Annotated in this window: 53 protein-coding genes and 3 pseudogenes (1 of these 56 cut by a window edge); 42 read left to right on the top strand and 14 right to left on the bottom strand. The window is 71.2% G+C overall.

Translation table 11 applies throughout. The features are described 5' to 3' along the window. The 4 genes in view from J4709_RS38715 to J4709_RS38700 are tightly spaced (each overlapping or abutting the next) and all read left to right on the top strand, a layout consistent with a single transcriptional unit that may run on beyond the window. A protein-coding gene (locus tag J4709_RS38715) for an ABC transporter permease (protein WP_208248914.1) crosses the window boundary here: on the top strand, positions 1 to 764 show its 3' portion. It extends 184 nt beyond the left edge of the window; only the last 764 of its 948 coding nucleotides appear in the window; its start codon lies off the left edge, out of view; the stop codon is at positions 762 to 764. Then, the gene (locus J4709_RS38710; protein WP_208248911.1) at positions 761 to 1,750 is read left to right on the top strand and encodes an ABC transporter permease; all 990 of its coding nucleotides are present in this window, start codon (positions 761 to 763) and stop codon (positions 1,748 to 1,750) included. Before J4709_RS38715 ends, J4709_RS38710 begins: the two co-directional genes overlap by 4 nt. Next, positions 1,747 to 2,715: an ABC transporter ATP-binding protein gene (locus J4709_RS38705; RefSeq protein WP_208248906.1), complete on the top strand. Its 969-nt coding sequence runs from the start codon at positions 1,747 to 1,749 to the stop codon at positions 2,713 to 2,715. Before J4709_RS38710 ends, J4709_RS38705 begins: the two co-directional genes overlap by 4 nt. Then, positions 2,712 to 3,656 (top strand): ABC transporter ATP-binding protein, encoded by a 945-nt coding sequence (locus J4709_RS38700; RefSeq protein WP_307801929.1) that lies wholly within the window; start codon positions 2,712 to 2,714, stop codon positions 3,654 to 3,656. Before J4709_RS38705 ends, J4709_RS38700 begins: the two co-directional genes overlap by 4 nt. Positions 3,657 to 3,751: 95 nt before the next feature. On the opposite strand, the gene J4709_RS38695 is transcribed toward J4709_RS38700, so the two are convergent. Beyond that, on the bottom strand, positions 3,752 to 6,301 hold the full coding sequence (locus J4709_RS38695) for a collagenase (protein ID WP_208248904.1): 2,550 nt from the start codon (positions 6,299 to 6,301) through the stop codon (positions 3,752 to 3,754). Between the two features lie 294 nt (positions 6,302 to 6,595). Between J4709_RS38695 and J4709_RS38690 the strand changes: the two genes are divergently transcribed. Further along, positions 6,596 to 8,197 (top strand): alpha/beta hydrolase, encoded by a 1,602-nt coding sequence (locus J4709_RS38690; protein WP_208248901.1) that lies wholly within the window; start codon positions 6,596 to 6,598, stop codon positions 8,195 to 8,197. A gap of 292 nt (positions 8,198 to 8,489) precedes the next feature. Here the strand turns inward: J4709_RS38690 and J4709_RS38685 are convergent, their stop codons facing one another. Beyond that, positions 8,490 to 8,960, bottom strand: a complete 471-nt coding sequence (locus tag J4709_RS38685) for an NlpC/P60 family protein (RefSeq protein WP_208248900.1) — start codon at positions 8,958 to 8,960, stop codon at positions 8,490 to 8,492. 112 nt (positions 8,961 to 9,072) lie between these two features. Here J4709_RS38685 and J4709_RS38680 point away from each other — a divergent pair, with 112 nt between their 5' ends. Both J4709_RS38680 and J4709_RS38675 read left to right on the top strand, forming a co-directional pair. Further along, complete coding sequence (locus J4709_RS38680; protein ID WP_208248897.1) at positions 9,073 to 10,296, top strand: hypothetical protein; 1,224 nt, start codon at positions 9,073 to 9,075, stop codon at positions 10,294 to 10,296. 28 nt (positions 10,297 to 10,324) lie between these two features. After that, entirely contained in the window at positions 10,325 to 11,047 is a 723-nt protein-coding gene (locus J4709_RS38675) for a hypothetical protein (RefSeq protein WP_232384708.1), read from the top strand. 115 nt (positions 11,048 to 11,162) lie between these two features. Here J4709_RS38675 and J4709_RS38670 read toward each other — a convergent pair whose 3' ends face one another. Further along, complete coding sequence (locus J4709_RS38670; protein WP_307801928.1) at positions 11,163 to 12,104, bottom strand: LysR family transcriptional regulator; 942 nt, start codon at positions 12,102 to 12,104, stop codon at positions 11,163 to 11,165. 144 nt (positions 12,105 to 12,248) lie between these two features. Between J4709_RS38670 and J4709_RS38665 the strand changes: the two genes are divergently transcribed. The 6 genes from J4709_RS38665 to J4709_RS38640 all read left to right on the top strand — a co-directional run bounded on the left by J4709_RS38665 (position 12,249) and on the right by J4709_RS38640 (position 20,969). Further along, positions 12,249 to 12,710, top strand: a complete 462-nt coding sequence (locus tag J4709_RS38665; RefSeq protein WP_208248892.1) for a carboxymuconolactone decarboxylase family protein — start codon at positions 12,249 to 12,251, stop codon at positions 12,708 to 12,710. A gap of 27 nt (positions 12,711 to 12,737) precedes the next feature. Then, positions 12,738 to 13,373, top strand: a complete 636-nt coding sequence (locus tag J4709_RS38660; RefSeq protein ID WP_307801927.1) for a hemerythrin domain-containing protein — start codon at positions 12,738 to 12,740, stop codon at positions 13,371 to 13,373. Positions 13,374 to 13,664: 291 nt separating this feature from the next. After that, positions 13,665 to 15,191 carry a Clp protease N-terminal domain-containing protein gene (locus J4709_RS38655; protein ID WP_208248889.1) on the top strand — a complete coding sequence of 509 codons (1,527 nt, stop codon included), beginning with the start codon at positions 13,665 to 13,667 and terminating at the stop codon, positions 15,189 to 15,191. Beyond that, a complete protein-coding gene (locus J4709_RS38650; protein ID WP_208248885.1) occupies positions 15,188 to 18,082 on the top strand; it encodes a CHAT domain-containing protein in 2,895 nt (964 codons plus the stop codon). The genes J4709_RS38655 and J4709_RS38650 overlap by 4 nt, the downstream gene beginning before the upstream one ends. Then, positions 18,076 to 19,650 carry a hypothetical protein gene (locus tag J4709_RS38645; protein WP_208248882.1) on the top strand — a complete coding sequence of 525 codons (1,575 nt, stop codon included), beginning with the start codon at positions 18,076 to 18,078 and terminating at the stop codon, positions 19,648 to 19,650. Before J4709_RS38650 ends, J4709_RS38645 begins: the two co-directional genes overlap by 7 nt. Continuing rightward, the gene (locus J4709_RS38640; RefSeq protein ID WP_208248879.1) at positions 19,647 to 20,969 is read left to right on the top strand and encodes a hypothetical protein; all 1,323 of its coding nucleotides are present in this window, start codon (positions 19,647 to 19,649) and stop codon (positions 20,967 to 20,969) included. The genes J4709_RS38645 and J4709_RS38640 overlap by 4 nt, the downstream gene beginning before the upstream one ends. A 305-nt stretch (positions 20,970 to 21,274) precedes the next feature. Here the strand turns inward: J4709_RS38640 and J4709_RS38635 are convergent, their stop codons facing one another. After that, positions 21,275 to 22,321: a hypothetical protein gene (locus J4709_RS38635; protein WP_208248877.1), complete on the bottom strand. Its 1,047-nt coding sequence runs from the start codon at positions 22,319 to 22,321 to the stop codon at positions 21,275 to 21,277. 249 nt (positions 22,322 to 22,570) lie between these two features. Here J4709_RS38635 and J4709_RS38630 point away from each other — a divergent pair, with 249 nt between their 5' ends. From J4709_RS38630 to J4709_RS38610, 5 genes are all read left to right on the top strand, one after another. Then, positions 22,571 to 24,274, top strand: a complete 1,704-nt coding sequence (locus J4709_RS38630) for an ABC transporter ATP-binding protein (protein WP_307801925.1) — start codon at positions 22,571 to 22,573, stop codon at positions 24,272 to 24,274. After that, positions 24,271 to 26,097 carry an ABC transporter ATP-binding protein gene (locus J4709_RS38625; protein ID WP_208248873.1) on the top strand — a complete coding sequence of 609 codons (1,827 nt, stop codon included), beginning with the start codon at positions 24,271 to 24,273 and terminating at the stop codon, positions 26,095 to 26,097. Before J4709_RS38630 ends, J4709_RS38625 begins: the two co-directional genes overlap by 4 nt. Before the next feature lie 213 nt (positions 26,098 to 26,310). After that, a complete protein-coding gene (locus J4709_RS38620; protein ID WP_307801924.1) occupies positions 26,311 to 27,213 on the top strand; it encodes a FecCD family ABC transporter permease in 903 nt (300 codons plus the stop codon). Between the two features lie 3 nt (positions 27,214 to 27,216). Continuing rightward, entirely contained in the window at positions 27,217 to 28,236 is a 1,020-nt protein-coding gene (locus tag J4709_RS38615) for a FecCD family ABC transporter permease (RefSeq protein ID WP_232384707.1), read from the top strand. A gap of 135 nt (positions 28,237 to 28,371) precedes the next feature. Continuing rightward, positions 28,372 to 28,794, top strand: a complete 423-nt coding sequence (locus J4709_RS38610; protein ID WP_208248866.1) for an ABC transporter ATP-binding protein — start codon at positions 28,372 to 28,374, stop codon at positions 28,792 to 28,794. Between the two features lie 24 nt (positions 28,795 to 28,818). Here the strand turns inward: J4709_RS38610 and J4709_RS38605 are convergent, their stop codons facing one another. Further along, complete coding sequence (locus tag J4709_RS38605; protein WP_208248856.1) at positions 28,819 to 29,196, bottom strand: MerR family transcriptional regulator; 378 nt, start codon at positions 29,194 to 29,196, stop codon at positions 28,819 to 28,821. Between the two features lie 65 nt (positions 29,197 to 29,261). On the opposite strand from J4709_RS38605, the gene J4709_RS38600 reads away from it, so the two are divergent. Together J4709_RS38600 and J4709_RS38595 are read left to right on the top strand one after the other, a co-directional pair. Then, entirely contained in the window at positions 29,262 to 30,482 is a 1,221-nt protein-coding gene (locus tag J4709_RS38600; RefSeq protein ID WP_208248853.1) for an MFS transporter, read from the top strand. Between the two features lie 133 nt (positions 30,483 to 30,615). Next, entirely contained in the window at positions 30,616 to 30,858 is a 243-nt protein-coding gene (locus J4709_RS38595) for a hypothetical protein (protein WP_208249228.1), read from the top strand. Here J4709_RS38595 and J4709_RS56255 read toward each other — a convergent pair. Further along, positions 30,764 to 31,291: an FAD-binding protein gene (locus J4709_RS56255; RefSeq protein ID WP_372442214.1), complete on the bottom strand. Its 528-nt coding sequence runs from the start codon at positions 31,289 to 31,291 to the stop codon at positions 30,764 to 30,766. The genes J4709_RS38595 and J4709_RS56255 overlap by 95 nt on opposite strands. On the opposite strand from J4709_RS56255, the pseudogene J4709_RS38585 reads away from it, so the two are divergent. The 3 genes and pseudogenes from J4709_RS38585 to J4709_RS38575 all read left to right on the top strand — a co-directional run. Then, positions 31,236 to 31,568 (top strand): annotated as a pseudogene (locus J4709_RS38585) (flavin reductase family protein); the annotation flags it as partial. The gene J4709_RS56255 and the pseudogene J4709_RS38585 sit on opposite strands and share 56 nt — an antisense overlap. Positions 31,569 to 31,608: 40 nt before the next feature. Then, a complete protein-coding gene (locus J4709_RS38580) occupies positions 31,609 to 32,799 on the top strand; it encodes a CapA family protein (protein WP_208248846.1) in 1,191 nt (396 codons plus the stop codon). 211 nt (positions 32,800 to 33,010) lie between these two features. Beyond that, entirely contained in the window at positions 33,011 to 33,601 is a 591-nt protein-coding gene (locus J4709_RS38575) for a hypothetical protein (protein WP_208248844.1), read from the top strand. A 59-nt stretch (positions 33,602 to 33,660) separates the two neighbouring features. On the opposite strand, the gene J4709_RS38570 is transcribed toward J4709_RS38575, so the two are convergent. Continuing rightward, the gene (locus tag J4709_RS38570; protein WP_208248842.1) at positions 33,661 to 34,023 is read right to left on the bottom strand and encodes a hypothetical protein; all 363 of its coding nucleotides are present in this window, start codon (positions 34,021 to 34,023) and stop codon (positions 33,661 to 33,663) included. 154 nt (positions 34,024 to 34,177) lie between these two features. Here J4709_RS38570 and J4709_RS38565 point away from each other — a divergent pair, with 154 nt between their 5' ends. Further along, complete coding sequence (locus J4709_RS38565) at positions 34,178 to 34,657, top strand: hypothetical protein (RefSeq protein WP_208248840.1); 480 nt, start codon at positions 34,178 to 34,180, stop codon at positions 34,655 to 34,657. Between the two features lie 1,243 nt (positions 34,658 to 35,900). Continuing rightward, on the top strand, positions 35,901 to 36,497 hold the full coding sequence (locus J4709_RS55905) for a restriction endonuclease (RefSeq protein WP_208248837.1): 597 nt from the start codon (positions 35,901 to 35,903) through the stop codon (positions 36,495 to 36,497). Positions 36,498 to 36,719: 222 nt separating this feature from the next. On the opposite strand, the pseudogene J4709_RS56250 reads toward J4709_RS55905, so the two are convergent. Further along, positions 36,720 to 37,220 (bottom strand): annotated as a pseudogene (locus J4709_RS56250) (TetR/AcrR family transcriptional regulator); the annotation flags it as partial. 76 nt (positions 37,221 to 37,296) lie between these two features. Here J4709_RS56250 and J4709_RS38550 point away from each other — a divergent pair. The 3 genes from J4709_RS38550 (at position 37,297) to J4709_RS38540 (ending at position 39,608) form a co-directional block, all read left to right on the top strand. Beyond that, positions 37,297 to 38,259: a zinc-binding dehydrogenase gene (locus J4709_RS38550; RefSeq protein ID WP_208248835.1), complete on the top strand. Its 963-nt coding sequence runs from the start codon at positions 37,297 to 37,299 to the stop codon at positions 38,257 to 38,259. A gap of 146 nt (positions 38,260 to 38,405) precedes the next feature. Further along, positions 38,406 to 38,891, top strand: coding sequence for a MarR family winged helix-turn-helix transcriptional regulator (locus tag J4709_RS38545; protein WP_208248831.1), 486 nt, complete (start codon positions 38,406 to 38,408; stop codon positions 38,889 to 38,891). A gap of 9 nt (positions 38,892 to 38,900) precedes the next feature. Beyond that, positions 38,901 to 39,608: a VC0807 family protein gene (locus J4709_RS38540; RefSeq protein WP_208248828.1), complete on the top strand. Its 708-nt coding sequence runs from the start codon at positions 38,901 to 38,903 to the stop codon at positions 39,606 to 39,608. 602 nt (positions 39,609 to 40,210) lie between these two features. Here the strand turns inward: J4709_RS38540 and J4709_RS38535 are convergent. Next, the gene (locus tag J4709_RS38535; protein WP_208248826.1) at positions 40,211 to 40,939 is read right to left on the bottom strand and encodes an SDR family oxidoreductase; all 729 of its coding nucleotides are present in this window, start codon (positions 40,937 to 40,939) and stop codon (positions 40,211 to 40,213) included. Positions 40,940 to 40,997: 58 nt separating this feature from the next. On the opposite strand from J4709_RS38535, the gene J4709_RS38530 reads away from it, so the two are divergent. Beyond that, positions 40,998 to 41,591: a TetR/AcrR family transcriptional regulator gene (locus J4709_RS38530; RefSeq protein WP_208248824.1), complete on the top strand. Its 594-nt coding sequence runs from the start codon at positions 40,998 to 41,000 to the stop codon at positions 41,589 to 41,591. Between the two features lie 221 nt (positions 41,592 to 41,812). Here the strand turns inward: J4709_RS38530 and J4709_RS38525 are convergent, their stop codons facing one another. Next, positions 41,813 to 42,184, bottom strand: a complete 372-nt coding sequence (locus J4709_RS38525) for a histidine kinase (RefSeq protein WP_208248822.1) — start codon at positions 42,182 to 42,184, stop codon at positions 41,813 to 41,815. On the opposite strand from J4709_RS38525, the gene J4709_RS56245 reads away from it, so the two are divergent. Further along, positions 42,175 to 43,065 (top strand): tetratricopeptide repeat protein, encoded by an 891-nt coding sequence (locus J4709_RS56245; protein ID WP_208248819.1) that lies wholly within the window; start codon positions 42,175 to 42,177, stop codon positions 43,063 to 43,065. The two genes, J4709_RS38525 and J4709_RS56245, sit on opposite strands and share 10 nt — an antisense overlap. Here the strand turns inward: J4709_RS56245 and msrA are convergent. Then, a complete protein-coding gene (gene msrA / locus J4709_RS38515) occupies positions 43,005 to 43,514 on the bottom strand; it encodes a peptide-methionine (S)-S-oxide reductase MsrA (RefSeq protein ID WP_208248817.1) in 510 nt (169 codons plus the stop codon). The two genes, J4709_RS56245 and msrA, sit on opposite strands and share 61 nt — an antisense overlap. A gap of 236 nt (positions 43,515 to 43,750) precedes the next feature. Here msrA and J4709_RS38510 point away from each other — a divergent pair, with 236 nt between their 5' ends. The 7 genes from J4709_RS38510 (at position 43,751) to J4709_RS38480 (ending at position 50,723) form a co-directional block, all read left to right on the top strand. Continuing rightward, a complete protein-coding gene (locus J4709_RS38510; protein ID WP_208248814.1) occupies positions 43,751 to 44,680 on the top strand; it encodes an ABC transporter ATP-binding protein in 930 nt (309 codons plus the stop codon). Beyond that, positions 44,677 to 45,492, top strand: coding sequence for an ABC transporter permease subunit (locus J4709_RS38505; RefSeq protein ID WP_208248812.1), 816 nt, complete (start codon positions 44,677 to 44,679; stop codon positions 45,490 to 45,492). The genes J4709_RS38510 and J4709_RS38505 overlap by 4 nt, the downstream gene beginning before the upstream one ends. Before the next feature lie 6 nt (positions 45,493 to 45,498). Next, complete coding sequence (locus tag J4709_RS38500) at positions 45,499 to 46,728, top strand: sensor histidine kinase (RefSeq protein ID WP_208248810.1); 1,230 nt, start codon at positions 45,499 to 45,501, stop codon at positions 46,726 to 46,728. After that, complete coding sequence (locus tag J4709_RS38495; protein ID WP_208248807.1) at positions 46,725 to 47,384, top strand: response regulator; 660 nt, start codon at positions 46,725 to 46,727, stop codon at positions 47,382 to 47,384. The genes J4709_RS38500 and J4709_RS38495 overlap by 4 nt, the downstream gene beginning before the upstream one ends. A gap of 233 nt (positions 47,385 to 47,617) precedes the next feature. Continuing rightward, the gene (locus J4709_RS38490; RefSeq protein ID WP_208248804.1) at positions 47,618 to 48,325 is read left to right on the top strand and encodes a COG4705 family protein; all 708 of its coding nucleotides are present in this window, start codon (positions 47,618 to 47,620) and stop codon (positions 48,323 to 48,325) included. 180 nt (positions 48,326 to 48,505) lie between these two features. Next, on the top strand, positions 48,506 to 49,159 hold the full coding sequence (locus tag J4709_RS38485; RefSeq protein ID WP_208248801.1) for an acyl-CoA-like ligand-binding transcription factor: 654 nt from the start codon (positions 48,506 to 48,508) through the stop codon (positions 49,157 to 49,159). 109 nt (positions 49,160 to 49,268) lie between these two features. Then, on the top strand, positions 49,269 to 50,723 hold the full coding sequence (locus tag J4709_RS38480; RefSeq protein ID WP_208248798.1) for an MDR family MFS transporter: 1,455 nt from the start codon (positions 49,269 to 49,271) through the stop codon (positions 50,721 to 50,723). Positions 50,724 to 50,744: 21 nt separating this feature from the next. Here the strand turns inward: J4709_RS38480 and J4709_RS38475 are convergent, their stop codons facing one another. Next, positions 50,745 to 51,110 (bottom strand): hypothetical protein, encoded by a 366-nt coding sequence (locus J4709_RS38475; protein WP_208248796.1) that lies wholly within the window; start codon positions 51,108 to 51,110, stop codon positions 50,745 to 50,747. Positions 51,111 to 51,226: 116 nt separating this feature from the next. On the opposite strand from J4709_RS38475, the gene J4709_RS38470 reads away from it, so the two are divergent. From J4709_RS38470 to J4709_RS38450, 5 genes and pseudogenes are all read left to right on the top strand, one after another. Then, entirely contained in the window at positions 51,227 to 51,754 is a 528-nt protein-coding gene (locus J4709_RS38470) for a MarR family winged helix-turn-helix transcriptional regulator (RefSeq protein WP_208248794.1), read from the top strand. Between the two features lie 2 nt (positions 51,755 to 51,756). Next, positions 51,757 to 53,052 (top strand): MFS transporter, encoded by a 1,296-nt coding sequence (locus tag J4709_RS38465; protein WP_208248792.1) that lies wholly within the window; start codon positions 51,757 to 51,759, stop codon positions 53,050 to 53,052. A 183-nt stretch (positions 53,053 to 53,235) separates the two neighbouring features. Further along, positions 53,236 to 54,111 carry a helix-turn-helix transcriptional regulator gene (locus tag J4709_RS38460; protein WP_208248789.1) on the top strand — a complete coding sequence of 292 codons (876 nt, stop codon included), beginning with the start codon at positions 53,236 to 53,238 and terminating at the stop codon, positions 54,109 to 54,111. Between the two features lie 118 nt (positions 54,112 to 54,229). Then, positions 54,230 to 55,081, top strand: coding sequence for an oxidoreductase (locus tag J4709_RS38455; protein WP_208248787.1), 852 nt, complete (start codon positions 54,230 to 54,232; stop codon positions 55,079 to 55,081). Positions 55,082 to 55,388: 307 nt separating this feature from the next. Beyond that, a pseudogene (locus tag J4709_RS38450) lies at positions 55,389 to 55,649 on the top strand (alpha/beta hydrolase family protein); the annotation flags it as partial. On the opposite strand, the gene J4709_RS55895 reads toward J4709_RS38450, so the two are convergent. Next, positions 55,632 to 56,351 carry a DUF4253 domain-containing protein gene (locus J4709_RS55895; protein WP_208248783.1) on the bottom strand — a complete coding sequence of 240 codons (720 nt, stop codon included), beginning with the start codon at positions 56,349 to 56,351 and terminating at the stop codon, positions 55,632 to 55,634. The pseudogene J4709_RS38450 and the gene J4709_RS55895 sit on opposite strands and share 18 nt — an antisense overlap. 98 nt (positions 56,352 to 56,449) lie before the next feature. Continuing rightward, the coding region (locus J4709_RS38440) for a TetR-like C-terminal domain-containing protein (protein WP_208248781.1) at positions 56,450 to 56,707 on the bottom strand (258 nt) is incomplete at its 5' end.

Below are 56,707 nucleotides of genomic sequence, written 5' to 3'. Positions count from 1 at the left end.
GCCCGAACGAGTTCCACCCCGAGAAGATCGACGACGCGCTGGCGGGCGCGCCGCGCGGCTCGTTCGGCGGCATCGATGCGCACTTCTGGCTCGGCGCCGAGCCCGGCACCGGACGCGACGTGTTCAGCCGGATGGTCTACGGCGCCCGCATCTCGCTGCTGATCTCCCTGCTGGCCACCGCCGTCGCCACCACGGCCGGCACCGCACTCGGGTTGACCGCGGGGTTCGCCGGCGGCCGCACCGACCTGCTGATCAGCCGGGTGATGGACCTCGTCCTGTCCTTCCCGCAGCTCATCTTCATGATCGCGCTCGTGTCGGTGCTGCCGGAGGCGAACCGGACGCTGGAGCTGGTCCTCGTCATGGGCTTCTTCGGCTGGCCCTACATCGGGCGGATCGTCCGCGGCCAGACGCTCTCGCTGCGCAACCGGGAGTTCGTGGACGCCGCCCGTGCCACCGGGATGACCCGCCGCCGCATCGTGTTCCACGAGGTGCTGCCGAACCTGATGGCGCCCGTCCTCGTCTACGCCACCCTCACCATCCCGGTCAACATCGGCACCGAGGCGGCGCTGTCGTTCCTCGGCATCGGCGTCCGGCCGCCCACCGCGTCCTGGGGGCAGATGATGTCCAAGGCGATCGGCTGGTACCAGGTCGACCCCGCCTACTTCGTCGTCCCGGGCGTCTGCCTGCTGCTCACCGTGCTGGCGTTCACCCTGCTCGGCGACGCGTTCCGGGACGCCCTCGACCCGCGGGGCGGCAACCGGTGATCCGCTACCTCGCGCTCCGGCTGCTCGGCGTCGCCGGCGTCCTGCTGGTCATCTGCGCCGCCACCTTCACGATCTTCTACGTGTTCCCCGCCGACCCGGCGCTGCAGGCGTGCGGCAAGTCGTGCACGCCCGAGCGGCTCGCGATGCTGCACCACCAGATGGGGCTGGACCGGCCCCTGTGGCGGCAGTTCACCGACTACCTGACCGGTGTCCTCGCCGGCCGGACGTACGGCGACGGGCCCCATGCCGTGCAGTGCCACTTCCCCTGCCTCGGCTTCTCTTACCAGAACGACACCCCGGTCTGGGACCTGATGATGGACCGGCTGCCCACCACGCTGTCGATCGCCGCGGGCGCCGCGCTGCTGTGGCTGGCGGGCGGCGTCGCCGCCGGCGTGCTGTCCGCCCTGCGCAAGGACACGCTCCTCGACCGGGCGATGATGGTCGGCACGCTCACCTCCGCCTCGCTGCCCGTCTACTTCACCGCGATGACGCTCATGGTGCTGGTCGTGCAGATCGGCGGGCTGCTGCCCTACTCGTCGTACGTGCCGATCGGGTCCGACCCGGTCGGCTGGGCGAAGAACCTGGTGCTGCCCTGGGCGGCGCTCGCGCTGCTGTACGCCGCGATGTACGCGCGGCTGACCCGCGCCTCGATGGTCGAGACGATGGCCGAGCCGTTCATCCGGACGGCTCGCGCCAAGGGCCTGCCCGAGCGGACGGTCGTGGTGAAGCACGGGCTGCGCGCCGGACTGACCCCCGTGTTCACGGTGTTCGGGATGGACCTCGGCGCGCTGCTCGGCGGCGCCGTCATCACCGAGAGCGTGTTCGGGCTGCCCGGCCTCGGGCAGCTCACCATCGACGCGATCGACAAGTCCGACCAGCCGGTCGTGATGGGCGTGGCGCTGCTCGCCGCCTTCTTCATCACCTTCGCCAACCTCGTCGTGGACCTCGTCTACGCCCTCCTCGACCCCCAGGTGAGGTACGCATGAGCCTGCTGACCGTCCGCGACCTGACCGTCGAGTTCCCCGGCCCGCGCGGCACCGTCCGCGCCGTGGACGGGCTGTCGTTCGCGCTGGAGAGGGGACGCACGCTCGGCATCGTCGGCGAGTCCGGGTCCGGCAAGTCCGCCACCAGCCTGGCGATCATGGGACTGCACGCCGCCGCCCGGGTGGGCGGCTCGATCGAGCTGGACGGCACCGAGATCGTCGGCGCGGGCCGGGAGGCGGTGCGGGCGCTGCGCGGCCGCCGGATGGCGATGATCTTCCAGGACCCGATGTCCTCGCTGCATCCGAACCACCGGGTCGGCGAGCAGATCGCCGAGACGCGCCGGCTGCACTTCGGCGCGTCCCGCCGGCGGGCCCGCGAGGACGCCGTCCGGGCGCTCGCCGACGTCGGCGTGCCGGCGCCGCGCGAGCGCGCCCGCGACTTCCCGCACCAGTTCTCCGGCGGCATGCGGCAGCGGGTGATGATCGCGATGGCGCTGGCCTGCGAACCCGACCTGCTGATCGCCGACGAGCCGACCACCGCGCTGGACGTCACCGTGCAGGCGCAGATCCTGGAGCTGATCGCCGGCGTGCAGCGCGACCGCGGCCTCGCCGTCGTCCTGATCACCCACGACCTCGGCGTGGTCGCGCGGGTGGCCGACGACGTGCTCGTGATGTACGCGGGACGGAGCGTGGAGAAGGCCGCGGTCGCCGAACTGTTCACCGGACCGCGGCACCCCTACACGCGCGGGCTGCTCGGCTCGCTCCCCCGCCTCGACGGCCCGCCCGGCGCGCCCGCCCCGATCCCGGGCAACCCGCCGGACCTGCTGTCCCCGCCGGGCGGGTGCCCGTTCCATCCGCGCTGCCCCGAGCGGATCGACGGGTGCGCGACGGTCCGTCCCGAGCTCACCGGCGGCGCGCACCCGGCCGCCTGCCACCTGCTCTCCGCCCCCGAGGAGGCCGCCCCGTGACCGCACTGCTCGAACTGGACGGGCTGACCCGCACCTTCCGCACCCGGCGCGGCACCGTCCGCGCCGTCGACGGCGTCGACCTCACCGTCCGCGCCGGCGAGACGCTCGGCCTGGTCGGCGAGTCGGGCTGCGGCAAGTCCACGACCGGGCGGATGCTCGTCCGGCTGCTGGACGCGACGAGCGGCCGGATCGCCTTCGGCGGCCGCGACATCACCCGGCTCCCGCCGCGGCGGATGCGGCCGCTGCGCGGCCAGTTGCAGATCATCTTCCAGGACCCGTTCTCCTCGCTGAACCCGCGGCGGACGATCGGCTCGATCATCGCCGAGCCGCTGCGCGTCCAGGGCGTCCGGGACCCGGGCCCGCGGGTCCGGGAGATGCTCGAGCGGGTGGGGCTCGGCGCCGAGCACGCCGACCGGTACCCGCACGAGTTCTCCGGCGGACAGGCGCAGCGCGCAGGCATCGCCCGCGCGCTGGTCACCCGGCCCCGGCTCGTCGTCGCCGACGAGCCGGTGTCGGCGCTGGACGTCTCGATCCAGGCGCAGATCGTCAACCTGCTGGCCGAACTCCAGCGCGACCTGGACCTGGCGTACGTGTTCATCGCTCACGACCTGGCGGTGGTGCGAAATGTGTGCGCCCGCGTCGCGGTCATGTACCTCGGCCGGATCGTCGAGATCGGCGACCGCGACACGGTGTACGGCGCGCCCGCGCACCCTTACACCAAGGCGCTGCTGTCGGCCGTCCCGCTGCCGGACCCGGTGGCGGAGCGGGAACGTGAGCGGATCGTGCTGCGCGGCGACCCGCCGAGCCCTGCGGAGCCGCCGGCGGGCTGCGCGTTCCACCCGCGCTGCTTCAAGGCGCAGGACCGGTGCCGCGTCGAGAGGCCCGTGCTCGCGGAGGTGGCCGGCCGGCAGGCCGCCTGCCATTTCCCCGAAGTGCACTGAGCACGGATAACCGGGCATGGAAAGGCGCCGGGACCGGACTCCATTGTCCGGTCCCGGCACTTTTCTGTTGGCTCATGCGGTCAGGGTCGTGAAGGTCAGTACTCGACCTTCACGGCGGCGCCGCTGAAGGCCGCCTTTCCGTAGAGGGTGATGTAGTTGTAGCCGGACGGCGGGTTGGCGATCGTCAGCGTCTCGTCGTTGCCGCTGCCGGTGGAGCGCTGCGTGTAGGACGTGGACGTGGCCCAGCTCGCGGCGTTGTAGTACAGGTCGGCGTTCCCGGTGCCGCCCGACGAGGTGATCGTGAGGGACTTCGTCCCGGCCGGGACGTACAGGTACAGGTAGGCGTTGCCGCCCTGCGCCGCGGAAAGGTTGCTGCGCTGGCAGTTCTGCGCGAGCTGCCGGGTGTCGCTCCCCGTGCACTCCGGGGTCGTCCCGCCACCGCCGCCGGACACCGAGACCTGCCGCGTCGCCGTGCCGGTGGCGCCGTCGTTGTCGGTGACGGTCAGGGAGACGGTGTAGTTGCCGTCCGCCGAGTAGGTGTGCGACGGATTCGCCGACGTGGAGGTGGTGCCGTCGCCGAAGTCCCACCGGCGGGAGGCGATGGTGCCGTCGGAGTCGGTGGAGGTGTCGGTGAAGGACAGGGCCCGGCCGTTCGCCGTGGACGTGAACGATGCGGTGGGCGCCTTGTTCGTGCCGCCCCCGCCGCCCGAGCATGCGCCGGCCGCGCAGGCGTCCAGCCACGTCCACCAATCACCGTCGTAGCGGCCGCCGATGGTGCCGGTCAGGAACGTGCGGGCACCGTTGTAGTCGCCCGACCGGTAGTACCCGAGCAGTGTGGCGATGTCGTTGGGGTGTTTCTCGAGCATGTAGCGGACCGCGAGATAACCCCAGTAGTAGATGCGGGTGGTGTCGTTGGCGTAGGTGGTGTCCCACAGGGTGCTCAGCGCGTAGGTGCGCTTCGCCGCCTCGGCGATCGCCGACGTGTCGTCGACCTGCCGGTAGGAGTAGGAGACGTACTCGGCGAACCCTTCGATCCACCACACGGTGGGCGTGGTCGTGCCGGCGTTGAAGTCGCCGTACATGTCGAAGCGGCCGTCGAGGTAGTGCGTGTACTCGTGGTTGAGGTTCCAGATCGCGAACGTGGGTCGTTCCCACTCGGCCTCGTAGGCGATGAACCTGGGCTGGTTCCCTGCCGCCGCCGGGTCGCCCTCCAGGTACATGCCGCCGTTGTTGGTGTCGATGCCGAACATCACGCCGGCATAGGTCTGGTAGTCGGTGCTGGAATCGAAGACGCACACCTCGATCGTCGAGTTGTGGTCGTTCGCGACGGGCTTGCCGCCGTCCTTCACGATGCCGTGGAAGTAGGCGTCCTGGTTCAGCAGGCTGGTGCAGGTGTCCTTCAGCTCGGCGGCCGACATCTCCTGCGCGCGGATCCGGATGCTGGAGCTGCACGCGTAGTTGATCGTCAGGACGCTCGCCGCGAGCCGGTTCTGCAGGTCGCAGGTGCCGTAGGACGAGCAGTTGGCCTTGTCGTAGCTGTCGGTCATCTCGGCGACGCCGACCCACAGCGGCGCGGTCGGCCCGGTCATGCCGCTCTTGGCCAGCAGCCCCTTCGCCATCGGCCGGAGCTTGGCCTGCAAGGGGGCGTGCTGCAGGAACCGGGCCATCTCCCGTCCGGCGTTGGACGCCAGGTAGGCACGGTCGGTGCCGAGCAGCGACAGGTGGTTCAGCGCGAACGCGTCGAGTGCGTCGAGGACGCTCGGGTCGGCCTCGACGGCCGTGACGAACGCCGGCACCTGGTGGCCGCGGAACAGCACCGTGTACACGTTGTTGACCGCGTTCAGCATCCACCAGGACGCGTCGTAGGAGCTGTTGTAGCCGTTGAGCAGGCGCTTCACCACGTACAGGTAGCGGTCGTTCTCCTGCGCGCTGTCGATCAGGGTGACCGCCTCGGCGAGCACCTCGCCGTCGGCGTCGCTGACCGTCGACGACTTGGAGTTGCCGAAGAAGCCGTCCAGCCCCGCCTCGATCGCCGTCTTGAGCGACTGTCCGTAGGTGCCGACCGTCGAGGCGTTGTACCACTGGACGTAGTACCCGGCGCGCAGGTACAGGACGAGCTGCGCGGTGCCCGTGCTGTTGTCGCCCGGGTAGTTCAGCGCGTTGTCGCGCAGGGCGTACGCGACGGTCGTCATCTGCGCCTCGCGGAACGCGTAGTAGGCGTCGGTACCGGTGAGGCTGAACAGGGTGTTGACGCAGTCGGTCGTCGACGACTCGATCTGCTGCACCAGCGCGCCGCCGGTGCGGCCGGTGAAGTCGCCGACGTTGCAGCTCGCGGCCGCCTGGGACTTGAGCTTGCCTTTTCCGGTGGCCTTCTTCATGGACGGTCGGGGGTGGTCCGTGGCCGGCCTGGGCTTGTCCATGTCCTGCCGGAGCGCCTGCTTGGAGTCGGCGGACAGCGGCGGCCGGTCCTTGGCGGGGAGCGGCGCCTTCTGGACGTGCCGCGCGTCGCCGCCTGCGATCGCCGTCCGCACCGGCGGCGGCTTGGGAGCGGCCTGGGCGGGCGCCGCACCCAGCTGGACGAGGCCGATGCCGAGGGCCAGCGCGAGCAGCGCCGGCAGGCTTCTGCGGGATCTGTGCTTCTTCACGGGGGGCTTCCTCCGGGGGTGGGGGGAACGTGCGCCCGCAGTCTGAATGCGGAAACCGATCGCCGGTCATAAGCGACCCCATAAACCTTCGCTATGACCGCGCCGTCCTGCTTTTCACCGGGCCCGGTGCCGCGGCTCGGAATTGCCCCTGCAAGAAGAGCCCGTGCCATCACCGGGCACAATGATCACGGTTAGGTAACGCCTGTTCCTGAAGTGTGGTATGTGACATTGCACATCGCTGATGATCCGTCGCGGAGCGCGCCCGTCCGCGGCGCGCTCACCGAAGGAGGACATGTGAGGAAACGATGGGCACTGCTGACCGCGGGCCTCGCGGCCACCGCGCTGGGCGCCGCGAGCCCGGCCGCCGCGGCCCCCGGGGCCGGCGCCCCCGGCCCGGACCGGCTGAACTGGTCGTCCTGCGGGGATCCGGCCACGCCCGCGCTGCAGTGCGCGATGCTGGCGGTCCCGCTCGACCACGCCCGCCCGCACGGGGCGAAGATCAAGATCAAGCTCGACCGGCTGCCCGCGACCGCGCCGACGGCGAAGCGGCAGGGCCCGATCCTGCTGAACCCGGGCGGCCCCGGCGACAGCGGCCTGTGGATGCCCGCCTACATCGCCGGCCAGATGCCGGCGGACGTGGCCGCCGCCTACGACTGGATCGGCTTCGACCCGCGCGGCACCAACGGCAGCGAACCGCACGTCGTCTGCGACCCGCACTACTTCGACGCCGAACGGCCCGACTACCAGTACGAACACGGCACCGCGAAGGCGTGGCTGGAGAAGGCCGCCAAATACGCCGCCGACTGCGCGGCGAACTGGAGCAGCGTGCTGCCGCACATGACCACCGAGGACAACGCGCGGGACATGGACGCGATCCGCCGCGCGCTCGGCGTCCAGAAGATCAACTTCTATGGCGGCTCGTGGGGCACCTCGCTCGGCTCGACCTACGGCCAGCTCTTCCCGTCCCACGTGCGGCGCATGGTCCTGGACAGCATCGTCGGCCCCGCCATCTCCTGGTACGACCACAACATCCTGCAGGACAAGGAGCACGAACGGCGCTTCCACGCCTTCGCCGCATGGACCGCCAAAGCCGACTCCGTCTACCACCTGGGCGGCGACGCGAAGGAGGTGATCAAGAAGTACTACGCGATGGAGGACGCCCTGCGCGCCCATCCGGTGCCCGCCGCGCCCGCCACCGGGAACATCGGCCCGGCCGAGTTCGAGGACACCTTCTACGGTGGCGGCTACAACTTCCTGCGCTGGCCCCGGATGGCGACCGTCCTGTCGGCGTACTTCACCAAGCACGACACCAAGCCGCTGAACATCGCCTACAACCGGTACGCCGCGCCCGGCCCGGACGACGGCGCCTTCCCCAACTACAACGCCGCGCAATGCACCGAGAGCACCTGGCCGCGCGACTGGGAGTTCTGGAAGAAGGACCAGGCGAAGGTGAACGCGGTCGCGCCCTTCTACACCTACAACAACATGTGGTACAACGCCGCGTGCATGTTCTGGCCCTCGCCTGCCGGCAAGGGCCGCCTCAAGATCACTGGTAAGGGCCTGCCGCCCGTCCTGCTGTTCCAGGCGACCGAGGACGCGGCCACCCCGTACCCGGGAGGCGTCGCGATGCACAAGGCGCTGCCCGGCTCGAAGCTCGTCGTCCAGAACGGCGGCAGCTTCCACGAGATCCTGTTCCACGGCAACGCCTGCCTGGACGACACGTTCGCCGCATACCTGCGCGACGGGACCCTGCCTTCAGGGAAGGGCTTCATCGCCAAGACCTGCACGCCCGAACCGGATCCGGAGCCGTCGTACATCGAGCCGACGGCAAACGCGAAGACGCTGAGGACGGGGGTCCCGGTCACCGGCCCCGAGGCCGTCCACGGACGCCTCTGACCGAGCGCGCCCGCCATGGAATGCCGCACGGCCGGCCGCCGGGAGACTTCGCGGTGAGGAGGAGCCCTCCCGGCGGCCGGCGGGTCCGGCTCCCTTCTGTCGCCGACGCGGTCGCGTCCGGGACCGCGGCCCCGGCCGCACGCCCCGCCGACCACCCGGTCGGAGGGGCACCGGAAGTATCGCCGCACCTCGGTGCTCCGCGGCATCAGCCGAAACATAACTTTCGGCTATGCCCACACCCCCTGATCAGCCGCTCCGCGGCCAGTGGATCAGCCCGGCTGAACAGCGCCGCCTATGCCTCCGAGGGCTGCGGACGCTCGTGCAGGCGACGCACTACCCGTTTGATGCCGACCAAAGTCCCGTACCGCTTCCGGTCCGAGAACTCCCGCCAGCTCCAGACGACGGGGTATCCGACCTCGGCGCACAAGTGCAGGATCCGATCGTCACCGGCGCAGACTCCCACATGAGCACCCCACGCCTGCTGAGTGGCGTTGAACAGGACCAGGTCCAAAGGACGAGCCTCCGGGACCCGCTCGGTGAACTCCGCGTCAGCCCAGAGCTCACTCGACCGCAGGTCAGGCGGGTCGAGTTGGAACAGTCTGAGCACCTCATAAGCGAACAGCTGGCAGTTGGCCCCATCGGCGAGCCCAGGCCTGGCGGCCACCAGCGGCGACGCCGGAAAGCGATCACCGACGTACCGAGTGGCCCACAGAGCGTCCGGCAACTTCTCCAGCACGATCCCCTCCGGATCATCGCCGCTCATTCGAATAGCCCTTCGCGAGGCGAGCACCGTTCGGCCAAGGCGTCGCCAAGCTGAAGAGTGATAATCTTATACCCTCTACCGTCCGGGAGTACGAATGGCGGGTACAGGTCACATGACGGAACCAGCAGAAGCCTGCCTCGAAGATGCGCGCAACATCTTGGTCGCGCCTTCGACCTTGCGGGACCATGAATTTGTCAAGGATTTTTTCGGGTCCACGATCACGCAAGAGGACCTTGCATCTGGTTCCCTCGACCTCGCACAGAAGACCGTCTATTTGTGTGGCGATGTATCCGGGATCAGCGGCCGCCAACTGCATGCGGCGGCCCGGGTATTCGTTATCCGGGAGCTTTCGCACGGGTACCGCGAGGACGCCGACGAACCTTGGTCCTTCGTCGACCCCGGCCAGGTTCCCATCCGCGTACACGGCGCCGGCGTGCACTATCGCCGCTTTTTCGACCTCGGCTCCGATCACTTCAACCGGATCCGCGCGGAGCACGCGTTCCAGTCCCTGACGGAGTCCACCAAGCCCGGAACAGCCCATCGCAAGGGAATCTATCTGACGCCGGTCACGCGAAACGGCGACGAGCTGCATTTCCGCCTGCTCCGGTGCTCGACGAATCTCTCGGGGCCGACCGAGGGCTTCCGTCCGACCGACACGCGCATCGTCGAGGCGCTGAACCGCGAGGCCGCCGCCGTCTTCCGGAACCAGGCGCCGCTGAATCACGTGCTCGCTCAGATCTACCACAACACCCCCGCCACCGACGAGCGCAAGCAATCCAAGGCCAAGATCTCGGCGCATGCCGACAAGACCAAGGACATGCCCGTCAACGGCATCATGGCCTTCTGCACCTTCTATGAGGGGCTCGACAAACTGCAACCCCTGGCCGAGGATGCCTTCGACCACGGCGTGAAGGGCATCAGCGGGCTGACCAAGCTCCACTTTCGCCTCAAGGAGCCGACCGGAGAACGCGACGGGGGCGCACTCCCCCCGCAGTTCACCGTGACCCTCTATCCAGGCTCCGTGTTCTTCATGCCGCTGTCCACCAACCGCCTGTACACGCACGAGATCCGGCCCTCGGCGTTGGACGCCGGGCTGCTCCCGACCCGCATGGGATACGTGGTGCGCTGTTCGAGCGCCGAAGCCGTCCACAAGAACGGCCGCACGTTCCTCAAAGCGGACGGAGATCTGGTGAGGCTGGAGCCGCCCACACCGGAGGGCATGAACGAACTGCGCAGACTGTACGCCGAGGAGAACAGGACCTCGTCCTTCATCGATTACGGCGACGCGTTCTTCTTCAGCATGAACACGGGAGACTACGTTGCCCCCCACGCCTAGCATCTCGGATGAGATCCTCTCGTACGCCTTGACGACCGAGGAGAACCTCTTCGCCGAGCTGTCCGCGTCGACTCGTTGGGAAGACGTGGGAAAAGGCCGGCGTGGCGCCGTGCTCACCAAGGTCGACGAGGCGGACTGCGTGCCTCTCGTCCGTACCACCACTCGATACAGCGTCCCGCCGCAGCGTTTCCGGGCGGTGCACGAACGGCTGGCGCAACGGATTCAAGAACGGGCGGCGTTTCCGGTCGGCTTCAACAACGCTCTCATCGAGAACTACACGAACGTCTACAAGACCATGGGCAGCCATTCCGACCAGGCCCTCGATCTGGCCGACGGGTCCTTTATCGCCGTCTTCTCCTGCTATCAGCAGGCCGAAGCGAATCCGCCGAGGAAACTGATCTGCGAATCGAAGGAGACCGGCGAGAGGTTCGAGATTCCACTCGCCCACAACAGCATCGTCGCATTCTCCATCGACTCGAACCGGCGACTCAAGCACAAGATCGTACTGGACTCGTCCGCTCAGACGGCGGACGACCAATGGCTGGGCGTGACCTTCCGGACGTCAAAGACCCTCGTTCGGTTCCGCGACGGGCACGCATTCCTCCCACAGGATGTGCCGCTCACGTTGGCCGACGATGAGCAGAGCCGCGAGTTCTACCGGCTACGCCGCCGGGAGAACAATGAAACGGACTTCGTCTATCCCCCGCTGACGTACACCATCAGCGAGAGCGATCTGATGCCGCCCGTCTGACCTTCATCGTTCACGTCCCGTCCGCCGACCAGGGCGAATGCGGGGACGCGGACGCCGAGGACGGCCACGCCGCCCTCGCCGGCTCACCTTTTCCGCAGTTGCAGGGGTGTTCCGTTCAGCGCTCGTCGAGGCGGGTCGGGCCGATCTTCCTCACGGTGCCGGCGAGCGCGCGAATGGCGTCGGTCTCGGCGTCGGCGCGCCAGATCAGGGCGTAGGTGAGGGTCGGCATGGCCGGGATGGGGATCCAGGTGATGTGGGGCAGGGACCAGTAGCGGGTGACATGGCCGGGGAAGGGATGGACGATCTCGCCGGTGGCCACGAGGTTGATGAGTTCGCCGGCGTCGGCGACGAACTCGCTGCGTTCGATGGCGTGGCCGCTCGGAGTGTAGAAGGGCAGGTACTGGTCCTCCCAGTAGTCCAGGTTGAGATGGGCGCTGGCCTGGGGATGGTCGGCGAACGCGTCCAGCGGCACGGAGGACCGCTCGGCGAGTTCGTGGTCGGCTGCGACGCCCAGGATCCGGCGGTCGACGAGAAGGGCCGGGCCGACGATCAGGTCGGGTTCCTCCACGGGCAGCCAGGCGACGAGGACGTCGACGTCGCCGGTGCGGAGACCGGCGAACGGGTCGGTCAGTGATCCGGGACGGATCTGCAACTGCCATTGGGGATGCAGCTCGCGGAATCGCTTCCAGTAGGGGTGCAGTTCGGCGATGTTGAAGGGCATCAGGCCGATGCGCAGTACGGCGGTGATGCCCCGGGCGGCCAGGCGGGCGCGTTCCAGGCTGTCGCGCAGCCCCGCGTAGACGGGGGTCAGGTCGTCGCGGAGCTGGCGGCCGAGCGGGGTGAGACGGATCTGGCGGCGGTTGGAGCGGTCGAACAACGCTCCGCCGAGGCGGCGTTCCTGCTGGCCGATCGCCTGGCTGATGCGCGCCTGGGTCACGTGCAGGCGCGCGGCGGTCCGGCCGAAGTGCAGTTCCTCGGCCAGGGCCAGGAAGATCTCGATGTCCCGCAGCTCCATCTGTGCCCCCATCTGCGGTGATAAGCCGTGCGTTATCAGCACGTGCGCGAAGTTTACGTTGATCGCGGCCGGCGCCCCGGTGAGGGTTGGTGCTGGTCAGCGGCGGCCCGTCACACCGATCGACGGATCGGACCGAGCCGATGTGACGGCCGGGCCGGCCGCTTCCCTCCACGAAAGGAAACGATCATGCAAGCGCGGATGACCAACCCCGCCTACGTGCTGCCCGACGGCATGAAGGGCATCGGGGCGATCTTCAAGGCCGTGAACGCCGGCGGCATCTCCCACGAGCTGCAGGAGATCGTCGGGCTGCGCGCCAGTCAGATCAACGGCTGCTCGGCGTGCGTGCACGCGCACAACGCCAACCTGGCCAAGGCCGGGGAGAGCACCGAGCGGATCGCGGCGGTCGCCGCGTGGCGGGAGGCGCCGTTCTTCGACGACGCCGAACGGGCCGCGCTGGCGCTGACCGAGGCGGTCACCCGGCTGGCCGACCGCTCCGATGACGCGGTGGACGACCGGCTGTGGGACCAGGTCGCCGACCACTACGACGAGAAGCAGATCGCCGCGCTGATCCTGCTGATCGGCGTGACCAACATGTTCAACCGCCTCAACGCCTCCATCAAGGAGCCCGCCGGCGCCACCTGGGGCTGAACCCTCCCACGACGATAGGAGTCTGCAGTGAGCGAAACGCTCGACATGACGGCGATGTACGTCATGCACGACGCGCTGCGGCGCGAGCTGGAACACCTGGCCAAGGCCACCGCCCGCCCGGACGACGACCCCCGCGCGCTGCTTCGTACCGCCGCCGGCTGGGAGCTGTTCACCACCTCCCTGCACGTCCACCACACCGCCGAGGACGACGCGCTGTGGCCCGCGCTGCGCCGGACGCTGGCCGACCGGCCGGACGACCTGGCGCTGCTGGAGGCGATGGAAGCCGAGCACGCCGCCGTCGACGAGGTCATCGCGGCGATCGACGCGGCGCTGGCCGACCCTGACGGCCCGCTCGACCGGCTCGGGGATCTGGTCGACGCCCTGGTCACCGGCCTGAACGGGCACCTCGGGCACGAGGAGGACCAGACGCTGCCGCTGATCCAGGCGGTCGCCACCCCGCAGCAGTGGGCGCACTTCGGGCAGGTCCACGGCCAGAAGATCGGCCCCAACGCGCCCCGGCTGCTGCCGTGGCTGCTGGACGGCGCCACCGAGGACAACGCCGCGGTGATGCTCGCCCCGCTGCCCCCGCCCGCCCGCGCCGCCTACGCCGCCCAGTGGCAGCCCGCCTACGCCGCGCTGAACCGCTGGAACTCCGGCGTCTGACGCTCACCCTGGCCACGAGGTCTCCGTGCAGATGGCTCGACTCACCGTTGCCCATCCAGCGGAGACCTCGTTGCTTCCCGCGCTCCAACTCCACCCGCTCAGCCGCGGTCACCGAAAACGGCCCTTCGACCGCCCCGTCCTCACCATCCACCCAGCATGGATTTCCGCACGGAATTTCAGTTGCAGAAGCGCTGTACCAGGTGGCCGCCGAATCTGTAAGGCCATCAAACCAAGTAGGCCGCTTTCGGTTGCATCGTCTGGATGGCGAGGGCGGGAACTTAGTGTTCTGCCATGGAGGCAACCCTTTCGGCGCTGTTCACTGAAGACGGCCCGCGGCCCACCGGTCTCGTTCGCCGGATGGTCGAACCGGCCGTGGAAGCGGCCGACGAAAGGCGGCACGCGGAGGTGACCGGCCTGCACCTGCTGATCGGCATGTGCGGGATAGCCGACTACATGAGCGGGAACCTGCTGCTGCGCAAGCACGGGGTCCGTCCGGAGGCGCTCCGCGACGCCGCGGTCGAGGCCGCCGGGCCCGGCGACTCCTCCCGTTCCGGGCCGCCTCAGGTCGAGGAGGCCGCCGAGCTGTTCCGACAGGCGCGGGAAAAGGCGCGTTCGGACGGCGAAGACGAGATCTACACCTGGCACTTGTTCCAGGCGCTGCGAGCGGCGCCCAACGCGGCGTCCGGCGTCCTCGACGGCTTCGGCGTCCGCGAGGAATGGTTCGCCCCTCGCCAGTTCGCGCCCGACCCGCGCCTGGTCATCGCCGATGTGGAGCGCGCCGAGGGCGCGTCCGCCGGCTACACGCGCTGGACGCCGATGGCGTGGTCGGTGCGCCGGCGCGCCTCCGCGCTCGCGCTGTCGATGGACGAGACCGCCCCCTCGTCCATGCACCTCATGCTCGCCCTGCTGACGTCTCCGGAGGGGACGAGCCGCTTCGCGCAGGCGATGATCGGCCTGAACCTCGGTAAGGACGACGTGCTCAACGCCGAGGCCCTCGAGAGCGTCGACGAAGAGGAGATCGCGCGGCAGCTGTCGGCCATCCCGTCGCCCGGCGACCATGAGATGCACATCGTCGTCGCGGCCGCGGAGCAGTGGGCCGACCGCATGGGCGATCGCTGGGTGGACACCGCACACGTGTTCCTGGCCTGCATCGACCCGGCGAGCCCGCTGAACGCGTCCAGGCGGTCGAACGCCAGGGCGATGCGGTCCGCCGGCGTCACCGCGGACCTCTTCCACATCCAGGCGATCCAACGCGAGACGTATGCGGACGACAGAGACCGGACGGGCTGGTTCCCCTGGCGGGTCGGGGAGCCCCCTCCCCGGCCGCCGACCAGGGAGACCGGGCGGGGCCGGCCGCCGCGCCGGTGGATCATCGCCGGATGGATGTCGGGTTCCAGCCCGGGGACCATCGACAACTCGGCCTTGGCCTGGCATCAGGTGTCCTGGTACATACGTCTCCAGACGTTGCAGAACTGCGCGAACCTCGCACGGCTGACCGTCACGATCATCGTCTGCGGCACGGCGGGATCATGGTGGCCGGCGCTCACGTGGCTGCCCGTGCTCATCGCCCGTGACTCCTGGCCGCGGTGGGCATGGGGCGGCGCCGAACTCGTCGCGCTCATCCTGGCCCCTTCCTGGACGCTCCGCGCCGTCATCGCGTTGGACGTGCTGTGCGCCCTGTACGGCATCCACCAGATCCTTCTCCTGCGCAGGTCCGCACTGGCCGATCCCCGCTACGGCGTCGCCCGGCTGAACATGGACGTCCGCAGGTCGCGGTCGGCGCTCGGCGCCAAGATCACCCCAAGGGGGTCACGATGACCGCCGGGAACGATGTGACGGGATGGCTCCTCCGACGGCGTCCGGGAACCGGCACATCGCTGCCGGACGTCCTGCGCCCCGGGCGGGCGTCGGCGCGCACTATCGGCAGCGCCCTCGGAACCCTGGACGCCGACCTCCGGTACTGGGAGTTCCGCAGACTCGAGCTCCCTCCGGTCCTCCAGCACCTCGGCGCCGCGATCGTCGCCGTGGCGATCTCTTGGATCCTCGGCGCCGATGCCGTACCGACCGCCCTGCTGGCCCTGTTCGCCCTGAGCTGGTGGCGCCGCTGGTACCTGTGGGTCCCGGCGCTCGGCGGCCTGCTCTGGACGGACTGGGAACTCATCTGGATCCCCGGCATCGTCGTCGTGGCGCTCTTCTTCATGAGGGCGTCGGCGAGCCTCAGGGAGGTCCTTCCGAAAGCCAGCATGGGCGTCGCGCCCTTCGCGTTCGTCCCGTTCCGCGACCAGATCGCCCTGCGGTTCATCGGCCGGTGGTCGGACTTCCGTTTGGGCGTCGACAAGGCCGTGCACGACGACACGCACCGCGCCGAGGCGTTCCTCAGCCGGCTCCCGGCCGATCTGCCCGCCGCGAGCCGCGCGATCGTCCAGACGGCGCGAGCGATTCGCGAGGGCAAGCGGGGCCGGCTCGACGAGGGGTTCGGGCTGGTCGCGGTCGTCGGCGAGGACGAGGAGCTGAGCGCCCCCGTCCGCGGCTGGTGCGACCTCCAGCTGGGAGACCTGCTGGTGATGGCGGGACAGCACGCCGACGCGGCGGCGGCTTACGAACGCGCCCGGTCGCGGCTGCGCGGCCGGCGGTGCCGACCGTGGCTGATCATCGCCGAGACCCGCTCCGTGGATCTTGCGGTGCGCGAGAAACGGTCCGGTGCCGCGTTGGCCGGCCTGGCCCGCCTGCGCGGGCTGGCGGTGCGGCACACCGACCTGCCCTTGATCGTCCGGACGGAGATGTACTTCGCCCGCCTGATGCTGGACGTGGGCAATGCCGACGGCGCCCGGGAGACGCTCGAACGGCTCGGCTCCGCGCACGGCCGGCGCGGGGTGGCGGGGGCCGGGCAGGCGGAGGCGGCCGAGCACGACCTCCTCCGTGCGGAGCTGCTGCTGCTCGACCAGGCGGCGTCCGTCCCCGCGGACGAGGTGGCGGACGAAGTGATCGAGCTGGCGGGCAACGCCCTGCTCGGGCTGCGGCATCTCGACCGTCCGGCTGCGGAGACCGCCGCTCACCTGGTCCTCGCCGAGGCACGGGCTCGGCGGGGAGACCGGCGCGACGCCCTGGCACACGCTCTGGAGGCCCTGCGGACGGTGCAGGCCCTGCGGTTCCAGCTTCCCTCGACGGCATGGCGCGAACGCTGGCTGACCTTGCATGCGATGGCCTTCGTGACCGCCGTCGAGAACGCGTGGGAGTGCCAGGATGCGCTCTGCTTGGCGGAGCTGCTGGAGACCCTGCGTGCCCAACCCCTGCCGATCCCGCGTGACGCGGCGGGAACGGCACTCGCCGGGCTCCTGGACGCGCTGCTGGCCGAGACGGCCGGGCTCATCCCGGACGGCGCGGAAGAGTCGGCGTCCCGCGGGCCCGTCCGGGCCGCCGACCCGCTGGAGGCTCCCTTCCCGGTCGTGGTGGGCGGCCGCTCGTGGTGCCTGATGAGCGATGAGCGGCCGATCGACATCGACGCCGAGCTCGCCGGTTTCGGTCCCCGCACCTGGTACCTGAGCGCCGCGTTCGTCGGGCCCTGGTTCTACCGCGTCGCCGCGCATGACGGCGCGTGGACCGTCGAACGAGCGGAGCGTCCGGCGATGGAGACGGACCGGCTGGAGTCCTTGCTCGACGCACTGCCCATCCGACGGCCCGGCGAGGACACGAGGGCCTTCGACGATCGGATGGCCAGGTCGCCGCTGAGCAGTCCCGCACGGCGACGGCTCGGAGACGACCCGGAGTTCACCCTCCTGCACTCGATCGCGGAAGAGCTGCTGCCGGCTTCGCTGATCGAAGGACTGGCCACCGCCCCGGAGCGCGACTCGGTTCTGGCCGTGTCCTTGTCGGGCTCGCTCGTCGCCGTTCCCGTCGCCGCGTTGCCGCTGCCGGGATCGGCGGCGGGCGAGGACGTGCGGATAGCCGACGTCGCCGCCGTGGCCCACGTGCCGTCCTGGGCCGTCGTCGCGCACAGCCGAAAAGCACGAGCCGAGCATGCGGCTCCGGGAGCGGTCGATCTCGCGCTGCTGGGGCCCGACAACGCCAAGCAGTACCTGCAGGGGCGCAATGACATCAGGTCGAGCCTGGAACCGCCTCCCCTCGCGCAGGAGACGGTTCACGGCCCCCTGGACAGGGAGGCGCTCTCCGAACTGCTGCGGAAGTTCACCGAGGAAGTCCCGGCCTGTCTCTACGTGGCGGGACACGTGGAAACCCCGCGCAAGGACGAACCGGGCAGCGGCGGAATCAAGATCGCCGGTGGTTCCCTGTTCGGCTCCCGCGATCTGCTGCAGTCGGCCGCCGGAACCGCGCGCTTCCCGATGCCGTCCCGCGCCGTCCTCGTGTGCTGCGAGAGCCTCGGCCAGGTGACGACGCGCGGCGAACCGGACGGCGGTCACGTGCTGCACAACGAGTGGCTGGGCATCGGCGCCGGGATGCTCATGGCGGGCGCCCAGCACGTCTACTGCACTCTCCACCTGATCCGCGATCTCGATGACGCGGTTCGCATCAACCATGCGCTGGCGCACGCGCTCGCGACGACGCACGACCCCCTGCGGGCCTTGCGCGACGTGCAGCGGGAGGAACTGCGCCGGTGGCGGGCCGGGGATCGCGCGAGGCCGCTGTCCTGGCAGCCCTACGTGTACGTGGGCACCGGGCGCCCCGTCTCTCCGGAGCGCGAAGCGTGCTGATCTCCGAGGCGATCGAGGAGGCGTGGGCGGCGCTGCCCGAGGCGGCTCACGATGCCAGGCTCACCAGCGGAAACGCCACGATCGGCCGGCGGCCCTCCGACCGGGTCAGCCGGACCCTCCTGCGGAGGATCCTGCCCGACCACGTCCGCAGGTCCTGGCCGAGGAGGGTGGCCGTGACGGTCTCCGAGACGGAGGCGGCGGAGATCGGACGGCACATCCGGGATGCCGGGCCGGCGCTCGTCGCCACGGTCGCCTGGATGAAGGCCCTCGAACAAGCCTGGCACGACGCGGCCACGACCAGCGGCGACCGGCGGGAGCAGCTGCTGCCGATCGCCTGGCGGCTCGCGACCGAGCACGGCGAACCGGCGGTCGCGGACATCGCGCGGCGCGAGATCGCACTCCGGTATCCCGGCGGCGTCCCGTCGGCCGACGGAGTGCGCAAGGTGCTCTCCGATCCGGCCGAGCACGAGCGGCTCTCCCGGCGGCTCGCGAAGGTGTGGGCGGCGAGGAAGCCACCGCCGGACGGCTCCAAGACCGGCGCCAGGGAGCGGATCAAGGCGCTCCACGAATGCCTCGGCGACGAGATGGCGCTGGACTGGATGTCCCCGGCGGCGGACGCACGCTGGGCGGAGGTCGTCGCGGACGCGGACATCGAACTCTGGCACGCCGACATCGTGGCCCTGGATCTGTCGGATGGGCGGCCTCCCCCGCCGCCGCTCCGGCGAAGGCGGACGCCGCAACGGCAGGACAGGACGAAAGACCGCCGGCTCGACCAGGCGATCGAGGAACGCGCCTGCTCCCTGCTCGCCAACCGCAGGAAGAACCGCGCCGACCTTCCGGGTGATGCGCGACTTCTCACTGATGAGATCGACCGTTCCGCCGCATCCCTCGGGCTTGCGAGCGCGCAGCACCGCGCCGCGCTGATCGTGGGGGCGGAGATGGCGATGGGGATATCGGCCTCCATGCCGAAGAACCCCGGTCTGCCGCGCGCGGCCCGTTCATTGAACGGATACATGGCCAGGTTCCTGCACAAGAGGTCCGGTGGGCCGGCTGACCGGACCGCGCACGCCATGGACGACCCGCTTCCGCGCTACGTGGACAGGCTCTGGCAACGGCTGCACCATCACGAGGCGTCCCACCTGGCCATCCCGGACGCTGAGGACCTGTGGAGCATCTTGCGGTGGACGTTCTACTCCGTGCTGAAGGACGCCACCGTCCGGCGCCCCCAAGCCGCCATGGCCCCATTGCGCGAAGAACAGTTGCAGGACGCAGGACGGCCGGACCTGTCCGCGAACCTCGATCAGGCCGTGATCGCCGCGGCGGTCGTGTCCATCGTGGAGTCCGGCCGGAAACTGAGCGGGACGGACGCCGTATGGCGGTTCGCCCAAGCGTGCCTGAGCGGCGACTATACGGTGAGTGGCGAGTTCCGCGAGCAGTGGGACTCGTGGTGTGCGGCGACTGAACGCACACTCCCCGAAGGACGGCCCGGTCAGGAGCATCCCGACTTCGCCATGGCTTGCGCATACCTCGCACAGAACGCCCCCGCGACCAGGAGCGACCGCCCATGACGGCGCACAACGGCCGGGTGGAACTGGCCATCGAAGAGAACGGCCTCATCACGATCCGGGACACGGCCCGCCGGGAGCCGACCGGCGTCGCCGACATCGCGCGCCTGGAGGCCGCAGGCGGCGACATCGTCGTCGGCGTGAACGAACCGGAACTGGTGCCGTCCGCGGTACTGGACGACCTGTCGCGGGCGCGCGAGTGGCTGGCGCCCGTCTACGGTGAGCGCGTCGGCACGGCGATCGACGAGCTGGCGGGCGGCACGCGCCCCCGCACCGTCACCGTGGAGGCCGAGTGCGGCCCCCTCGTCGCACCCTTGGTGCGGCTGGCTTTCGGCAGTTGGATGCACCGCTGGTGGCAGGCGCCCGGCCGCGGCGAACTGCCCGCCCTGGACGTGCCGCTCCTGGAGATCGAACTCGGTGCGCTCGCCTGGCACCTGCAACCGTGCTTCGGCGGTGTGACGGAGGCCGCCGAACTGCTCCGCCCCCACACCCGGGTCCTCGGGGACCTGGTACGAAGCGCCCGGGAGAACTCAGTGGGCGCCGCCGGCGAGACCGCGGCGGAGGTCCTCTACGACGCGCTGCGGTCCGCCGTCGACTCCGTGGACGACGCCGCACCGGGGTTCACGGACCTGGAGCGGCTGGTCGAGGAGATCGACGCCCAGGAGATCCGCGTCCGCGCGGAAACGTCGCACGGCCACGAAGCGATCGCGGCGCTGCTGGGCGGCGATGCCCTGGCCTCCATGGTGGCCGAGGTGCTCCCGTCCCTGGGCCGGGCCCGGTACCTCGGGGAAGCGGACTCCGAGGAACCTCCCGCCACCATCGCCGCCGGCGATGACACCGTTGACTGGCTGCAACTGGAACCGCGGGTCCTGGACGCCCGCGAGAACAACGTCACCTGGTCGGTGACCGCCCGCGGCGGCGAATGGGAGCTGCGGGCCCGGGTCCCGGCCGCCGTCACGCTCCGGCCACCGGAAGCGCCCCGCATTTGGGCGCGCGCCTATGCCCCCGACCATCCGCTGCCCCTGCCCGTCGCGGTCTGGGCACTCGACTACCGCGACGGCCATTTCGAGGGCGTCACCCGCCTGGCCCCGTTCAGGGCCCCGCACACCCTGGCCATCGACGTGTACACCGAGTCGCAGGTGCACCCCCCGAGACTCGGGGACGAACGCAGGAACCTCCCTGACGAACGGTTCGCCATCGACCGGCTCCTGATCGGCCGCGTCGCCGACGCGGCCGTCCAGCCGAACGCCACCACGGACCCGTCCTACAAACGGCCCTTCCTGGCGGAGTTGGCCGCGTACGCCGCGGTCGTCGCGCAGTAGTGAGCCACGGAAAACCCGGGATCGGCATTGAGGGGGAACCGACCCAGGGAGGCCACCATGATCCCCCGTCCGAACCGCAAGGAGCGGCTGGCACTCGTCGGCCGCGTCCTCGCCGGAGTCGCCTCGGGGACGATGCACGCCATCGTCTCCTGGCTGCTCCAAGGCTGACACCCCGAGCCGCCGCCCGCGGGCCTCACCAAGAGGCCCGCGGGCGGTAGCCTACCCTCGGTCCCGCCGTGAACCGCCTCAGCCGTGTGCCTGCCTAAGGCACGTCCGGGTAGGTTTCTCGCCAGCCAGGAGGGCCATCAGTGGCCGCACACCGGGCAAGGTACGCGAGTACGGCGCGCGTAGGCGAGCGCGGAGACCGCCATCCCGGCGCCCCAGATCAGGTAGGCGGGGACGGCGACCCAGAAGAACGCCTCGGGCAGGTCCAGGCCGCCGTCGGGAGGGAACGGGTTGCGGCCGTGCAGCCGTTCCCAGAACATCTGCAGCAGCATCAGCCCGAAGTACACGGTGATCCCGCCGGAGATCGCGGCGCCCGGCCACAGCACCAGCCGGCGCGGGACGCGGCGTCCGGCAAGACGCGGAACCCACCGTGGCCATGTCCGCCCGAAACGGTGGACGAGCGCGAGCGGCAGCAGGCTCCCGCCCAGCACGAACCCGATGTCGAAGAGGCTCGCCGAGACCCCGCCGGACAGCGGCGACTCCCCGAACCCGACCGCGGCCTGCGCGGCGATCCGGGTGACGCATCCCGCGACGGCGAGGTAGGCCGCCCAGAACGCCCAGGCGGGTGTGCTCGCCAGCGGACCCGGCGCGTTCTCGGGGCGCCCGCAGCCGGCGCATCCGGCGCGCGTGCGGCGGGCATACGCGCGGGCGGACAGTCCGGTCAGAACCCCGGTCGCCACGCAGGCGGCGCGGCTGAGCGCGCCGACCGGGTAGAAGCGGAGGCCCATCCCGGGCAGGATGCCGCCGATCACATCCAGCAGGAGCAGCGCGCCCGAGGCGACCAGGCACACTGCGGCCGTCCAGGCGGCGAGCAGCAGTGCCGCGCGAGGCAGCCGTCCGAGGCGGTTCGCGCGGGGATGGGCGAGCGCCAGCAGGACGAGCGCGGCCGCCCCGCACAGCGCGGCGCTCGCCCATCCGGTGAACGCCACGAGGTCGGTGCCGATCGGCGACAGCTTGGTGTCCGGCTGGTGGCCTGACGCCCAGAAGACGCGCAGCAGGCCGTAGCCGGTGGCCCAGGCGAGCGCGATGAGGGGCAGGCGCCGCCGGAGGACCTGCCGCCATGACGCGGCGTCGCCGGCGACCTGACCGGCGCCGTCCGGGGTCTGGCGGGCAAGGGGGGTAGCCATGCCAGGATTCTGCGATCCGGCGGGCACGCGGCGACTCCCCCACGCGACGGACCCTCTCCCTCCCGCGGGTGAGAATCACCGCCTCGCTTCCGCCGCACGCCGGCGCCCACAGAGCCGCGCGGTGGGAGGGTGGCCGCGCACTGTTGCCGGGATTACTCCGCCTTGCCTCTGGTCAGCGCGCACATGTGAGGTTAGCCTTACCTAATTCATCGTCCTGATCATCGGGGACGGCGGTCGCGCGGAGGTGCAGTGAAGGCGGAGGTCCCCACAGGGCGGTCGGTGCTGGGCGGGGCGATCCGCTCGCAGCGTCGCGGGGTGGCGGTGAGCGCGGCGCTGGCCTCGGCGCACCAGATCGGCGAGACGCTGGTACCCGTGCTCATCGGTGCGGCGATCGACCAGGGCATCGCCGGCGGCGACGGGCTCGCCCTCGCGATGTGGCTCGCCGTGCTCGCCGCGGTGTATCTCGCGCTGTCGTGGGGGTTCCGGATCGGGGCCCACGCGGGAGAGCGGGCAGGGGTGCGGGCCGCCCACGCGCTGCGCGTCGCGATCGTCGGCCGGGTCCTGGATCCGCGCGGCGGGGCGGAGCCGGGGCGGCTGCCCGGTGCGCTCGCGTCGATCGCCACCGAGGACGCCCGCCGGGTCGGTGCCGTGAACGTGGCGCTGATGGCCGGGATGGCGGCGCTCGTGGGCGTCTCCTGCGGCGCGGCGGTGCTGCTGAGCATCTCGGTGCTGCTCGGCCTGATCGTCCTGGTCGGCACGCCGCTGCTGCTGGGGGCGGGGCATCTGCTGAGCCGCCCGCTGGAACGTCGCAGCCATGCCGAGCAGGAACGCGCCGCGCACGCGTCCGCCGTCGCCGCCGACCTGGTCGCCGGCCTGCGGGTGATCAAGGGCATCGGCGCCGAGTCCGCGGCCGTCGACCGCTACCGGCGCACCAGCACCGAGTCGCTGGGCGCGACCCTGCGGGCCGCCCGCGCCGAGGCGTGGCAGAACGGGACGGTCCTGGCCCTCACCGGCCTGTTCATCGCGCTGGTCGCGCTCGTCGGCGGACGGCTGGCCGCACAGGGCGAGATCAGCCTCGGCGAGCTGGTGTCGGCCGTCGGCCTGGCGCTGCTGCTGCTCGGCCCGCTGTCGGTCCTGGCATGGGTGAACGCCGAGTTCGCGCAGGGCCGCGCGTCGGCCGCACGGATCGCGGAGGTGCTCGCCTCCCCGTACGCCGTGCCGGACGGGCACGGCGCGCCGTCCGACCCGGTCACGGGGCACGTGCGGCTGAACGGCGTGGCGGCGGGGACCCTGCGGTCGGTGGACCTGGAGGCGCGGCCGGGTGAGCTGCTCGGCGTCGTCGCCCCGGATCCGCGGGACGCGGCGACGCTGCTGCACTGCCTCGGACGCGACATCGATCCGGACGTCGGCACGGTGGAGCTGGACGGCGTTCCCCTCACCGCGCTGCATCCGGCGGCGGTGCGGACCGCGATCCTGGTCGCCGCGCACGACGCCGACCTGTTCGCGGGCGGTCTCGCCGAGAACGTCGCGGCAGCCGCGTCCGCGTCGGCCGACCTGGACCGTGCGATGGCGGCGGCCGGCGCCGACGAGGTGGCGGCCGCCCTGCGGAACGGCGCCGGGGGCGTCGAGGCGTCCGTCAGCGAACGGGGCCGGTCGCTGTCGGGAGGGCAGCGCCAGCGCGTCGCACTCGCCCGTGCGCTCGCCGCGGACGCTCCGGTCCTCGTCCTGCACGACCCCACCACGGCCGTGGACGCGGTCACCGAGGCGCGCATCGCCGAGGGAGTGCGCGCGCTGCGGCGCGGACGCACGACGGTCGTCGTCACGACGAGCCCGGCTCTGCTGGCCGTCACCGACCGCGTCGTCCTGATCTCCGAGGGGCGGACCGAGGACGCCGCGACGCATTCCGAACTCGCCGCCCGCCACGACGGCTACCGGGCGACGGTGCTGTCATGACCGTCCGGGACGAGGAGAGCGTCGCGCAGGCACACGGCCCGCAGGAGGACGCCGGACGAGCCGGCGGAACCGAGCTGCTGCCCGTCGCCTCGGGCGCCCGGGTCCGCGCGCTGCTCGGTGAACTGCTGCGGCCGCATCGGGGGCTCGCCGCCGCCGGGGCCGCCGTCATGGCCGCCGCGACCGCCGTCGGGATGCTGACACCGCCGCTGCTCGGGCGGGTCGTGGACCTGGTCGCCGCGCACCGGCCGGCGGACGCCGTGACACCGGTCATCGTGCTGCTGGCCGCGGTCGCGGTCGTCCAGGGCCTGGCCACCGCATGGGGGCTCACGCTGGTCGCGCGGCTCGGCGAGACGGTCCTGGCGCGGTTGCGCGAGCGGTTCGTCGAGCGGGCCCTGCACCTGCCGCTCGCGCGGGTGGAACGTTCCGGATCCGGTGACCTGGTCGCGCGCGTGACCGGGGACGTGTCGCTGGTCGCCGAGGCCGTCCGCAAGGCGCTGCCGGAGCTGGTGCGCTCGGTGCTGGCGATCCTGCTGACGCTCACCGGGCTGGCCGTGCTGGACTGGCGCTTCCTCGTCGCCGCGCTGCTCGCCGCGCCCGTCCAGGCGTACACCGCTCGCTGGTACGTGCGGCGCGCAGTGCCGCTCTACGCGGAGCAGCGGGTCGCGAACGGGGCCCAGCAGCAGCAGCTCCTCGACAGCATCGGCGGCGGCGCGACCGTCCGCGCGCTCCGCCTGGAGGACGAGCACGCCGGTCTCGTCGCGCGCCGCTCGTCGGCGGTCGTGGACCTGACGATGCGCGGCGTGACCCTCGTCCTGCGCTTCTACATGCGGCTGCACGTCGCCGAGTACACCGGCCTGGCCGCCGTGCTGGTCGCCGGGTTCCTGCTGGTGCGCGGCGGGTCGGTGTCCATCGGCGCCGCGACCGCCGCCGCCCTGTACTTCCACAACCTGTTCACGCCGATGAACACCGCGCTCGCGCTGCTGGACGACGCCCAGTCCGCCGCCGCGGGGCTCGCCCGCCTCGCCGGTGTCGCCGACGGGCCCGCACCCGAGCCCGCGGGCCGGCTCTCCCCGCGCGACGCCTCGGTCACCGCCGCCGGGCTCGGCCACGCCTACGTGCCGGGACGGCCCGTCCTGCACGGCGTGGACCTGGACGTCCGTCCCGGTGAGCGCGTCGCGCTGGTCGGCGCGAGCGGCGCGGGCAAGACCACCGTCGCCCGGCTGGTCGCGGGCGTGCACCACCCGACCGCCGGGACGGTCCTGATCGGCGGCATCGACCTGGAGGACCTCGGCCCGGCCGCCGCCCGGCGCGCCGTCGCCCTGGTCACCCAGGAGGTGCACGTCTTCGCCGGGCCGCTCACCGACGACCTGCGGCTCGCCCGCCCCGGCGCCACCGGCGCCGAACTGTCCGAGGCGCTCGCCGCGGTCGGGGCGCTGGAGTGGGCGCGGGCGCTCCCGGACGGCCTGGACACCGTCGTCGGAGGGGGCGGCCACCGGATCGGCGGCGCGCAGGCCCAGCAGCTCGCGCTGGCGCGGCTGATCCTCGCCGACCCGCCGGTGGCCGTGCTGGACGAGGCGACCGCCGAGGCCGGCAGCAGCGGCGCCCGCGAACTCGAGCAGGCCACCGACCGTGCCGTCGCGGGCCGCACCGCCCTCGTCGTCGCCCACCGGCTCACCCAGGCGGCGTCCGCCGACCGCGTCGTCGTCATGGAGGACGGCCGGGTCGTGGAGAGCGGCACGCACGACGAACTGCGCGTGGCGGGCGGGCGGTACGCCGACCTGTGGCGTGCATGGTCCGGCACCCGGGAGCACGACCGCGCCTGACGGCACCGGCACCAAGGGCTCCGCGAAGAGCGCCGCGGCCGGCACCGCGTTCCCCGCCACGATCCAGCACAAGTACGGCTCGACGACCGTCCCGGCCGCGCCCAAGCGCGTCGTGACCGTCGGCCTCACCGACCAGGACGCCGTTCTCGCGCTCGGCACCGTCCCGGTCGGCACCACCGAGTGGCTCGGCGGCTACCCCGGCGCCATCGGCCCGTGGGCCACGGGGCGCTGCGCATCCCCGTGGACGACGTCGTGCGGGCCCTGTTCGGCGACCCGTCCAGCACCCGCATCGACCACGTCGTGTGGTCGGTGCGGGTGCCGCGCACCGTCCTCGGCGTCGCCACGGGCGCGGTGCTCGGCCTGTCCGGCGCCGTCATGCAGGCCCTCACCCGCAACCCCCTCGCCGACCCCGGCATCCTCGGGGTGAGCGCCGGCGCGACGTTCGCCATCGTGTTCGCGGTCGGGGCGCTCGGCATCGGCTCGCTCTACGGCTACATCTGGTTCGGATTCGCGGGCGCGCTCGCCGCCAGCGCCGTGGTGTACCTGCTCGCCGGGCTCGGCCGATCCGGGTCCACGCCGGTCAAGCTCGCGCTCGCGGGCGTCGCCGTCACCGCGATGCTGAACTCCTTCACCAACGGCATCGTGCGGACCGGCCCCGACGCGCTCGACCGGTACCGGTTCTGGTCCGCCGGTTCGCTCGCCGGGCAGGACGCCGGCGTGGTCCGGCGGGTGCTGCCGCTCCTGGCCGCCGGCGCCGTGCTCGCGCTCGCCTGCGCGCCCGCGCTGAACAGCCTCGTCCTCGGTGACGACGTCGCCGCCGCCGCGATCACCCGGCTGGCCGGCGGCGCCGTCGCGGTGATCGGCCCGGTGGTCTTCCTCGGCCTGATCGTCCCGCACTCGGCGCGGATCCTCGCCCGGGCCGCCGGGCTCGGCCCCGACCAGCGGTGGCTGCTGCCGCTTTCGGCGCTGCTGGCGCCGTGCCTGCTGCTGGCCGCCGACCTGGCCGGGCACCTCATCGACTCGCCCACGGAGCTCCAGGCCGGAGTGCTGGTCGCGGTCATCGGCGGGCCCTTCTTCATCGCGCTGGTCCGCCGCCGGCGCCTCGCGGAGGCGTGAGGAATGGCCTCGCCCGCCACCGGGATGGCATTCCGGCTGTCCCGGCCCGCAGTGTCGGGCGTGCTGCGCCCGCGGCTGCTGATCACGTGCGCGGCGCTCGCCGCCGCGGCCATACTGGCGTTCTGCCAGGGCATCGCGATGGGCGACGTCCCGATCCCGCTCCACGACGTGATGCGCGCCCTCACCGGCTCCGGGGACGGCGGCACGCTGCTCATCGTCCGCGAGTTCCGGCTCCCCCGCGCCCTCACCGGACTGCTGGCCGGGTTCGCGTTCGGCCTCGCCGGAGCGCTGTTCCAGACCATGGCCCGCAACCCGCTCGCCAGCCCCGACATGATCGGCATCACCCAGGGCGCCGGCAGCGCCGTCGTCGCCGGAATCGTCCTCGGCATCGGCGGCGCGCTGGCCACCGCCCTGCTCGTCTACGCCCTGGCGTGGCGGCGCGGCACCACCGGCTACCGCATCGTGCTGGTCGGCGTCGGCCTCTCGTGGATCTGCGGCAGCCTCACCGACTTCCTCGTCGCCCGCGGCGGCCGGTTCGAGGCGCAGGCCGCGACGGGCCGGCTCGTCGGCAACCTCAACGGCCGCGCGTGGAGCCATGTCCACGCGCTCGCGATCGCGCTGGCGCTGCTCGTGCCGGCCGCGCTGCCGCTCGGCCGCTGGACCCGCACCCTGCAACTGGGCGACGACGTCGCCCGCGGGCTCGGCACTCCCGTCCAGTACACCCGGTTCGCGCTGATGGTCACCGGCGTCGGCTTGGTCGCGCTCGCCACGGCCGCCGCCGGCCCGATCGCGTTCGTCGCCCTGGCCGCCCCGCAGATCGCGCAGCGGCTCGCCGGAACGGCCTGGCCGCCGCCCGTCGCGTCCGGCCTCGCCGGATCCGCCATCGTCCTCGGCGCCGACATCGCCGCACGCGTCGTCATCCCGGGAACCGAACTGCCGGTCGGGGTGGTCACGGGCGCGTTCGGCGCGCCCGTTCTGCTGTGGCTGCTCGTCCGCGCCACCCGCGCCGGCTCAGGAGGCTGAACACCATGACCGCACACGACACCCGGCCCGGCACCGGCCCGCACCCGGACGCCGCGGACGGGGACGCGCCGCGGCTGCGCGCCGACGGGCTGCGGCTCGCCCCTCGCCCGGCTGCTCGCGCCGCGCGGCGGGTCGGTGCTGCTCGACGGCCGGGCACTGCGCTCGGTCCGCACCCGCGAGCTGGCTCGGCGGCTCGGCATCCTGCCCCAGTCGCCCGTCGCGCAGGAGACGCCCCTGCCGCTGCTCGACGAACCGACGACCTACCTGGACCTGGCCCACCAGATCGACGTCCTGGACCTGGTCGCCGACCTGAACCGGCGCGAGGGGCGCACCGTCGTGATGGTCCTGCACGACCTCAGCCACGCCTGCCGCTACGCCGACCACCTCGTCGCCATGAAGGACGGCCGGGTCGCGGCCGAGGGCGCGCCGTCCGCGATCGTGAACGAGGACCTGGTGGAGGAGGTGTTCGGGCTGCGCTGCCAGGTCGGCGTCGACCCCGTCGCCGGGACCCCGCTCATCATCCCGATCGGACGGCACCGTCCGGACCCCGCCGGGTGAATGCCCGCCGCGGGGGGGGACGTCTCAGGCGACGTCCGCGCGGGCGTGCGCGCGGACCTCGCCGAGGTAGTCGGCGATCGCGTCCCGGTTGCGGGCGAGGCACTCGATCCGCCGGCTCATTCGGTCGAGCTCGGCCTCCAGCGTCGTGAGCATCTCCGGCGTGGCGTCGGAGAAGACGATGTTCCGCGGCTTGTCGAGGCACGGCAGGATCTGCTTGATGATGCGGGTCGGCAGTCCCGCGTCCAGCAGCCCGCGGACCTGCACGACACGGTCCACGGTCTGCTCGTCGTAGTCGCGGTAGCCGTTCGCGCAGCGCTGCGAGATGATGAGGCCCTGCTCCTCGTAGTAGCGCAGGAGCCGCCGGGAGACGCCGGTCAGTTCGGAGAGCTGCCCGATGCGCATATGTCCCACCTCACGCGATGCCGGGTTGACCTTCACATGGATGTGAAGGTTCGACGATACCCGGCATGTCCACCGAGAGCATCGACCGGCCCGCCGCTCCGCGGGTGCCGGTCCGCGAAGAGAAACTGCCCATGGCCGCGCTGACGGCCCTGGCCACCGCCGTCTTCATCACCAGCCTGACCGAGACGCTTCCCGCCGGTGTCCTCCCCGGCATGAGCGGCGGCCTCCACGTCAGCGAGTCCGCTGCGGGCCAGGCCGTCACGGTCTACGCCGCCGGCACCGCCCTCACCGCCATCCCGCTGACCGCCGCCACCGCCGGATGGCGGCGCAAGCGGCTGCTCCTGACGTCCATGGCCGGGTTCGCCGCGGCCAACACCGTCACCGCCGTCTCGTCCGACTACCCCCTGACCCTGGTCGCCCGGTTCGTCGCCGGGGTGGCCGCGGGGCTCGCCTGGGCGCTGCTCGCCGGCTACGCCCGCCGCCTGGCCCCGGCCCGGCTCCAGGGCAAAGCGGTCGCCGTCGCGATGTCCGGCATCCCCGTCGCACTGTCCCTGGGCGTCCCCGCAGGCACCTTCGTCGGCGAGTCGCTCGGCTGGCGGGCGCCCTTCCTGGTGATGACGGGGCTCACCCTCGTCCTGCTCGGCTGGATCACCGCGACCGTCCCGGACCACCCGGGGCGGCGCTCACAGGAGCGGCCCGGGATGCTGCGGGCGCTCACCGTCCCGGGCGTCGGCCCCGTCCTCTTCGTGACGCTCGCCTTCGTCCTGGCCCACACCATCCTCTACGCCTACATCGCCGCCTTCCTCAGGCACGTCGGAATGGGCGGCTCGACCGACCTGGTCCTGCTGGTCTTCGGGATCGCGTCGCTGGCGAGCATCTGGTTCACCGGAGCCCGCATCGACCGGCGCCTGCGCGCGCTCGCCATCGGCAGCGTCCTGCTGGTCGGCGTCGCGGCGGCCGTCCTCGCCGTCCCCGTCCACCACGACGCGCTCGTCTACCTGGCGGCGATGCTGTGGGGCCTCGGCTGGGGAGGCGTCCCCACCCTGCTCCAGACGGCCGCCGCCGACGCCGGAGGTCCGGCCGCCGACGCCGCCCAGGCCATGCTGGTCACCCTGTGGAACGTCGCGATGGCCGCGGGCGGGATCATCGGCGGCGTCCTGCTCGACGCGCTCGGCGCCGCGTCCCTCCCCTGGAGCGTTCTGCTGCTCCTGGTCCCGGCCTTCGCCGCCATCGCCGGCGCCCGCGTCCACGCCTTCCCGACCGTCCGGCCACACCCGTCCGACTGAAGACGCCATCGGCGCGGGCAACCACCGCCCGCGCCGCGAGAAGCGCGGAGAGGGAGGCCTTGACTTAGCGCAGGCCCGCGATCAGTCTCGTGGGCTGCGGCGCATAGGGCGCCGACTGCTGAAGGTGAGGACGATGGACTCGCGACGCATCGCGCTCAACCGGCGGCACAGCCAGGAGATGGGTGCCCTGTTCGCAAGGTTCCTCGACGCACATCCCGATGTCGAGTCCGAAGTTCACACGGCCCAGATGACCGACGAGCAAGATGCCGCGTGGACGGAGTTCAGCACCGAGCTCCTTCGTCGCCATCAGGCCGAGCGCTCGGCCCTCGCCGACGTACTCGAGGCCGAACAGCGCCAACGCGAGATCCGCGATTGAACCGGCGCCCCGCACAGCCGCCTTCAAAGAACGCGTCGGAGTGGGGGCTTGCGAGGCCGCAGGCGGTGCTGCCGCCTGCATACAGGCCGGGAATCGGGTCGCCGGTTTGGTTCAGGACGCGGCCGGACGGGTCGATGACCAGGCCGCCCTGGGTGGTGGGTGACCCAGGCGAGACGGTAGGGCACGGCGAGCCGGCGGCGACCGGGCAGCGGGGCCAGGGTGCGTCCGGTCTCCTCGGCCGTCCGCCCGAGGCAGGCGGCAAGGTCGTCGAAGGTGGCGCAGTCGCGGGCGGCGCCGGCGGACGCCCCGCCCAGGCGAGGGCGTCGCCTGTCGAGGCGCCGCCGTAGAAGGCGCGCTCACGCGAGTCGGGCGAACGGTTCTGCGTGAACGTCCTGTCCGCCGGCCAGGAGGACGTCTGCCGCGCCGTGGCCATGCGAAAGACAAACAAGTTCCGCGACATCGGATGGAGGCCGCCCCCGGCCGGCAACCCGATCATCAACGGCGCCGTCGCCTGGATCGACTGCGTCACCGAGCAACTGCACGACGCCGGCGGTCACCAGATCGTCGTCGGCCGCGTCCTCCACCTGCAGGAAGATGCCTATTTAGGGCGAATTTACCTGCTTTGCCGGACTATCGCGCGAGGAACCCGCAAGGGAGACTCCTCTCCGATACCGGCTAAATTTCAAGAGCATCACATTATTGAGCAATAGTCGGTTGATCGCACTTATGCCAGGAATGACGGTCGGTGTGATGAGTACTTCTCGGACGACGACGTTCCTGCTGGCCGCGGCGGTCGCCACGACCCTGGCGGGATGCACGGCCGACGTGAGCCATGCTCCGTCCGCTCGGCGTGCTGCCGCGGCCAGGGTGCCCGCCACGATCACAGTGGCGGCCACCGGCGACTTCCTCCTGCACCAGCCGCTCATCACGCAGGCCGCCGAGGACGCCGCGAAGAGCGGCCACCACGGCTGGGACTTCGTCCCCATGCTCAGCCAATTGCGTCCCCTCATCGACACCGCCGACATCGGCATCTGCCACATGGAGACGCCACTGGCCACGCGCAGCGGCCCGTTCGAGGGGTATCCCGCGTTCAATTCCCCGCCGCAGATCGTCGACGCCATCCGCGACCTCGGCTACGACACCTGCTCCACCGCGTCCAACCACACCCTCGACCAGGGTGACGCCGGGGTACGGCGAACGCTCGGTGCCCTGGACGCCGCCAGCGTCAAGCACACCGGATCGGCGCGCGGTCCCGCCGAGGCCGAACGCGCCGACCTGCTCGACGTACGGGGTGTGAAGGTCGCGCAACTCTCCTACACCTACGGCACCAACGGCGTTCCGATCCCGTCGAACCGGCCGTGGCTGGTCAATTCCGGGCTGGACGCGCCCGCGATCCTGCACGCCGCCGCCCGCGCCAGAGCGGGTGGCGCCGCGATCGTCATCGTCAGCCTGCACTGGGGCGAGGAGTACCAGCACGCGCCCACGGGCGAGCAGCGGGCGCTGGCCCGCCGCCTGCTCGCCTCACCCGACGTCGACCTGATCATCGGCGACCATGTGCACGTCGTGCAGCCATTCGAACAGATCAACGGCAAGTGGGTCGCGTACGGCATGGGCAACCAGATCGCCAACCCGATCGCCAACAGTGAGGACACCCACGAGGGCCTGGTCGCCCGGTTCCGGCTGACCCGCGACGCGGCGGGCCGCTGGCGCGCGGCGGCGTCGTTCGTCCCGACCCTCGTGGAGCCGGGCCCGCCGATCCGGCTCGTCGACCTGCCCCGTGCTCTCGCCCGCGGCGACCTTCCCGCCGGAACCCGCGCCCGATACCGCGCGGCGCTCGACCGGACAACGGCGGCCGTCCGCGACCTGGGACCGAAGGTCCCCGTACTGGACGGCCCCCTCCCCAACTCCCCGGCCTCCGCCGAGCAACTCGCGGGCCCCTGAAACAGCCGGCCGGCGCCGACTCTCAAGGACGACACCGCTGGACGCCCGACGCGGCTTCCTTCGGGTCCGCGACGACGTCCGGCGGTACGAACGCCTTCAGGTCCGCCTAACCTGCTGAGCCAATACATGCGCGTACTGGTCTCGCCTTGGAATCTCGGCGGTCCTCGGGGCCGGCCGACGGTGGGCGCCTTGAACCGCTACTGTGCCGCGCATGGCCGGCCTGGATGATGATCGCGAGTGCGTCGACGTGTACCTGCTGACGTTGCACGAGCCCTATGAGGAGGCGCGGCATCCGGTGCCGATCAACGCCACGATCGTGCACGCGGCCACGCTCCTGCATCCGTCGGTACCGCAGCCCGACGGCGGTCGCATGTACCGGTGCCTGACCGAGTTCCCCGACCGCAGCCCCGGATGCGTGGTGCCGGTCTCGACGCTGACGTACGAGCTGAATGGCGGCCGACTGTGGGGCGCTGTGGGTGACTGGGAGGGAGTGAGCAACGCCGTCGTGGCCCTCGGGCGCGCCGACCAGTGCGATGCAATGCCGCTGGGGCTGCCGCAGTTGTCGGCGACGCTGCTGGCCAACGGCCCGCATACCACCCTCACGATGCACCACCCGGACGGGACGAGCACCGAGTACGGCGGCGCCGACCGGGTAGCGCGCCTGCGCGAACTGGAGGGACATGTCCGCGCCTTCGTGGCGCGGGCGCCGTTCTGGCCGGGCGACGGCCTTGTGCCGCCGGCGCCGTTCGCCGGACCGAGGCCCTACCGGCCCTACCGACCAGATGCGCACGGGTGGCGCTGACCCGCGAGCAGGAGAACCTCGCGCCGAGGGCGTGGACGACGCCACCCGGCCGGTGTTCCTCAGAGCAGGTCGGCCAGGAACCGGTCAGCCTCGCCGACGTCGGCGACGCGCGAACGGCCGCCATCCGGTGCGGACGGCGAACGAGGCGTAGCGCACGGAACTCCCCGAACGCACGTGCGGCACGGGTCCCCGGTCATAGCCGGGCGGGGTGAACGAGAACGAAAAGGATCGGCGCCGTTGTTGCGGCCGGTGATGACGATCATCGGTGTGCCGGTCTCGGCTGCTCTATAGATGGTGGTCGTGGCGCCGGCGCAGCTCGTGTAGCCGCTTTCGACGTCGGGGGCGAGGTGATTGCGCAGCCTGACCTTGTCGAAGACGCCCCGCATCATCACTTCGCGGTTGGAAGCATCGCCCGGGGCCATCTCGTTCAGCAGAAGGCCAGCCAGACACCGGGCGGCCCGGCGGAAGGGCAGGGCCGGTGCCCGCCGACCACTTGTGGACGGCGGATCCGCAGGTCGGAGGAGGGTCTTCGAGGTTGCGGCACCATACGCTTGCGCTGATCTCGGGAGGTCGTGGATGGATCGGCTTTACGAACGTTCCAGCAGGCGGTGCGAGGCCGGGACGCTCGATCCGGTCGTGCGGGACGCGATCGCCGCGCACGCCGAGGCGCACCAGCTCGGCGACGTGCTGGGCGCGGCGTGGTGGTGCTGCGAGACGCGCAGCACGCGGCTGAAGCGACCGGGCCTGCTGGCGCGGCTGACGAAGTCGGGCGATCCCGACAAGGAGCACACCACAGTCGCCCTGATCCTGCCCCGCTACCTGGTCGTGGCAGTGGCCGGAGAGCAGCGGGGCGTGCACGTCCGCTCGATCCGCCTTGAGGATGTGAGCGTCGGTCGGGGCCTGGCCTCGAACATCGACACCGGGGTCAGCGCGACCGGGCTGTGGACAGCGGCGACGGAGCCCGCCTCGTTCTACATCGGCCTGGGCGACGACGCGGACGGCAAGGCGTTCCTGGACACGCTGCGCGGCGCGATCGCCGAGGTCAAGAGCACCTGACTCGGTTTCGATCGACAAGCAGCTCCGCGAACGTGGCGATCGGGCCGACCGCAGCCGCTGCGGACGACGCGAGAGCCTTGCTGCCCCGCAGCCGGCGCCATGCAGGCAGGTCACGGCGCGGCCAGCGAGGAACCGTCGGATCGGCCAGATGAGCGGCTCCACATGCCCACTGTTCAGCAACGACATGAGCGTCGTTTGCAGACTCGATGTCTCGAGGATGTAGTGAAGGACGTACCTCCAGGCCGAGTTCACCGCAACGCCGATGATCCCGGCCTCCGCCAACCTATCCGGCAATGCCGGGGCCTCTCCGCGTGAGATGGCCTTCTCCACGCTGGGGATCATTCGCCCTCGGAGAACCCTATAGTCGGTGATCGCCCGTACCATCTGGGCCAGCAACTCACACCAGAAGTGCGTTCTGTTCGCCCACTCCTGAAATTCCTTCATCGGCCCTGAGCCGAACTGCTTTCTGAGGCCCCTCAGCACCAGACCCTGCTCGGGCAGATCCCCAGTGTCCTCGAACGCGGCCTCTTCGGCGGCCCTCGCGCATTCCAGAAGCCGGCCATCGCGATGCAACCAGGCGACGACGTCCGCCCTGGCGCAGCCGATCGCCGCCTGCTGACGGTTCACCCCTGAAGGCCTGTTGATCCAATCCGCTTCTTGCTCTTGCAGATAGGCGCGAACCTTAGCGAGTGAGGCGCCCGCGACCTCGAACGCCCCCTGGCAGCCGTGCATCGCGCCGCCGCAGTCACACTCGCAACCGGGCCGCCTGGCGTGAGCGCAGTTGCTGTTGTGGGCCACGCGCCCTCCTCGGAACAAGCAGGACCGCATCGTCCGCGCTCACTACCTACCTGTAAAGGACCGCTGTAGATAGATTTAGATCCGCTATGACGGCGGCGTGCGACAGATGGCAGGCCCGGGCTCACCCACCTCGTGGTACTCATCCCACAACGTAGCGACCCGTCTGACCTGGCAATGCAGCCAGGGCCTACAGCCCCGGACATCCGGTGCCGATCGAGGGCGTCCGCCTTTCTTTTGGTCGACATTGTTCTTACCGTCCCGGATGCGTGACGGGTTCTGTCGGTCCGGCGTGTTTCGATCCTTTCCACGGGCGCGTGGCCTCGCGGCGGGCAGGAGGAGCGCATGGGTCCCGACTGGCCCGAAGAGGAGCATTGGGCAGCGCACCCTTGGTGGCTGCCACGCTGGTTCACGTTCCCCCGGGCGGCCGCGTAGCGTCGAAGGATTGGTGGCTTGGGCCCTGACGCTGCTGGCCTTGGCGTGGCTGGGCACCTTTGCGTGGCGGCTCTCGATCACCTACTGGTACCTGGTGCTGCCGGCTCTCGCAGTGACCGCGTTCGGCGCCGACCGGTACTGGCGGTCGCTGTGGGCGGCTGAACAGGAGCGCCGCAGAAGGGTCGCCTCTTACAGCCTGACGTTCGAGCAGATGCGAGACATGCACTGGCGAGACTTCGAAGTCGCGGTCATGTACTTGATGCGCTGCGACGGAATCGACGCGGAGCACACCGGCAAGACCGGTGACTTCTCCGGCGACGTCACCGGCTATGACCCCGCCCTCGACGAGCGCTGGATGGTCCAGGTCAAGCACTACAACCCGAACAACAGAGTCAGGTCCGATGATGTCCAGAAGGTCTCAGGAGCCGCCTGGCCCATCTACCAAGCCCGGATGAAACTCGTCGTCACCACGAGCGGCTACACCCGCGACGCCCGTGCCTTCTCCGCGAAAGCCGGCGTCCACCTCATCGACAAGACCGCGCTCATCCGCTGGGCCACCGATGGTGTCCATCTGCACGAGGTCCTCGGCATCACCGCAGACAGCCCCTAGCGGCACCGCGTCCGGCGGAGCGGAGAACTGGAGCCGCGCCCACCCGTTCTGGCGCCCAGCCCATCGCCCTGGTGCATTCGGTGGTGGCTGCACCTCGGGCGTGAGTTGCAGGCGCGGTGCTCGCGGCAGCGGCGTGGGCGCTCCTGTCTCCGGTTCGGCGCGGAACGCCTCGAACACGTAGGCGGCGAAGCGACGGGAGGCCGTGACTCGGGCGGTGCGCGGCGTGTCTTGGAGGCCCCGGTGGGCCATGAGCATGAGGACCAGGTCGTCGACGACGAAGCCGGGGCGCAGCCGGCCGGTCTCCTGGGCACGGCGGGCCAGTTCACCGACCGCGCGCAGGGTCCGCTCCCGGTCGGCGGCGAAGTCCATGGCTTCGGGGAAGGCCGTCATGAACGCGTCGGCGAATCCCCGGCTGTGCGCGTGGAGTTCACAGATCCGCTCGATCAGCGTCCGGAATCCGTGCCAGGCGTCCGAGTCCGCGAGGGCGTCACGGACGGCGGCCTGGCAGGCTCGCCGCTGCTCGGCGAACGTCTCGGCGATCAGCGCCTGCTTGGTCGGGAAGTGCCGGTACAGCGTTGCGGGGCCGACGCCCGCATGCCGGGCGACCTCGCGCATGGGCGCGCTCAGGCCCTCTTCGCCGAACACCGCGCGGGCGGCGTCCAGTATGCGGGCCCGGTTATCGCGGGCGTCCGAGCGCGCGATCCGAGACGAATGGCTGGTCATCGTTTCTCACTTTAGCCAAACGGACGGGGGCGTCCGTTACGGTCCGATGGCAGTGCCACCGACCTGAGGAGAAGAGATGAAAGCCGTCGTGATCAGGACGTTCGGAGACCCCGATGGCCTGGAGGTCGTCGATGTGCCCATGCCCGTTCCCGGGCCGGGGCAGGTGCGGATCGCCACGGAGGCGATCGGGGTGGGCGGCGTGGACGCCGTGATCCGCCGGGGAGCGCTCGCCGCCCACGGCTTCCGGGAGGGCCATCTCCTCGGCAGCGAGGTCGCGGGACGGATCACCGCGACGGGAGATGGCGTGGACGCCTCATGGATCGGACGGCGCGTGTGGGCGTTCACCGGCTTGTCCGGTGGCTACGCCGAACAGGCCGTCGCCGCGGTCGAGGACGTCCTCGCGCTGCCCGACGGCTTGACCGGCGCGGACGCGGTGACGCTCGGCGGCTCCGGCGTGGTCGCCCACTTCGCCTTGGACCGGGCCCGTTTCACCCCCGGCGAGTCGGTGCTCGTGCGCGGCGCGGCGGGCAGCATCGGGATCACGGCGGTCCAGCTCGCGGCCAGGGCCGGTGCGGGCGCCGTGGCGGTCACCACTTCGTCGGCGAGACGTGGCACGCGCCTGCGGGACCTGGGCGCGACCCACGTCCTCGACCGCTCCGGCGAGGGCGGCCCGGACGCACCGGCAGGCTTCGACGTGGTGATCGATGTCGTGGCAGGCCCCCAGCTTCCCCTTTTCCTGGACAAGCTGAACCCCAACGGGCGATACGTCGCGGTCGGTGTGGTCGCCGGGCGGCCGCCGGCGGACTTCGGCATGCGGCTGATGGACGCCTTCCGCAGATCGCTGTCATTCGCCACCTTCAGCGCCGACACCGTGCCAGGCACCGACCGCCAAGCCGTCCGGTCGTCCCAGTTCGCGGACGCCGCACGCGGAGATCTACGCACGGTCGTGCACGACGTCCTACCACTGGACCAAGCGGCGCAAGCCCACCGCGAAATGGACGCGGCCAAGGTCTTCGGCCGCATCGTGCTCCACCCCTGAGCTAGCAACAACGCCGAGACGCCGGACACGGTCCCGATAGCCCAGAGGGCGCCGGCCGGCGCCGGCAAGGCCGCCCCACAGGCTCACCAACCGACTAGGCGCGCAGATAGTTGATTTACTAAATCAACTTTATGTAGGGTGCGGTCATGCCGCCACGCGAAGCCGGAGTCACACGTCTGACCGAGGCCCTGTTCGCGGTGCTGGACAACATGCAGCGCGCGCGCAAGGCGATCCCCGACGCCGCGGCGCTCGCCGTCCTGCAGGTCATCGGCGCGGCCCAGCGGGACGATCCCCGCGAGGGCGTCCGCCCTTCACAGATCGCCGACCACCTTGAGGTGCACCGCTCGGCCGTCACCCATCACCTGCGGGCGCTGACCCAGGCCGGGTACATCACCGCGGCCCCCGATCCCGCCGACCGGCGCGCGTCGATCCTGACCCTCACCGATGCCGGGCGCGAGACCGTCGACCGGCTCACCCGGCAGGGCAAGGCCCGCTTCGCGTCCTTCGTCGCGGACTGGACGGACGAGGACGTCGCGGAACTCGCCCGCCTGCTGGAGAAGTTCCGCGCCTCCGCGCAGGCCGTCAACGAGAAGGACCCCCCTCCCAGCGCACCTGGCTGGAAAAGCCGCTAAGGAACACAGTTGAAGCGTCTCGCCACCCTCCTCCCCCTCCTGTTAGACCTGGTGGTCCCGACCGCCGGCTACTTCCTGCTCCACGCCCTGGGCATGGACGATGTCTGGGCGCTCACCGTCGCCGGCTCGGCCGCCGGCGTCACCACGGTCGTCAACAGCGTCCGCAGGCGCCGAGTCGACCTGCTGGGCGCGCTGGTCTGCGCGGAACTGGTCCTGTCGGTCGTGCTCGCCCTGGCCACCGACAGCCCGCGCCTCGTCCTGGCCCGCGCCGCGTTCTACCTCGCCATCGGCGGAGGGGCGCTGCTGGCCTCCAGCGCGGCCGGGCGTCCGATCACCTACCCGGCGGCCGAGCCGATGGCCACCAAGGGCGACCCCGTCCGCGCCCGCGCCTACGCAGCGACCTGGGACCAGTCGGCCGAGTTCCGGCGCATCCACACACGCCTCAGCTCTTTTGTCGGGATCGGAATGCTGGCCTACGCGGCCCTGCGCCTGGTCATCATCTTCACCGCCTCCTCGGTCGCCGACGCGGTCTGGGCCCAGGAGGTACCGGGAATCATCCTGCTCGCTGGAGCGCTCGTCCTGATTCGCCTCCAGGTGCCCAAGCTGAGGCGCATCGTCGACGCCCAACAAGCCGCCCTGACCTCTGGCGACGAAGCCGCCCACCCGGTCGGCACCGATGCTCCAGCGCGCCTCACCAGGAACGCAGAAAACAGATAGGCCGACGTTCGTTCGGCCACACGGCCCCGGCACGACAAAGGCCGCGATGCCACGACAACGGGCCGGCCCAATCGGTCACTTTTCGATTCGCCTGAACTAATCACAGATTTCGAACTCGAGGCGCACTTCCAGCGGGTCCAGAGCGTCCGGTCGCAACTTGATCGGCGAAGTACCTTCACCAACGACCACCTGCGCCGCGCGCTCGGCCCCGGGTGGAGCACAGGCACCTCGCCGATGGCCGGCGAGCAGGTCAAGGCGACCACAGAGAGCCGGACGGGCGGGAAGAACAGATGCTGATCGACGAACTTCAGAGGCCCGCGCTGCTCCGGCCCGACGACAAAGCGCACAAGGTCCGGCGTTCCCGCACCTGGACGGCAAGCTCGACGCCTCCAGCCCCGACGTGGTCGCCGCCCAGATCCGCCCCGCGGTTCACGCGCTCTTCGTCACATCACCGGTGATGTCGCAGGCCCCATGACCACCACGGCCGGCCTGCCTGCGCCCTCCGAAACTTCATGGTCGCGCCGGGGGCTTGGCTGGGGGCCTAACCGTCCCCCGGCTTCAACAGGACGACCGGGTAGCTCCGCCGCGCGGGATCGTCCGCCTCACCAGGGGACGGGGCCCTGCTCTCGGAAGAATCCGCCGGTGGGGCCGTCGGCGGGCAGGGTGGCGAGGTCCACCACGATCCGGGAGCCCTCCTCGACGGTGCGGGTGCCGCGGTGCGCGCTCATGTCCGTCGCGACGTACCCGGGCGTCGCAGAGTTGATCTTGACGTGCGCGAGGTCGGGGTCGGCGGCGAAGGCGGCGGCGTACTGGACGGTCAGCATGTTCAGCGCGGCCTTGGAACTGGAGTAGGCGAGCCGCAGGTGCGCGTCGCCGCCGAAGTCCGCGCCGCCGCCGGTCAGGGTGAGGGACGCCGTCGTGCTGGACACGTTCACCACTCGCGGGGCCGCCGAGCGGCGCAGCAGCGGCAGCATCGCGTTCAGGACGGTGACGGCGCCGAAGACGTTGACCTCGTAGGTGCGGCGCATGTCGTCGGCGGTCATCTCGGTGGCGAGCGCCTCGGCCATGAGCCCGGCGTTGTTGACGAGGACGTCGAGACGGCCGTGCTCGTCGCCGATCCGGGCGGCGGCGGCCGCGACGCTCGGCGCGTCGGTGACGTCGAGGGGCAGCGGCCGCACGTCGCCCTCGGACGCGAGGCCCCGCGCGGCCTCGGCGCCCCGGTCCGCATCCCGGCTGCCGAGCAGGACGGTCATGCCCCGCCGCGCCAACTGCCGCGCGGTCTCCTTGCCCAGTCCCCTGTTCGCCCCGGTCACGAGCGCTGTGGTCCCCATGGCATCCTCCTTCGCGTTACAGGATGTATCTCAATATACAAGCTGTATCATCAAGGGCATGCAGCGAGCAGCCGGGATCGAGCGCACCCGCCGCGCGGTCATGGACGCGGCACGGCGCCACCTGGTCGAGGCCGGCTACCACGGGCTGAGCATGGAACGGGTCGCCGCCGAGGCCGGGGTCACCCGCGTGACGGTCTACCGCCGGTTCGGCTCCAAGCCCGGCCTCCTGGAAGCGGTCGCCGACGACCTCGCGGGCCGCTCCGAGGTCGTCCCGCACCTGCGGGAGGCCCTCGACCGGCCGGACGCGCCGGACGCGTTCCGCGGAACCGTGACCGGGATCTGCCGGTTCTGGGGCACCGATCCCGATCTGCTGCGCCGCCTGGTGAGCCTCGCCGAGGTCGATCCGGAGGTCCGCGACGTCATCGCCGGACGCGAGCGCTGGCGGCTCGCGCAGGTGACCGCCGCGGTCGAGCGGCTGGACGGCGCGGGACGCCTGCGCCCGCCGTTCGGAGTGCTGGAGGCGAGCGCGGCGGCCGCCGCGGTGACGTCCTTCCCGTCCTGCGACGCGATGGCCGCCGACCTGGGCCGTCCCCACGCCGATCTCCCCGTCCTGCTGGTCCCGCTCCTGACCTCCATCGCCGACCTCGACTGACGGCCCGGAACGTGTTCGTCGTCGGGCCGTGATCGCCGCCTTCAGCGTGCCCGGAAGGGGGCCGGCTCCGGTAGGGCGGCGTGAGGTGATCTCGCCGGTCCGGTCAGCCGGGCGGCAGGGTGACCACGAAGGCCGCGCTTTTCTCGAGCGTCAGGTCGCCGCCCGCGGACCTGGCGAGCCTGCGGGCCAGGACGAGCCCGAGGCCGGCGCCCTGATGCCCGTCAGCGGGCTCGGCCCGGAACTCGGGCTCGAAGCGCGGACTCGGGCACACCGGCGCCGTCGTCGTGGATCACGATTCGGACGCCGGGCTCCACGACACCGGGCTCCAGTCGGACGACGACCGTGGTGGCGGCGTGGGGGCGCGCATTGTCGAGCAGTGGCGCCAGAATCCGCTCCACGATCTCCGGCGAGGCCCCGACGGTCAGCCCGGCGAGCGTCTCGACGGCCAGGTCGGGCGTTTGGACAACCATGCGGTCAACCTCACCGACGCCGGTCGCCACGAGGAGGCGGTCAAGCACCTCAGCGAACTGGCCGGCGCCGCCCCCCCAGTACAAGCTCGACTTCGCGAACGCGCTGAGCACGCTTGCGATCACTTACGCACGATCAGGCCATCCTGACACGGCCCTCGCCGCCAACCTCCAGGCCGTCGGAATGCTCCGCGGCCTGTCCGCCGAATCCCGGCGTCTACGCTCGGACACTTGCCGCAGCGGAACCGCACGGTCACGGCAGACACCTCGCCGGCGCGCTGCTCGACTTCGGAGTCCGTCTCTGGGAGGCCGGTCAGCTCCCCTACGCACTGCAGACCACGCAGGAGGCCGTCGCCGCCTTCCGCGATCTGGCGGCCGACGAGGCCGAGGAGGCGCGACCGGGCCTGGCGCAGGCGCTGCACAACCTGGCCCTCAGCCATCGGGCTCTCGGTGACACCGACAGGGCGGTCGCCGCCGCCGAGGCCGTTCGGATCCGCCGTGACCTCGTGACGACGGACCTCCGATTCCAGGTCGATCTTGCATTCTCGCTCGGCCATCTCGGCCAGGCCTACGGGGACCTGGGCTGTCTCCCCGAGGCGCGAACCGCGCTGAACGAAGCGGAAGCCCTCACCCGCCGACTCGCTGACGCCGATCACGTCGCTGGGCAGACGTACGCCCAGGCGCAGCGATCCTCCGAGGCTCTCCCGGTTCTCCAGGAGGCCCTGGCCATTCGGCGCGAACTGGTCGCGACCGACCCGGGTGCCCAAACGACGGCGCTCGCCCAAACCCTGCACAACCTCGGCACCCTCTTCTGCGCCGACCAGATGCTCCCCCAGGCCGTCCCGCTTCTCGAAGAAGCGGCCACGCTCTACCTCCACGCTAGGAAACAACCGCCTGCGGCAGGGGCGCCTGGGTCGTCCCGGCGCCCGCCGCCCGGGCCGCAGCGTCAGGCTCCGGCGGTCCGCTTGGGCAGTCTCCAGCCGGGGCGGGGGAAGTGGCAGGTGTAGCCGTTCGGGTACTTCTGCAGGTAGTCCTGGTGCTCCGGCTCGGCTTCCCAGAAGTCGCCGGCGGCGGTCACCTCGGTGACGACCTTGCCCGGCCACAGGCCGGAGGCGTCGACGTCGGCGATGGTGTCCTCGGCGACCTTCCGCTGCCCGTCCGAGGTGTAGAAGATCGCGGAGCGATAGCTCGTGCCGATGTCGTTGCCCTGCCGGTCCACCGTCGTGGGGTCGTGGATCTGGAAGAAGAACTCCAGCAGCGCCCGGAAGTCGGTCTGGTCCGGGTCGTAGACGACCTCGATGGTCTCGGCGTGGGACCCGTGGTTGCGGTAGGTGGCGTTCGGCACGTCGCCGCCGCTGTAGCCGACCCGGGTGGAGACCACTCCGGGCTGCCGGCGGAACAGCTCTTCCATCCCCCAGAAACAGCCGCCGGCGAGCAGTGCCCTCTCGGTTGCCATGCTCTTTGCCCCCCTCGTGTCCTTCGTCGGTGGTTACAGCCGACGTCTCTTCAGCGTTATTCCATAGGCCACCGACGGTCGACGGGCGGTGCTCCGTCCATCGCCCGATGTAGCCGTACATCGGGGGATGGAGCTTCGCGACCTGCCGGAATCATCCGGTCGGGGGACGAGCTGGCCGGGACGGGCGCCCTAGCGTTCATGCTGAGCACGCCGCTGACGCTTCCAAGGACACGGACATGATCGAGGCCAGGGGCCTTACCAAACGCTACGGCGACAAGACGGCGGTGGACGACCTGTCGTTCACCGTTCGCCCCGGTGTCGTCACCGGCTTCCTCGGTCCGAACGGGGCGGGCAAGTCGACGACGATGCGGATGATCCTCGGCCTGGACCGGCCGACCTCCGGTTCGGTCACCGTCAACGGCCGGCCGTACAGCGGCCACGCGGCCCCCCTCCACGAGGTCGGCGCCCTCCTGGAGGCCAAGGCCGTCCACACGGGCCGGACCGCCTACAGCCACCTGCTCGCGCTCGCCGCGACCACCGGCATCCCCTGCGGCCGGGTCGACGAGGTCACCGACCTGGTCGGCCTGCGCGACGTCGCCCGCAAGCGCGCCGGCGGGTTCTCCCTCGGGATGGGCCAGCGTCTCGGGATCGCCTCGGCGCTGCTGGGAGATCCCAGGACGCTGATCCTCGACGAGCCGGTCAACGGCCTGGACCCCGAGGGCATCCTGTGGATCCGCAACCTGCTGAAGGATCTGGCCGCCGAAGGGCGCGCGGTCTTCGTCTCGTCTCACCTGATGAGCGAGATGGCCCTGACCGCCGACCACCTCATCGTCATCGGCCGGGGCAGGTTGATCGCCGACACCTCCGTCGCCGAGTTCGTCGAGCGCGCCTCCACCGGACGCGTGAAGGTCCGCTCCCCCCGGGCGGCGCGGCTGCGCGACCTGCTGGCGGGCCCGTCCGTCACGGTGACCGAACCGCAGGAGGGCACCCTGCTCGTCAGCGGGATGACCAGCGACGAGATCGGCCGGATCGCCTCCGGCAACGGCATCACGCTGTTCGAACTCGCACCGCAGCAGGCATCGCTGGAAGAGGCGTTCATGGAGCTGACCGGCGAGTCCGTCGAGTACCGGGCCCCCGTCCGGGCCGCCGAGGAGTCCGCCGCATGACCACCGCCACGCCCCCTCTCCGGACCGGCAGGGTCACCCTGCCGCGCGTCCTGAACTCCGAGTGGATCAAGCTCTGGACGCTGCGCTCCACCTTCTGGACGCTGCTCGCCGCGATCGTCGCCACCGTGGCCCTCGGGATGCTGTTCAGCTGGGGCTTCGCGAGCCGCCTCGGCGACCGCGCCCGGCCGGTCGAGCACGCCGCGACGATGGCGGTGACCGTGCCGCTGCGGCCCTACGTCATCGCACAGCTCGCGGTCGGCGTGCTCGGCGTCATGGTGATCACCGGGGAGTACTCCACCGGCATGATCCGCGCCACCCTGTCCGCGGTCCCCGCCCGCCTCCCCGTGCTGGGCGCCAAGGCCGCGGTGTTCGGCGTGGTCGTCCTGGTCATGATGGAGATCGCGTCGTTCGCGGCCTTCCTCGGCGGCGAGGCGATCCTCTCCACCCGGCACGTCCAGGCCACGCTCTCCTCACCGCAGGCGCTGCGGATCGTCATCGGCGTCGGGCTCTACCTGACGGTCGTCGGCCTCCTCGGCACCGCGCTCGGCACCATCATCCGCAGCACCGCCGGCGCCATCGCCGCGCTGTTCGGCATCCTGCTGGTGCTCCCGGTCCTGGGCGAAGTCCTCAACCTCACGTCCTGGGGCAAGCACATCACGCCCTACCTGCCGAGCAACGCCGGCGGTGACCTGCTCACCAACGCCCCCGACCCGGGTTCGCTCGCCCCGTGGACGGGATTCGGGGTCTTCGTCCTCTACACCGCCGCCGCGATGGCGGTCGCCGCCTACCTGCTCAAGCGCAGGGACGCCTGACAGTCGATGAGCGGCTCTTGGCCCGAGCCCGGTTCCGGCACGCTCGTAACACGCCGGGTCCATCGGCTGCGCGCGCTCGCCGACCGGTATCCCGCCGCCGCCGACGGCGCGTTCGCGCTCCTCGTGCTCCTGTCCGGGGTGCCGCACCTGCTCAGAGAGCCACCGAAGCAGCCTCTCGTCGGCTGGGGCCTGCAGATCGCGCTCCTGGTGCCGCTGATCTGGCGGCGCCGCGCGCCGTTCGCCGCCTTCGGCGTGGTCGCGGCGCTGGCGCTCGTGCAATGGCTCGGCGGAGTACTCCTGTCCACCGGCGACGTCGCCGTGCTGATCGCGCTGTACTCGGTCGCGGCCCACTCGACGCTGCGCCGGCTGATCGTCTCGGCGGGCGTCGTGGAACTCGGCGTCGCGATGGCCACCGTCCAATGGGCCCCGCGCGGCCACCTGCTGAAGGTCTTCGTCCTGCTGTCCGGCATGACGACGGCCGCCGCCGTCATCGGGCTCAACATGCGTACCCGCCGCGCCTACATGGCGTCGCTGGAGGACCGCGCCGCCCGCCTGGAGAAGGAACGCGACCAGCAGGCCCAGATCGTCGCCGCGCAGGAGCGCGCGAGGATCGCCCGCGACGTGCACGACATCGTCACGCACAGCCTGTCGGTCATGGTCGCGCTGACCGACGGCGCCGCCTACACCCTGCCGACCGCGCCCGACCAGGCCGCCGACGCGGTCTCCAAGGCGTCGCAGATCGGACGTCAGGCCATCGCGGAGATGCAGCGCGTCCTCGACGTGCTCCGCCGCGACACCTCGCTCGCGGCCGGTTCCCGGCGCCCGCAGCCCGGCCTGAGCCAGCTCGACGCGCTGCTCACCGAGGTGCGCGCCGCCGGGCTCCCGGTCGAGTTCGTGACGACGGGACGCCCGCCCGCCATGACCTCCGGAGCCGAGCTCGCCGTCTACCGGCTCGTCCAAGAGGCGCTCACCAACGTCCGCAAGCACACGCCGCCGGGGACCCGTGCGAAGGTACGGCTCGCCTGCACCACCGCGAACATCGAGGTCGAGGTCACCGATGACGGACGACCGCCCGCCGGCGCCGCGTCCGAGGAGCGGCGCACCGGGCACGGCATCGCCGGGATGCGCGAACGCGTCGCCGTCTACGGCGGCATGATGCAGGCCGGCCCGCTCCCCGGGGGCGGCTGGCGCGTGTACGCCCGGTTCGAACCGTCCCAGCCGGAGAGCACCCGATGATCAGCGTTCTGCTCGTGGACGACCAGCCGCTGCTGCGCATGGGTTTCCGGCTGGTGCTGGAGACACAGCCCGACATCGCCGTCGTCGGCGAGGCCGGCGACGGCGCCGAGGCCGTCGCGCAGGTGAGCGCGCTGTGCCCCGACGTGGTGCTGATGGACGTCCGCATGCCGGGCATGGACGGCATCGAGGCCGCCAAACGGATCGCCCGCGACCACGCCGGCTCGCGCGTCCTCATCCTGACGACGTTCGACCTGGACGAGTACGCCTTCGCGGCCCTGCGAGCGGGCGCCGCCGGATTCCTGCTCAAGAACGTCCAGCCCGCCGAGATGATCGCGGGCATCCGCACGGTCGCCGCGGGCGACGGCGTCGTCGCGCCCCGGCTCACCCGGGTGCTCATCGAGACCTTCACCCGCCATGCGGGCGCGCCGCCGGCCTCGACCGACGATCCGCGCCTCGACCGGCTCACCGACCGGGAGCGCGAAGTGCTGATCGAGATGGCCAAGGGGCTGTCCAACGCCGAGATCGCCGCCGGACTCGGGCTCTCCGAGGCGACGGTGAAGACGCACGTCAGCCGGATCCTCCCCAAGCTCGGGCTCCGCGACCGCGTCCAGGCGGTCGTGCTGGCCTACCAGACCGGACTGCTGCGACCGCCGTGAACCGCGCCCCCACCGGATGAGAAAAGGTTCAGCACTTACCTTTCACGCCGGTTTCAAATAACCCGTGCATCACCTTGTGAAAATGTGCGTACAGAACATTGGATAGCGTATTGAATTGATGAATATCCCCACCAGAGGGCATCACTTATGCCATCATCATCGACATGGCGACGAGTCAAGTTCAAACAAGCACCGTTAGCGCGGCCCAGCGGGCGCTAAGCAACGTCCCGGAAGTGACGGCCTACTTCTGGATCATCAAGATCTTGACCACCGGCATGGGCGAGACGACCTCCGATTACCTGGCCCACCGCCTCGATCCGATCATCGCGGTCCTGCTGGCGGGTGCCCTTCTCGCGGCATCACTGGCACTTCAGTTCCGCGCCAGACGATATGTCCCCTGGATATACTGGACATCCGTCACCATGGTCAGCGTCTTCGGCACGATGGCCGCCGACGCGCTGCACGTCGTCCTCGGCATCCCGTACCTCGCCTCGACCGTATTCTTCGTGATCGCACTGACGGCGGTCTTCGCGATCTGGTATGTGAGCGAAAAGACGCTGTCCATTCACGGCATCGTGACGGCACGCCGCGAACTGTTCTACTGGGCCACCGTCATGACGACATTCGCGCTCGGCACCGCCACCGGCGACATGTCCGCGGTCACCCTCCACCTCGGTTACCTGGCTTCGGGCGTCGTGTTCGCCGTCCTTATCGCGCTCCCGGCCCTCGCATACGGCCTGCTGCGAATGAACGCCGTCTTCGCCTTCTGGGCGGCCTATGTCCTCACCCGGCCGCTCGGCGCATCATTCGCCGACTGGATGGGGGTGTCACACGATCGGGGCGGCCTCGCCCTGGGCACGGGGCCGGTCAGCCTGGCCCTCGCCGTCATCATCGCCGGCTTCGTCGGCTACCTCACCGCCACACATAAAGACAGTGCATGAAGCAGCGCCTACACCGTGGCCGGCGCCTCAGTGCTGGATCAGACCGCTGACCTGGACGGAAGCGACATCGGCCGCGCCTGGCCGCGGTGCCGAGTCTCCCGTCTTCCGGACGATCAGCCCGGCTCAAACTTTCCGGCTCAGAAACTTTGCCGAGCCAGAAAGTTTTTGTAGAGTGGGGTCATGGCGATCGACCGTGCACAGGAGGACCGTCCGCAGTCCGGGCTGCGGGAATGGAAGAAGCAGGCGACCCGGGAGGCGTTGACGCTGGCCGCGGTGCGGCTGGCCGTCGAGCGGGGGCTGGAGAACGTGCGGGTCGAGGACATCGCCGCCGAGGTGCGGGTGTCGACGCGGACCTTCAACAACTACTTCACGAGCAAGTACGAGGCGCTGGCGGCGCGTCACGTCGACCGGATGCGGCGATCAGCCCGGGAACTGCGAGAACGCCCCGGCGATGAGCCACTGTGGGAAGCGATCACGAAGGCCGTCCTCGCTCCGCTGGCGGGCTCGGACCAGGCGCACGGCACCCCTGATCCGCAGACGCTCGCCGGCATCCGGCTGATCGCCGCCGAGCCGGCCCTGCAGGCCGAGACCCTGAGGATCGGCATGGCGGCCGGCAACGAGTTCACCGCGGCGGTCGCCGACCGCACCGGAACCGACGCCGATCGCGACCTGTTCCCCCGGCTGGTCGCCGCCACGGTGACGGCCGCCGTTCACGTCGCCACCGACCGGTGGCTGCGGTCCGACCCACCGGCCCCGCTCACCGAACTGCTGCGGGAGGCGCTGAGACAACTGGCGGCCGGCCTGCCGATGCCGCCGGCCGACACACCCCGCTAGCACCCCACCGCCTCCCCCTCGTTCGCGCCCGCGGCGCCTCCTTGGTGACCGCGCCATCCGGCATGCCCAAATCGGTGGTGCCGGCGCCCTCAAAGGAAGAAGCCCCCTGGTGACAATCAACGAACGAGCGGACGGCGGACGGCTGCCCGCCCGCCTGGTCACCCTCATGATCACCGTCACGCTGGGCGCGATCATGATGCAGATGGACGCGACGATGACCAACATCGCGTACAACACCCTGCTCAAGGAGTTCGACACCTCCCTGCTCACCATCCAGTGGGTCACCACCGGCTACCTGCTGGCGATGGCCGCGGTGATGGCCCTGTCCGGCTGGACCCTGGACCGCTTCGGCGCGAGGACGATGTGGATCATCAGCATCGGCCTGTTCCTGCTCGGGTCGGTGCTGTGCGGCGCCGCCTGGGACGCGCCCAGCCTCATCGCGTTCCGCCTCCTGCAGGGCCTGGGCGGCGGCATGGTGCTCCCCCTGGGCATGGCGATCCTCGCCCAAGAGGCCGGCCCGTCAAGGCTGGGCCGCGTCATGGGCGTGATGGGGGTCCCCTCGGCCCTGGCCCCGGTGCTGGGCCCGGTCCTCGGCGGCGTCATCGTCGAGGACTGGAACTGGCGCTGGATCTTCTTCATCAACGTTCCGGTGTGCCTGGCCGCCATCGTCCTCGCCTGGCGGGCCATGCCCACCGCCAGGTCGCCCCACGCCGGGCGGCTGGACGTCCTCGGCCTGCTGCTGCTGGCCCCGGGCTGCGCGATGGTGGTCTTCGCGCTCACCGAGGCCGGCAAGTACGGAACGTTCACCGACCGCCACGTCGTGATCCCGCTGATGATCGGCCTCGCGCTGCTCGCGGCGTTCTGCGTGCACGCCCTGCGCATCGACACCCCGATCGTCGACCTGCGGCTGCTGAAGGTCCGCAGCTTCCTGTCCTCCTCCAGCGTGCTGTTCTTCGCCAGCGTCGCCCTGTTCGGCGCGGTGGGGGTCCTGCCGCTCTACTACCAGCAAGCCCGCCAGCACAGCGTGCTGGAGGCCGGGCTCCTCCTGGCTCCGCAGGGACTCGGCATGGCCGTCTCCCTGTTCGCCGTCGGCAAGCTCGCCGACCGAGCGGCCCCCAGGCTGCTGGTCATCTGCGGCCTGGCCCTCACCGGCGCCGGCTCGGCCATGTTCACCCAGCTCGGGACGCACACCAACGAGGTGCTGCTCAGCGGCGCACTCGTGCTCAGCGGCGCCGGTATCGGCATGGTCATGGTCCCCGCCATGGCCGCCGCGATCCGCGACATCCCGGGACCGGCGATCCCACGGGCCAGCGCAGCGAACCGGATCATCATGCAGCTCGGCTCCTCGTTCGGCTCGGCCGTCCTCATCATCGTGCTGCAGAACCGCATCGACCACCTCGTCGACACCCAGACCATCACCCCCGACGGCCTGGCCGGCGCCTACGGGCGCACCTTCTGGTGGGTCCTGGGCTTCGCCGCCATCTCCATCGTGCTCGCCCTGCTCATCCCCTCCCGCCCACCACAGCGCCAACCCAGCGAGGACGCCACGGTCCCCGCCCTCTGACCGGTCGCGAAATGACCTGGTTCAACAGGTGAGCCGTTCTTGCCAGGGGTGTTCTCCGAAGCCGCGTGACAAGGCTTCGCTCAGCCAGCGCCGCCGCTCAGCGGTGAGGAAGGGCAACGCCGCGAGGAAATCGATCTCGTCCTTTGGCCGAGGCTGTTCGGCTTTGTAGTACAGCTGGATTTCGGGTGCGAGGTAGGGGACGCCGTCCGGGCTGACGTCCCCGATGTCGGCCCAGGGGCGGCGGAGACCCGAGTCGCGGCGCGATGCCCATTCGCCGTGTCTTGTCTCGTCGAGCATCACCTGGATCCGCCGGGCCGAAAACAGCGAGGCGACCTGCGCAGGGGTCGCCGGCTCCCAGCGGCCGTACGGAGCGACGATCGGCTTCATGGCAGTGCTCGTCTCCTCGCCTCACCTGAACGGCCTGTAAGCCAGGTCTCCTGCCCTCCGCCGCCCTCGTCCACCACCAGCCCGACAGAAAGCATCAGCGCTGTTATATTAGTGCTGTGACATCTTCTGACCCCACCGCTTCGCCGGGCCGGTGGCACGCGCTGCACACCCTGCTGGCCGACATCGATAGCCAGATCGAATCCCTGTACACCGACCGGGGCATCGAGGGCGTCCGCCCCCGGTTCGCCTACCCCCTGATCCGGCTCGCCCATGCCGGCCCGCTGACGATCCGTGAACTGGCCGAGTCGCTGGAGCGCTCGCACTCGGCGATGAGCCAGACGATCGCGGCGATGCGCCGTGAAGGCCTGGTCGCTTCCGAACCCGGCGCCGACGCCCGCACGCGGCGCATCACCCTGACCGACCGCGGCCGCGCCCTCATCCCCTTCCTCGAAGCCGAATGGCGCGCGACCGAGGCAGCGATCGCCGAACTCGACGACGAGGCGCCCCATCCGCTCAGCGCCGCCGTCACCGAACTCGAGAACGCCCTGGCCAGGCGGCCCATGAGAGAACGGATCCTTCTCCACCTCGACGGGCTGCTGCCCGCCGTCGGGCCCGAAGCGCCTTCCACCACGACCCGGCCGTAGCGGTGGCCTGGCGTGACACGCTCCTCGACGTCCGCCCGCTGCGCAGCAGCCGGCCGTACCGCGCCCTGTGGATCGGCGCCTCGCTCGCTTCGATCGGTCAGCAGATCGCCGTCGTCGCCGTCCTGCAGCAGGTCTGGGAGCTGACCCGTAGCCCGCTGTGGACGGGGGCCATCGGGCTGGCCACCGGCGTGCCGCTCCTCGTCCTCGGCCTGGTCGGCGGGGCGCTGGCCGACACCGTCGACCGCCGGAGCCTCGTCCGCGCCGCCACCGGCGGCCAGGCGCTGGCGGCCATCGGCCTCGTCGTGCAGGCCGCCGCGGACAACCGATCGGTGACGCTGCTGCTCGCACTGGTCGCCGCCCAGGCCGGCTGTGCGGCCCTCGGGGCACCGGCCCGGCGCACCTTCCCGGTCCGGCTGCTGCCCGCCGACCAGGTCGCCGCCGGGCTCGCCCTGCAGAACCTCGCCTTCCAGGCGGCGATGCTGATAGGACCCGCCATCGCCGGCATCGTCCTCGCGCAATGGCGGTATCCCGCCGCATACGCCATCCAGGCCCTGACCACCGCCGCGTCACTGGCCGCCGTGGTCCGGCTGCCCGCGATGCCCCCGCCGCGCACCGGCGATGAGCAGCACCCCGGGCCGGGCGCGCGTCAACGCCGCGGGCCGCTCCCAGGGGGCTGGCGCGTCATCCTGCGGCGCCCGACCCTGTGGGGCTCCTTCGCCGTCGACCTCGCGGCGACCGGCCTGGCCATGCCCGTCGCACTGTTCCCCCTGGTCAACGAACTCCGCTTCGGCGGCGACCCCCGAACCCTGGGGCTGTTCCTGTCCGCGATCGCGGTCGGCGGACTCACCGCCGGCACGCTCTCCGGCACCGTCACCCGGCTGCGCCGCAGCGCGCTGGTCCAGCTCGTCGCGGCGACGGCATGGGGCCTGGCCCTCGCCGGCTTCGGCCTGGCCGGGCCGCTGTGGCTCGCCCTGTCCTGCCTGGCGGCCGCCGGCGCGGCTGACACCATCGCCGTCATCACCCGAGGCGCGCTCGTCCAGCTCGAAACACCCGACCACTACCGGGGCCGGGTCTCCTCGGTCGAACACGTCATCGGCATCGCCGGGCCCGAGATCGGCAACTTCCGCGCAGGACTCCTCGCCTCCCTCACCTCCGCGCCCGTGGCTCTCCTGGCGGGCGGCCTGGCGGCCGCGACCACCGTCATCACCGTCGGTCTCGTCAACCCTCCGATGCGCCGGCACCGGACCCGGCAAGAGCCCGAGGACGCGCAACCAACCGCAGTGGCGCCGGCTCAGTGAGCCCACCCGGCCTGATCGGCCAGTAGGCGGCACGGCCACCGCCGATCGGCCGGTCTCACCACGCACGATCACGTTCCCGGCGGCCCTTGCAGGGGTCTCGCGGCCTCGCACGACCTGGTGCGTAGTACTGGCAGGACCAGCTTCGCCCTTGGTGATCGGCTGGGTGAACAGCAGACTTGGGGCATGGGCGATAACGACTTGGGCGACTTCCTGCGGGCCCGCCGTGCTGGACTGACGCCGGATGAGATCGGTCTGCCGGTCGAGTTCGACGCCGGTCGCCGGGTCGCCGGTCTGCGGCGCGGTGAGGTCGCGCAACTGGCGGGGGTGAGCACCGAGTACTACACCCGTCTGGAGCAAGGCCGCGCCCGGCAGCCGTCCGAACAGGTACTGCACGCCCTCTGCGACGCACTGCGGTTCGACGACATCGAGCGGCGGCATCTGTTCGCCCTCGCGGGCGCCGCGGCCGGGCGCAAGGACCAGGCCGAGCACTCGTCACGGCTACGGCCGGCGCTGCGGCAGGTGCTGGAGTCGATGGATCTGGCCGCTGCTTTCGTCAGCGACCGGAACCTCACCGTCGTCGGCGGGAACCCGTTGTGGGCGCTGCTGTTTCCCGATGTGGCCGAACTGCCGCGCCGGGAACGCAGCATGGCGCGCTGGACGCTGCTGGATCCGCGTGCTCGCCTGGTGTGGTGCGACTGGGAACGCGTCGCCCGCGACTACGTGCACGGGTTGCGGCTGGCCGCCGCCGCCCAGCCGCGCAACCAGCGCATCGCCAACCTGATCGGTGAGCTGATGATGCGCTCACCCGAGTTCCCGGCGTGGTGGTCGGAACACCGCGTCCAGGAACGCAGCACCGGCCTCAAGCGCCTCCACCACCCCGTCGTCGGTGACCTGGAACTGCAGTACGAGATCTTCACCTCGGTCGCCGACCCGGGCCAATCGCTCGTCGTCTACACCGCGCCGTCCGGCTCGCCGTCTCAGGAACGCCTGCGACTGCTGGCCAGCTGGGGCAGCGAACCCGCCACCGCGACCACCTCGGACGCCATCGCCGAGTCCTGACCACCGCCCGAACCGGGCGATCCAGCACCACCACGGCCCCGCCGTACCCGCGGGGTCCATGCCGCCGTGCCCACGCACGCCCTGCGGCCTGACACTCATCCACGAAAGGACACCCGCAGTGAGCAAGACATTCCTGATCACCGGCGTCAGCACCGGCCTCGGACTGGCCATCGCCCGACGGGCCCTGACGGCCGGGCACCGGGTCGCGGGCACCGTGCGCACCGAAGAGCACGCGGCCGCCTTCCGGGCACTGGACCCCGACCGCGCCCGGGCCTACGTCCTCGACCTGTCCGACGAGGACCGGATCGACCCCACGGTGCGGGCCGCCGAAGCGGAACTGGGCCCGGTCGAAGTGCTCGTCGCCAACGCCGGCTACGGGCTCGAAGGCACCTTCGAAGAGACATCGATGGCCGATGTCCGCCGCCAGTTCGAGGTCAACGTCTTCGGCACGGTGGCGACCGTGAAAGCGGTCCTGCCCGGCATGCGGGAGCGGCGCGACGGCCACATCTTCGTCATCACCTCGATGGGCGGGCACACCACCTTCCCCGGACTGGCGTACTACGAAGGCACCAAACACGCCCTGGAAGGCATGACCGGCACCCTCGCCCAAGAGGTCACCCAGTTCGGCGTGCGGGTCACCGCCGTGGCTCCCGGCGCGTTCCGAACCGACTGGGCAGGCAGGTCACTGGTCCGCGCGCCCCGCAGTATCGCCGACTACGACGCGCTGTTCGACCCGATCCGGACCCGCCGCCAGACCCTCGCAGGTCAGGGCATCGGCGACCCCGATCGCGCCGGCGACGCCGTCCTCGCCCTCCTGGAGGCAGAGAAGCCGCCCGTGCACATCCTGCTCGGCTCGGACGCGCTACGCCTGGTCGCCGCCGGGCGCCAACGCGTCCAGGACGACTTCGACGCCTGGGAGGAACTCAGCCGCTCCACCGACTCCACTGACGGTGGAGTAACAGTCGCCTGACACTGGACGAGTCACCAAGGCAGCGCCCGGTAACGGCGCTGCGACCACCGCCCCGCCCGGAGGCGCCGCGATTCCCCTCGCCGCCGCCTCGCGGGCTGGGGCGCGTGGGCGACGGGGCGACAAGACCGCGGCAGTCAACGACGTCCTCTACTCACTGCGGGCCGCCCGCCACGCCTTGCCCGACCTCGCCCGCGACTGGGTTCTGTGGGGACATTCCCAGGGCGGCGGTGCCGCGCTCGCCGTCGCCGAACGCCTGGTGCGGCACCCGAGCGCCGGCGCGGCGCCGTGTTGACCTCCCCGACCGCCAACCTGGCCGCCATCGCCGAGCACACGCCCGGTGGCCGGACCTGTCCTGCTCCTGCAGGGCCAGGCGGACACGGTCGTCACCCCTGCGATGACCGACCAGGTCGCCCACGCGCTGCACCGCACCGGCTCCACTGTCGACTACCGCACATACCCGGGGTTGGGACACGACACCTATCCCGGCCAGATCAGCGGCATCGACGACGGCGCCATGCCCGACATCCTCGCCTGGATCGCCGACCGCTTCTCAGTCCCACCAGAATGACCAGACCGGGGCGTTCACAATGGATTCCGCGTACTCCTCGAAGTCGAAGAACGCTTGCCTGAGGTCGGGGCAGAAGGCGTGGTGCTCGGCGGCGACGCGGCGGGCGTGTTCGAGGGTCCGGGGCGGCCAGGCGACGGTGACGTTGAGGGCGGCGCCGCCAAGGGAGCAGACACGCACGCCGTAACGCTCCTGCCAGGTGCGCAGCACCGCGCTGAGCCCCTCGTGGATCACGTCCGCGGGCCAGCCGGACGCCAGGACGGCCTCGGCGCCGTCGCGGGCGTGCACGAGGCCGAGATAGGGACCGTGGTCGAGCCAGGTGAGCATGTCCGCGATACCGGACGGGCTGCTCGCCAGCTCGATGGCCCACTGGTCGGGGTCGGGTCCCGGCTCGCCGGCCGGGGCCGGGCCGGGCCACGCCTCGAAGGGAGAGGGTTCCGCGTCGTTGAACGCCTCGGTCCATTCTTCGGCGAGATAGGCCTCCACGTCGACCGCCTCCGCGCTGCCCTGCGCGAGAGGGTTGTTGAGCTCGCCCGTGTGCCACGGCCTGCCGCTACGATCGCGGGCCCCCAGCAGTAGCGGCCATTGACCGGTCTGGCCATGGCGACGAAGAAGGCCGGCCCACAGTAGCCCGGCCTCCTCCACGTCCAGCAGGTCGTCGGTGACCCACAACACCGGCTCGGACGCAGGTGAGTCATCGAACACCGAGGGTTCCGGCGTGATCAGACGGCCGCTCAGGCCTTCGGGAGGGGCGAACGCGGACATGGGCAGCAACGATCCGTATCTCTGCCAGGAGGCGGGTATCAGGTCTGCTCTAGCAGCCGGTCGACCAGTCCGGCGATGTAGTCCGGGGTGAGCGGGCCCGCGCCGAACAGGACGCGGATGTACATCGGGGCCATGACGTGGTCGAGCACGTCCAGAACGTCGGGTGGATGCTCGCCGCGTCCGGCGGCGCGGTCGAGCATGGCCTGCACGAACCGGGTGCGTTCGGCGAGAAAGTCGTCGCGTGCCTGCAGACCCCGTTCGCCCCGGTTCGACAGGGCGACGGTCAGGCGCAGCAC

It is taken from the genome of Actinomadura violacea, assembly GCF_017573465.1.
In the GTDB taxonomy this organism is placed as follows: Bacteria; Actinomycetota; Actinomycetes; order Streptosporangiales; family Streptosporangiaceae; genus Spirillospora; species Spirillospora violacea.
The sequence above is the reverse complement of the archived record's forward strand: the minus strand, read 5'-3'. Positions and strand labels throughout refer to the sequence as shown.

What these genes read in the sequence shown, in the direction of transcription:
- J4709_RS38510 (WP_208248814.1), top strand. Translation starts at nt 43,751, where the DNA reads ATGATCGAGGCCAGGGGCCTTACCAAACGCTACGGCGACAAGACGGCG.
- J4709_RS38625 (WP_208248873.1), top strand. Translation starts at nt 24,271, where the DNA reads ATGACCGTCCGGGACGAGGAGAGCGTCGCGCAGGCACACGGCCCGCAG.
- J4709_RS38530 (WP_208248824.1), top strand. Translation starts at nt 40,998, where the DNA reads ATGCAGCGAGCAGCCGGGATCGAGCGCACCCGCCGCGCGGTCATGGAC.
- J4709_RS38500 (WP_208248810.1), top strand. Translation starts at nt 45,499, where the DNA reads ATGAGCGGCTCTTGGCCCGAGCCCGGTTCCGGCACGCTCGTAACACGC.
- J4709_RS38575 (WP_208248844.1), top strand. Translation starts at nt 33,011, where the DNA reads ATGGCCGGCCTGGATGATGATCGCGAGTGCGTCGACGTGTACCTGCTG.
- J4709_RS38640 (WP_208248879.1), top strand. Translation starts at nt 19,647, where the DNA reads ATGACGGCGCACAACGGCCGGGTGGAACTGGCCATCGAAGAGAACGGC.
- J4709_RS38545 (WP_208248831.1), top strand. Translation starts at nt 38,406, where the DNA reads ATGCCGCCACGCGAAGCCGGAGTCACACGTCTGACCGAGGCCCTGTTC.
- J4709_RS38550 (WP_208248835.1), top strand. Translation starts at nt 37,297, where the DNA reads ATGAAAGCCGTCGTGATCAGGACGTTCGGAGACCCCGATGGCCTGGAG.
- J4709_RS38460 (WP_208248789.1), top strand. Translation starts at nt 53,236, where the DNA reads ATGGGCGATAACGACTTGGGCGACTTCCTGCGGGCCCGCCGTGCTGGA.
- J4709_RS38485 (WP_208248801.1), top strand. Translation starts at nt 48,506, where the DNA reads ATGGCGATCGACCGTGCACAGGAGGACCGTCCGCAGTCCGGGCTGCGG.
- J4709_RS38600 (WP_208248853.1), top strand. Translation starts at nt 29,262, where the DNA reads ATGTCCACCGAGAGCATCGACCGGCCCGCCGCTCCGCGGGTGCCGGTC.
- J4709_RS38605 (WP_208248856.1), bottom strand. Translation starts at nt 29,196, where the DNA reads ATGCGCATCGGGCAGCTCTCCGAACTGACCGGCGTCTCCCGGCGGCTC.
- J4709_RS38665 (WP_208248892.1), top strand. Translation starts at nt 12,249, where the DNA reads ATGCAAGCGCGGATGACCAACCCCGCCTACGTGCTGCCCGACGGCATG.
- J4709_RS38685 (WP_208248900.1), bottom strand. Translation starts at nt 8,960, where the DNA reads ATGAGCGGCGATGATCCGGAGGGGATCGTGCTGGAGAAGTTGCCGGAC.
- J4709_RS56255 (WP_372442214.1), bottom strand. Translation starts at nt 31,291, where the DNA reads ATGGCCACGGCGCGGCAGACGTCCTCCTGGCCGGCGGACAGGACGTTC.
- J4709_RS38580 (WP_208248846.1), top strand. Translation starts at nt 31,609, where the DNA reads ATGAGTACTTCTCGGACGACGACGTTCCTGCTGGCCGCGGCGGTCGCC.
- J4709_RS38565 (WP_208248840.1), top strand. Translation starts at nt 34,178, where the DNA reads ATGGATCGGCTTTACGAACGTTCCAGCAGGCGGTGCGAGGCCGGGACG.
- J4709_RS38495 (WP_208248807.1), top strand. Translation starts at nt 46,725, where the DNA reads ATGATCAGCGTTCTGCTCGTGGACGACCAGCCGCTGCTGCGCATGGGT.
- J4709_RS38595 (WP_208249228.1), top strand. Translation starts at nt 30,616, where the DNA reads ATGGACTCGCGACGCATCGCGCTCAACCGGCGGCACAGCCAGGAGATG.
- J4709_RS38505 (WP_208248812.1), top strand. Translation starts at nt 44,677, where the DNA reads ATGACCACCGCCACGCCCCCTCTCCGGACCGGCAGGGTCACCCTGCCG.
- J4709_RS38650 (WP_208248885.1), top strand. Translation starts at nt 15,188, where the DNA reads ATGACCGCCGGGAACGATGTGACGGGATGGCTCCTCCGACGGCGTCCG.
- J4709_RS38680 (WP_208248897.1), top strand. Translation starts at nt 9,073, where the DNA reads ATGACGGAACCAGCAGAAGCCTGCCTCGAAGATGCGCGCAACATCTTG.
- J4709_RS38535 (WP_208248826.1), bottom strand. Translation starts at nt 40,939, where the DNA reads ATGGGGACCACAGCGCTCGTGACCGGGGCGAACAGGGGACTGGGCAAG.
- J4709_RS38475 (WP_208248796.1), bottom strand. Translation starts at nt 51,110, where the DNA reads ATGAAGCCGATCGTCGCTCCGTACGGCCGCTGGGAGCCGGCGACCCCT.
- msrA (WP_208248817.1), bottom strand. Translation starts at nt 43,514, where the DNA reads ATGGCAACCGAGAGGGCACTGCTCGCCGGCGGCTGTTTCTGGGGGATG.
- J4709_RS38615 (WP_232384707.1), top strand. Translation starts at nt 27,217, where the DNA reads ATGGCCTCGCCCGCCACCGGGATGGCATTCCGGCTGTCCCGGCCCGCA.
- J4709_RS38705 (WP_208248906.1), top strand. Translation starts at nt 1,747, where the DNA reads ATGAGCCTGCTGACCGTCCGCGACCTGACCGTCGAGTTCCCCGGCCCG.
- J4709_RS38655 (WP_208248889.1), top strand. Translation starts at nt 13,665, where the DNA reads ATGGAGGCAACCCTTTCGGCGCTGTTCACTGAAGACGGCCCGCGGCCC.
- J4709_RS38570 (WP_208248842.1), bottom strand. Translation starts at nt 34,023, where the DNA reads ATGGCCCCGGGCGATGCTTCCAACCGCGAAGTGATGATGCGGGGCGTC.
- J4709_RS38635 (WP_208248877.1), bottom strand. Translation starts at nt 22,321, where the DNA reads ATGGCTACCCCCCTTGCCCGCCAGACCCCGGACGGCGCCGGTCAGGTC.